This window comes from Pseudomonas sp. PDM14 (genome assembly GCF_014851905.1).
Classification (GTDB): Bacteria; Pseudomonadota; Gammaproteobacteria; order Pseudomonadales; family Pseudomonadaceae; genus Aquipseudomonas.
This window is the reverse complement of record NZ_JACVAQ010000001.1, coordinates 2,018,029-2,074,083: the sequence shown is the minus strand read 5'-3', so window position 1 is coordinate 2,074,083 and position 56,055 is coordinate 2,018,029. Positions and strand designations below refer to the sequence as shown.

The window sequence follows — 56,055 nt, the reverse complement described above, 5'->3', positions numbered from 1 at the left end:
GCGGCGCGCATGGCGCGATCCAGCACCTGCACCGCCTGCTCCTGGCCACGCATGCGGGCGCGCAGGTCGCTTGCGAAGCTGGCCACCTTGGCGTTGTGTTCGCGGGCCAGCTGGCTCAGCGGCACGCCGGTCCAGTGGCTGATCACTTCGGCCACCAGGCGCGGGCAGACCTCATGGCTGACCAGGCGCTCACCGGCCTGGGCTGTGGCCAGCGCGGCCTGGATCGCGCGCAGCTCGGCTTCGAGCTCTTCCAGGTCCGGCTGCGGCTCATCGGCATCATCATGGTCATCGTTCGCTTGCTGCAGTCGCGCGGCTGCACACTGCTGGCGCAGGTCCAGCAGGCGGGTGGCCAGTTGCTGCTGGGCGAGCCAGTGTTGTTCCCGTTGCCGCAGGTGGGCGGCGGCTTGATCGAGACGAGCCTGCAGTGTCTCCAGTAGTGCCTCGTCGCCGGCCAGCCCTGCCTGCTGGTCGCGCTGCAACGCCTGGTGCTGGCGCTGGCCTTCGGCGATCTCGCCGCGCAGGCGCTCGATGGCTTCCGGGGCGGCGGCCAGGCTGATGCGCACGCGGGCGCAGGCGGTATCAAGTACGTCCACGGCCTTGTCTGGCAACTGGCGTCCGGCCAGGTAGCGGGCCGACAGTTCGGCAGCGGCGACCACCGCGTCGTCACGCAGATAGATGCCGTGGCTCTTCTCGTACACCGGCGCCAGACCACGGAGGATGGTCACCGCCTCGCTCACCGTGGGCTCGTGCAATTGCACCGGCTGGAAGCGCCGGGCCAGGGCCGGGTCCTTCTCGAAGTACCGCTTGTATTCGCTCCAGGTAGTCGCGGCGATGGTGCGCAGCTCGCCACGGGCCAAGGCTGGCTTGAGCAGGTTGGCGGCGTCCGATCCACCGGCCTGGCCGCCGGCGCCGATCAGGGTGTGGGCTTCGTCGATGAACAGGATGATCGGTTTGGGCGAAGCATTGACCTCATCGATCACCCCCTGCAGACGCCGTTCGAATTCGCCTTTGACGCTGGCGCCGGCCTGCAGCAGGCCCATGTCCAGGCACAGCAGCTCGACGCCCTTGAGCGTATCCGGCACCTCCCCGCTAGCGATGCGCAGGGCCAGGCCCTCGACGATGGCGGTTTTGCCGACGCCGGCTTCACCGACCACGATCGGGTTGTTCTTCCGCCGCCGGGCGAGGATGTCGATCATCTGGCGGATCGCACCATCGCGGCACAGCACCGGGTCCAGCCGGCCGTCACGGGCCTGCTGGGTGAAGTTGTGGGTGAAGCGCGCCAGGGCGCTTTCACCGTTTGGCAGGCTGGCCGAGCGTGCGTTCTGCGGTTGTTGGCTGAGGGCGAAGTCGCGTAGGCGTTCGGCATCAATACCGGCCAGCAGCGTCTGGTACGGGCTGCCGGCGTAGCGCATGGGATTGCGCAGCAGGGCGAGGATCAGCGCCGCCTGCGCGACCTGGCTCTGGCCGAGTTCCAGGTTGGCCACCAGCAGGGCGTCCTGCAGCCACTGCACCAACTCGGCGGCGAACACCGGGTTGCACGAGGCGCTGTGCTCGCTGCGTGGCTGCAGGGTGCGCGCCAGCTCGCCGGCGTCCACCTGGGCATCCTGCAGGGCACGCAGCAGCAGGCCGTGCGGACGTTCGAGCAGGCCGAGCAGCAGATCCTCGACGAGGATCTTTTGCCCGCCACGCTGCAGGCAGCGCTCGGCAGCGCCTTCGAGATCGCGGCGGGTATCGGCGTCCAGTGCCTGCACCAGCTGCTGTAGATCGACATTGATCATTTCATCAGTCCTTTAATGAGTCATGCCGCCGATGGTGACCACGCCATCGGCTCGTTCGTGGCCGAGCCAGCTGGTCCAGCCCAGGTGGCAGGGGTTGTCCTGGCCAATACGCAGCTCGCGGATTTCCTCGTGACGCAGGGCCAGGCGGATGTCGTAGTCGAGCGGGTCGCGCAGGGTGAAGCGCACCAGCGCACAGAGCGGCTGGTAGCCACTGCCGATCGGCAGGAATTCGTGGAAGCGTTGCCAGCCGAGCTGGCGAATGTGGATACGAAACTTGCCGCCGCGGTCGCGTACCTGCTCGCCGAGCACCAGGCTTTCGCCCAGCTGGCTGTTGGCCAGGCCGAGGCGATTGCGTTGCTCGGGGATGATGCGCACCTGGCGTTCGACGCACTGCTCGAGGCGCAGATCGGCGTGCTTGAAGTAATAGCGCAGCACCGACTCGACCAAGGCCGCCGAGTGGGCGCGCAGGCTAAGCAGGCCGAGGTAGGGCAGCAGGCGCCGCCAGTTAAGGTCCTCGGCGGCGCGGATGCGTTCGCCGCCCAGGCCGATCAGGGCGAACAGGCGTGCGGAGAACAGGTCGCGCGCGCCCTGATCATAAAGCGTGTGGTAGCGGTACTTGCGCCAGATCGGCAGCAGCAGACGCTGCAGGCGATCGTTGAACAGGTCGAGGAAGTCACGGGTGGGATTGCCTTCCGGGCTGTCGCCCAGGGCCTGTTCGCTGTAGAACGCCGGCAGCGGCGAGCCGGCGCCGAACAGGCTGACCAGGTTGATACGCAGGCGTGCATGCAGCTCGCCGTGCTCGTCGAAGAACTCCAGGTGATCGACATCGCTACCGGGAAAGCCCAGGCTCGGGTTGGCCTGGAAATGCAGGCGCTCGTACAACGCCTCCTCATCCAGTTCGGGATGAGCGGCGCGCAAACGGTCCAGCACCCGCAGCGTCGCCTGGAACAGGCTGTACTCGCGGATGCCGTGGCTGAGCCGGTTCAGAGCAGGGGCTGTTGCCCCATGCGTGGCGTCCATTGGTACACCTCTCCCTGTGTACTCTGTACGCGCAGCTCGTGGTACGAGTTGAGGCTGGCGTAAAGGGCGAAAAATTCGTTGAGCACCGAGGCGAAGAGGAACAGGTCCCCTTCGCCCAGGTAGCTGTCTGGGTCCATGCTCAGTTCGGTGCGCACGCCGCGCACAGGCAGGCCGCGGTGCAGGCGGTCGACGTGCTGGTGGCGAATGTGCTTGAGGCCGCCGAGCATGCGTTGGCTGACCTTGAGTGCGTGCTGGTCGTAGTGGCGGGGCAGGTCGTAGGTTTCGAGGATCACCTTGAGCGCCTCGACGTCGGCCAGCGACAGGTAGTTCAGCGACATGTTGCTGATCAGCTTCCACAGGTAGTCGCGGTGCAGCGGCGGCGCGTAGCTCGGCGTTACTGCGCCGATGTTGCGGAAGGTAAGAAACTCCGGGGTGTCCTCGCTGGGCAGGCAGATATCGCCCGGCTTGAGCTGACGGGCCAGGCTCTGGTTGGTGCAGGTCAGCTCGATGGACAGGGTTTCCTGCGCCTCGGCGCCGCGCTGGCCGAAGCTGAGCCAGGTTTCCAGGCCATCGCCGAGCAGCGATGACTGCTGGCGCACGCTGTAGTGCGGCCGTGCCCGCGGCTGGTCGAAGCTCGGGTCGTGCTCGAACGATTCGAACGGCACATATTCCTCGTAGCCCATGCCGCCGGGCTTCCAGCCGGTCACCCGATCCACCGAGAACACCCCGCAGTGTTGCGGCTCGTATTCCGCCGGCAGCAGCAGGTACTGGTCCTGCTTGCCGTCGAGGCGGATCGGAATAGCGTCGTGGGCGAACAGGTTAACCACCGGCGTACAGTACAGGCGCACGTTGTCTAGGGTCGGTCGGATGCGCTGCAGGCCGGTTTTGCGGATGTCGAAGCGCAACTCCAGGCCGCGGGCGCGCTCCAGCACCTCCTGCGGTTGGCGTTGCAGGGCCTCTAGCCCCTTGAGGTCGACGAACAGAAATTTGTCCTGGAAGGCGAAGTATTCCTGCAGGTGGCGATAGCCGCGGAAGGTGTTGTGCGGGTAGGGAATGAGCGCCTGCTCTTCGTTGAAACCCACGGCTTGCACCTGGCTTGGCGCGAGTCCTAAAAGCGGCAGCGGCAGCTCCCGGGCATCGCTCAGGGGTGCGCCGTTTTCATCCAGCAGCACCAGCTGGATGCCGTCGAGGTGACGCAGCAGTCCGAGGTAAAGCAGCTGGGCGACATAACGCTCGCCGGCCAGGTGCAGGCGCAGCCTTTGCAGGCCGATTTCGCCTAGGTGGCCATCGGTGCTCATCGCCAGGCGCAGGCTGAGCAGGGCGCCATCGCCCTTCACCGAATAGTCCAGCGCATTGAGTGCCAGCGGCAGCACTTCGGTCGCATAGGCGGTGCGGAAACGGCAGGTCACGCCCTCGACTGCCCTGGCTTCCACCGGCGTGTGGCGCGGAACCTGCAGCGCCGGGCCGGGGCGTTTGAGCGGGTCGAACTGCAGCATGCTGAAGGCCGGTAGCGGGCGCATGTAGTTGGGCCACAGCAGGTGCATCAGCGAATGGGTCAGCTCCGGCAGTTCGTCGTCGAGTTTCTGCCGCAGGCGCCCGGTGAGGAAGGCAAAGCCCTCCAGCAGGCGCTCCACATCCGGGTCGCGCCCGGCCTGGCCGAGAAACGGCGCCAGCGCCGGGCTGCGCTCGGAGAAGCGCTTGCCCAAGTGGCGCAGGGCGGAGAGTTCGCTCTGGTAATGGTGGTTGAAGGACATTAGTTGGCCTGCTCTTTGGCCGATTCGATGCAGTGCCAGAGATCCTCTGCGGCTTCTTTTTCCGAGATGACAAGGTGTTCCGGCTGCAACGTCAGGTGCGGCAATTTGATTGGGGCCGACGAACACCAATAAGTGCTCGTCCACATGCAATGGCGTGTGTGATAACCGGGAGCGCTGATCGACAGGGTGGTCCAGTAGTGAGGCCCATCAGCCAGCAAGGCGAACAGGCGATAGTCGCTATGTTCGGCAAAGGCGAAGCGGCCTTGGGCATCGCTGGTGGTTTCGTAGCGCCAGGATTCGTCGCTGCCGATATCCAGCTCGACTTTGGCGCCCGATACTGCCTGACCTGTTTCGGCGGACAGCACGCGGCCTTCGATGGCCGAGTTACGGGTTACCGAGTGGGGGTAGGGAACACAGGCGCTCTGCATGATGACAGTGGTACCTATTAGCATAATTGCTCTGCGTTGGGCCGATAACATAGCTCTGTACATGGATTAATTTTCCATGCCGGCAGAATTAAAGAGAATTTTGTAAATGGCGATAGTTGTTATTGAAAAGAAATAGCCAACTACGAGTATGTAGGGTGAGAACGCGATCCATAACAAGGCCATGGCGATACCGGACATATCCCCCATAACAACGTGAGCCAATCCATAAATCATCCACGGCACACCATAAAATGGGATGAATATGATGGGTGCCCACCAAATTAGCTTTGTTATCTCTTCTTCTGATTTTTTGTTGATTACTCTGGTTGCCCAAGTTGCGAAAACTGGATAGGCGATAACTCCGAACGAAAGCCCATAAGTTAGAAGTATGTCCTCGAAACGTTGTGGGCCTCGAAAAATATTTTCCAATACCGGCAAGGATAAAAAGATAAGTGCAGGAAGCCAGATGGAAATTCGGAAGAATTTTTTTGCAGAGGTGCTCATTTTTATGTTACCGCTCTATCTGGCATGGGTTCTTGCCATGGCCACATCCATCGCTCGGCACTGGGGTCGAGAGTTAGGAAGAAATTATTCCATTTGGAAATTGGGTGAAATTCGAGTTTTTCTTTGTTCTGTTGTCTGCGTTTCAGCTCGTTTGCAATAAGGCCGTTGAAATTTCCGTTATCGTCGAGGCCAAGTCGTATGGCGGAGGCGACCATCGGATATTTTTTGTCTCCCCAAAGGGAGAACAAAGCTGCGCCTTTGCGTACATGTATGCCTAAGAAAATCGAAGTGCCTGCAGAATCGACAACGAATGCCTCGCAATTCGGAAAGCCGTCACCGCTTACATAGCTAACGATATCCATATGTTTGGATACGCGATCAATGGTTATGACGAACTTGTAGCTGACGTCCAGGCTGGGAACGAATGTCACGCCTAGGTTTTCTTTCAGTTCAGCAGATGGGAAAAGTGCATGGTTCTCACCTGCATACCCTCCGTCGATATACAGTGTCGTAACTGGCCCGTCTTCCTTTCTTAAAACTGGCCAAGCACCGCCTTTGGGCTTTAGAACTCCATCGTAGCGAGTGTGGTCGCCAGCAATCTTTCCGGAATCATTCGATTCGGTTTCTGCATCGAGTGTTTTGCCGGAGAGCGCATCTACCTTGAAACGATGCCAAATTCGGGAAGTAACTTCTGCCCCAGCTCCTCCAGAGACACCACTTGCTCCCAGAGAAAAACCACGGGCATCACCTTCAAAATTTAATCCGCTCCAGCCAAAAGTCTTGCCGGGATGGAAAGAGCGGATATTGATCTCGTAGCGTGCAAGCTTCGCTAGCTTCAGGGGGACAACCTGGCCTATACGCTGGTTGGAGGGCGTGGAGCCGGAGCGCTTGAGGATGTTGTCAGGCATGGCAGACACCATCTGGCGACAGCAGCGAGAGGGTCAGCTCTTCCGATTGTTTGCCGGTGCTGATGACCTTGGTTCGTCCTTCGGCATCGGTGATGCCTTCATATAGTTCTCCGCCACGGGTTTCGATGCGGTAGCGATAGTTGGATACGGGACTGCCCTCTTCATCTCGAATGATGAAGAACTCATCGAAATAGCCGGGCAAACCCGAGGGGGGATCAAACGCCGCCGCGGAGTGAGAGGTTCCAATCAGCACAGTCCCCGACCCCGCCACCACCACATTGCCGTGGTTGCCCACGGTGCCGATGGTGGTTGCCGGTTTGCCGTTGATCAGCACGGTCGGGATCACGTTGCCGCTCAATGCGCCGCCACAGGCCGAGGCGTCTCCCTGGCGGGCTGCTGGCAGGCTGTCGAACAGCACATTGGGCGAACCAACGGCGATGGGGTTGGTACCGTGACCGGGGACCGGGCAGGCGGTGGGGTCGCCCTGGCGGGCGGCGGGTTTACCGGACATCCATGCTCTCCTTTGAACAGTCCCTTACCTGACCTTCACTTGCCCGCTGCCATCCAGCTGCGCGGCGAAACTGACCTGTCGCTTGATGCCGTCCACCTGCAGCAGCGCTTCGACAGCGAAGTTGAGGCTGAGCGGATCCTGCTCGCGGGGCAGGGAGATCACCCGTACCTGACGCAGGCGAGGTTCATAGCGCTCGATGAAGCGTTCGATCTCCAGACGGGCCTGTTGCAATGCGTCGTGCAACGACAGGCGCATGTCGTTGAGATCGGGCAAGCCGTAGTCAGGTAGCGTCTGCACGCTACCCGCACGAGTGCTCAGCATCTTTGCCAGGTGGACGGCGACCGAAGCCGTCACGGCCACCTCGTGGCCGTGACCGGCACGCAGACCGGCATCGCCCGCGAGGCGTTCGAACAGGCTGCCGTACCCGGACATCGCCCCTTATTCCTTGTCGAGCTTGCCAACCAGGGACAGGGTGAAGTCGGCCCCCATGTACTTGAAGTGTGGGCGCACGTTGAGGCTGACGCGGTACCAGCCCGGCTCACCGTCGACATCGCTGACGATCACTTGCGCTGCGCGTAGCGGACGGCGGCTACGCACTTCCGAGCTGGGGTTCTCCTGGTCGGCGACGAACTGGCGGATCCACTTGTTCAGCTCCAGCTCGAGGTCGGTGCGTTCTTTCCAGGCGCCGATCTGTTCGCGCTGCAGCACCTTCAGGTAGTGCGCCAGGCGGTTGACGATGAACAGGTAGGGCAGCTGGGTGCCGAGCTTGTAGTTCAGCTCGGCGGTCTTGCCTTCCTCGCTGATGCCGAAGAACTTTGGCTTCTGCGCCGAGTTGGCGGAGAAGAACGCGGCGTTATCGCTGCCCTTGCGCATGGTCAGGGCGATAAAGCCTTCTTCGGCCAGCTCGTACTCGCGGCGGTCGGAGACCAGCACTTCGGTAGGAATCTTGGTCTCGATTTCGCCCATGCTTTCGAAGTGGTGCAGCGGCAGGTCTTCCACCGCGCCACCGCTCTGCGGGCCGATGATGTTCGGGCACCAGCGGAACTTGGCGAAGCTGTCGGTCAGCCTGGAGGCGAAGGTATAGGCGGTGTTGCCCCACAGGTAATGCTCGTGACTGCTGGCAACATTCTCCTTGTAGACGAAGCTCTTCACCGGATTCTCTTCCGGGTCGTAGGGAGTGCGCAGGAGGAAGCGCGGCAGGGTCAGGCCGACGTAACGGGCGTCTTCACGTTCGCGGAAGCTTTGCCACTTGGCGAACTGCGGGCCCTCGAAGTGATCCTTGAGGTCCTTCAGGTTGGGCAGGCCGGTGAAACTTTCCAGCCCGAAGAATTTCGGACCGGCCGCCGCCACGAACGGTGCATGTGACATGCAGGCGACGCTGGCGACGTGCTGCAGGGTCTTGATGTCCGGTGCGCTAGGGTCGAAGAAGTAGTTGGCGACGATGGCGCCGACTGGCTGGCCGCCGAACTGGCCGTACTCGGCGGTGTAGATGTGCTTGTACAGGCCGGATTGGGTGATTTCCGGGCTGTCCTCGAAGTCGTCCAGCAGGTCCTGCTTGGAGGCGTTGAGGATCTCCAGCTTGGTGTTCTCGCGGAAGTTGGTGCGATCGACCAGCAGCTTGAGGCCGCGCCAGGACGACTCCAGGGCCTGGAAGTCGGCGTGGTGGAGGATTTCGTCCATCTGCCGGCTGAGCTTGGCGTCGATCTCCGCGATCATGCGGTCGACCATGGCCTTTTTCACCGGCTCGTTCTGGTTGTGTGGTTTCAGCAGTTCCTCGATGAAGGCCGACACGCCGCGCTTGGCGATGTCATAGGCGTCGTCATCCGGACTCAGGCGGGTTTCCGCGATGATGCGGTCGAGAATGCCGGCTTCGGCGATATTCCGGGAGCTTTCCGCTAGTGCACTGGTAGTCATGTTCGTCTTCCTTGTCGAGGGTCAGGCGTCTTGCTGGGCAGTCAGGCCCAGTTCGCTCAGCACGCGGTCACGGGACTCTTCGTCGGCGAGCACGTTTTCGATGGCTTTGCGGAAGGCCGGGGCGTTGCCCAGCGGACCTTTCAGAGCAACCAGGGCGTCGCGCAGCTCCATCAGCTTCTGCAGCTCGGGGACCTGCTCGACCACGGCCGCCGGGTTGAAATCCTTCATCGAGTGGATGTGCAGCTGCACGGGCAGCTCTTCCTGAGTTTGCTCGTCATGCAGGCGATTCGGTACGGCGAAGGTCAGGCTCAACGCCTGTTTGCCGAGCACTTCGTCGAAGCTGTTCTTGTCGATGCTGATCGGCTTGCGATCTTCGATCTTGCGTTCGTCTGCGCGCTGGGTGAAATCGCCCAGTACCATCAGTTTGAGCGGCAGTTCGATCTCTTCCTGAGCCCCGCCAGTGGCAGGCTTGAAGGTGACGTTGATGCGTTCTTTGGGTGCTACCGAGCCTTCCTTGGCCATCGTCATTTTCCTTTGTGTTTCGGTGTAGGTGGATAATACGCGCTTAATCCAGCACCACCTCGAGGTCGAGGTGGCACAGTCGGCGATGAATCTCTTCCTTGCGTTCTCGCACGATATGGCTCTGTGGCAGCAGCTCGTAGCAGGTATGCAGCAGGCGCAGTACCTCCAGCGCGAGGTCAGGCTCCCACTCGCTCAGTCCGCTGGCTTGCAGGTTCTGATCGAGTGATTCGAGCTGGGTCTTGGCCAGCTCGTGTTTCTTCGCAGCACTGCATAGGCGAGCCAGGGCGAGCTGCCAGAAAAATCGGGTACGGCCGCCCTGTGCCTGACCCATACCCTGCTTGAGCTGTTGCACGGCGGATTTCAGGCCATCCGTACGTAGGCGGGGGAGTGCGGCCTTCAGAGCAATTTCCCAGGCTGGCGTGCTGTCGCGCTGTGGATTCATCAAGGGTTGGGGCTCGGCGACAGGCGCCTGTAGATGCGGCATCACATGGGTGGCGAGCCACGTGCGGGTGTTAGCGTCGGCAAACGGGCTACCGTCATGGAAGCGCAGGTCTTCCAGGCCTGGCACGCGCTGCAGAAACAGCGCCAGTTGCATCTCCACTTCGCGCATTGCCGACTCCGCACCGAGCGCCTGCAGGCACTCCCAGGCCAGGCGTTGACCGTCGAGCCAAAATGGTGAACGGGCAATGCTTGGCTCCAACTCAACAAGGAGGTCGGCGTACAAGCCATTGGTGAGGCGTTCGCCGAAGCTGGCCAGTTTGTCCGCAGGCAGGCCACGCAGGGCAGTGATCTGTTCGGCATTGCGTTCCGGCAGGCTATCGATGGGCAGCCAGAGCAGGGTGCGTGACAACCGCAGGGCACGCAGATCGCTGGCCTTCTGTTTTAGCCACCAGGCACACAATGGCCGAGCGGTGTCCTGCAAGGTCCGCAGGGACTTGTGCGCATCGCGCTCATTGTCGAGTGGCGCTGCCGGATTGAACACCTGACTGGCTGCGTGCTTGGCCTGGGCTAAGGTTGCGCCCACCACACCGGACTCGGGGTGGGCGCGATCGGCTCGGTTGATCTGCTCGTCGATCCGCCGGCACAGCGGCAGCAACAGTGGCGCTGCTTCGCCGAGTCGCTCGGATAAACAGGTTTCCAACTTGCGTAAAAGTGCTGACAGACTGCGAAACAGCGACAGTTGGCTGGCAATAGGAATGTCTTCGCCTAGTGCTTTTTCCAGCCGCTGGGTCAGCCAGGCGAAAGCGGCAGCGCGTGTGCTGTTCTTGCTTGGGTAAAGCGTTACCCAGCCGTGCTCACACATCTCGAGTAGCAGGCCGAGACCAGCCTGCAGGCCAGGAAGGCCTTCGCGCTGATAAAGGCTCCAGGTCAGCCAGTTGGCGACCCGCAGATCCTTGGACTGTTCGCGCAAAAGTCCTTCGCTGAGATCACGAATTTTCTGCCAGTCGATCGCATCGGTTTGATGCATGGCCGCAGCTTTTTCGAGCTCACCTTCAATCACTTCAAATTCCGTTGAGTAACGGATATCCAACCCGGCGTAATTCCCTGCAGTAATCGGATATTTCGCCAGACTTAAATAGTGATCAGATAAAGCTGAGAGTGCTGTCATTCCATGACCTGCCAATAAGAAATAGAACTAAGTGTTCTTTTCTACAAGAGACTCTAGGCACTTCATCCTTGGCCCAGTGCGCAATAAATTGCGCATTTGTATGTGTGCAGCAACTTGCACACGATCTACGTATGGCGGGCATCCTAGTCGTGTGTTTATGCTCTTACAAGCTGGCGAGTTGTGAGGTGCGTAACATATAGAACAATTAATATAGCTGTCCAAATAGTCAGATTTTGCTAAATGAATTCCTATTCATAGCTTGGCTTGTATTGGGGGAAGCTATTTATAGAAGGCAAGTTGTTTTTAGGGCTTGGTTTCTAAGTTGTTGTATTTTGAGATTTATATTTCCACGTAAGCGAACTCTAAAAGTGACCGATAGGTCAGCAATGGGTGGCTTTGACTTAGTATTTTTTCCAAGAGAAGTGATGGCCAACCCATCGTCGCAAGATCGCGACGATTGCTGGCGGGGTGTTTGGTTTCGCCCGCCAGACCGCCTTTGCTAGAGTGGCGATCCATGGCCGGATCACGGCCGCTCAAGCACGCTCAGCAAGGACGCCGGAGATGAACACCGAGGAAAAGCAGCGTTTGCTCCAGTTGTTGTCGGGCATTGGCTCGTACAACGACAAAGGCATTTTCTGGACCAATGCCACGCCGGAAAAAATAGCCGAAATGCGCGCCGGTTTCCGCCGTTCGCTGGACGCGTTCATCGATGAGGTCGGCATCCAGCGCCTGCCTTCGCCACTGGTCAGCTACCTGCAATCGGAGTATGCGGTCGAAGATGGCAGCGGCCTGATGTACCAAACGGTCGAGGGCATGGCCTGTGAATCGATGGCAGCCAGTGGAAAGCAGCCATGACTCAAGTTGTATGCTTCAACTGTGGTGCGATCAAGTTTGGTGCGTTCGTCACGTGCCCCGAATGCGCGGAGCGCCCGCGCGAAGACCGCGAGCTGGTGTTGTCGCTGGCAATGACCGATCAGTATTTCGACATGCCGACCCTGCAACGCATGGCCGCTGATATCGCCGCGGGCGAGTCGTTGCACCTGCAGGCTGATCAAGAGCAACAGATGCTCGAGCAGATCGAGCGGCTGGGTGTGCGGCAACTGCTGGCCGAGTGACCGGACGTTTATCGCGGACAAGAAAAAGCCCGGGACCAGCCCGGGCTTTTTCATGTGCGTGCGGATCAGCCGTTCTGGCGGATACCGGCGACCAGCCAAGGCTGGTTGTCGCCTGCGGCACGTTCCATGCGCCAGCTTTCGCTGAACGGTTCGCCCTGGTCGAAGCGCGAGGTTTTCGCCACGCCGCGGAAGGTCAGGGTGGCGACGGTCTTGTCGGCCAGTTCGTCGATGCCATCCAGCTGTGCATCGAGGTCATCGATGTAGGTGGACTGGAAGCCATCACCCAGGCTGGCGCGCTCTTCCTTGAGGAAGCTGAGCATCTGCGGGGTGACGAACTCGGCAATCTTGTCCATCTCGGCCGCATCCCAGTGTTGCTGCAGCGCCTGGAAGTGCTCGCGACCGGCGGCGATGAAGCGCTGTTCGTCGAACCAGGCTGGGGCATTGATCACCGGGCGTGCAGCGGCGCCGCCACTGCTGCCGAAGATCGGCGCCTGCTGCGGCATCTGTCGGTGCATGCCACCCGCGCCGGCAGCGGCCGGATTGCCCTGGGCCTGACGGCGCGAGGCGATGAAGCGGAAGATGACGAAGGCGATCAGGCCGAGCAGAAGGATGTCGAGGAACTGGATGCCCTGGAAGCCATCGCCCATGAACATCGAGGCGAGCAGGCCGCCGGCGGCGATGCCGGCCAGCGGGCCGAGCCAGCGCGAAGCGCCGCTGGCAGCCGGGGCGGCGCGACCGGCGGTCGCGGCGGCGCCAGTGGCACCGGGTGCGCTCGGCGCATCGGCCTGACGGCTCTGGTGGGTCGGCGCGGAGCCGAAGGATTTGCCGCCGCCCATGCGCTTGGCACTGGCGTCGAGGCTGAGTGTCAGGCCGAGGCAGAGGGCCAGAGCGATGGTGAGAAAGCGTTGCATATCAGGTATCCCGATTTGTGGTTATACGCGCGTCATGCTGCCCAGTACTGGGCGTAAAGGCCAGCCGCAGAGTGTTTCGGGATTTATGACAACTGTATCTGTTCGCCATTCGTGCGATGCGGTACACCAGCGGCTAATGACTGCCGAGGTACGCCATGTACGTTCCCAAGACCTTCGCCCAACACGATACCGCCACGCTGCACGGGTTCATTGCGCACACGCCATTGGCGATCGTAGTGACCAACGGTGAGCAGGGGCTGCTGGCCAGCCACCTGCCGTTGCTGCTGGTGCAGGACGAAGGCGAACACGGCACGTTGTACGGTCACTTCGCTCGCGCCAACCCGCAGTGGCGCATCTTGCAGGCTGGGGAGGAGGCACTGGTGGTGTTTCAGGGCGCGGAGGCCTATGTCAGCCCGAGCTTCTACCCGGCCAAGGCCGAGCACGGCAAGGTGGTGCCGACCTGGAACTACCAGGCGGTGCATGCCTATGGCCGCGCCGAGGTGTTCGATGATCGCGAGCGCCTGCTGGCGCTGGTCAGTACACTGAGCGACCGGCATGAGCGGAATCGTGAACGGCCGTGGGCGGTGAGCGATGCACCGGCGGCGTACATCGACAGCATGCTGCGCGCCATCGTCGGCTTCGCCCTGCCGATCAGCCGACTCGAAGGTCAGTTCAAGCTCAGCCAGAACAAGGACGCGGCCAACTTCCGCGGCGTGCAACAGGGGCTGCAGCAGTCCGAGCGGCCCAGCGAGCAGCAGATCGCGCAGGCGATGGCCGCGTTGCAGGCAGACGCGTGAGCTTTAGTTTTCTTGTCGGGTGTAGCTCGCAGGTTTGAACCGTCCTGCGGGATCAGAGGGCTTTCGGCCTGGCGCAGCCGAGCATCAGCGTTTGTAGGGTGAGTCGCGCTTCACTGCCCCACTGTGCCCGGCTTCGGTGGATGAACAGCGCGTAATTCATCCTAGGAAATCAAGCTGCGGCACCCGCGTCGTTTTACAGCGCTTCCAGCTTGGCGTAGCTGAGCATCAGCCACTTGCTGCCCTCGCTCTCGAAGTTGACCTGCACCCGTGCCTGCGCGCCGCTGCCTTCGAAGTTGAGGATCACACCGTCGCCGAACAGCGCATGGCGCACGTGCTGGCCGAGGCGGAAACCGGTGTCCGGCACTTCGGCGTTGGCGAACATGCTGCTGGTCGCGCTGCTCGCGCCGGCACCGCTGTACGGACGGCTGACGCTGTTGCTCAGGCGCACTTCCTGAATCAGCGCCGGCGGAATCTCGCGGACGAAACGCGACACCTTGTTGTAGGTCTCGCTGCCGTAAAGGCGGCGGGTTTCCGCGTAGCTCAGCACCAGGTGCTGCATGGCGCGGGTCACGCCGACATAGGCCAGGCGGCGCTCTTCTTCGAGACGGCCGGGCTCCTCCAGGCTCATCTTGTGCGGGAACAGGCCTTCTTCCATGCCGACCAGGAAGACCATGGGGAATTCCAGGCCCTTGGCGCTGTGCAGCGTCATCAGCTGCACGCTCTCCTCGTGCTCGTCGGCCTGGGTGTCGCCGGCTTCCAGCGAAGCGTGGGTGAGGAAGGCCGCCAGCGGCGACATGTCCTCTTCCTCGTTGTTTTCGAAGTTGCGCGCAGCGCTGACCAGTTCCTCGAGGTTTTCCACCCGGGCCTGGGCCTTTTCGCCTTTCTCGGCCTGGTGCCAGGCGATCAGCCCGCTCTGCTCGATGACGGTCTGGGTCATCAGGTGCAGCGGCATGCTCAGCACCTTGGCCGCGAGGTTCTCGATCAGCTCGCTGAACACTGCCAGGGCACCGGCGGCGCGGCCGGGCAGTGCTTTGTTGGCAATCAGCTGCTGCATCGCCGCCCACATCGACAGGTCGCTGTGGCGCGCGTGTTCGCGGATCGCCTCGATGGTCTTCTCGCCGATGCCGCGGGTCGGCACGTTGATCACCCGTTCCAGCGCAGCATCGTTGTGCCGGCCGTCGATCAGGCGCAGGTAGGCCACCGCGTTCTTGATCTCGGCGCGCTCGAAGAAGCGCTGGCCGCCGTAGATGCGGTAGGGGATGCGTTCGCGCAGCAGGGCCTCTTCCAGCACCCGCGACTGGGCGTTGGAGCGGTAGAGGATGGCGATCTCGCTGCGTGACAGGCCGGTCTTCAGCGCACGCTCGATGCTCTCGACCACGTAGCGTGCTTCGTCGTGCTCGTTGAAGGCGGCGTACAGGGTCAGCGGCTCGCCGTCGTTGCCGTCGGTCCACAGCTCCTTGCCCAGGCGCCCGTTGTTGTTGGCGATCAGGGCGTTGGCGGCCTTGAGGATGCCGGCGGTGGAGCGGTAGTTCTGCTCCAGGCGGATCATCTGCGCGTCGGGGAAATCGCGGTCGTATTCCTGGATGTTCTCGATCTTGGCGCCGCGCCAGCCGTAGATCGACTGGTCGTCGTCGCCCACTACCATCAGGCTGTCGCCGCCCTGGGCGAGGAAACGCAGCCAGGCGTACTGCACGGCGTTGGTGTCCTGGAACTCGTCGACCAGGATGTGGCGGAAGCGCTTCTGGTAGTGCTGCAGGATGCCGCCCGGGTTATCGCGCCACAGGTCGAGGGCGCGCAGCAGCAGTTCGGCGAAGTCGATCACCCCGGTGCGCGCGCAGGCCGCTTCGTAGCCTTCGTAGATCTTCAGCATGGTGGCGAGGTACAGATCGCCGCCGGCCTGGATGTTTTTCGGCCGCAGGCCTTCGTCCTTCTGGCCGTTGATGAACCACTGCGCCTGCTTGGCCGGCCAGCGCTGCTCGTCGAGGCCGAGGTCGCGGATCACCCGCTTGACCAGGCGCTGCTGGTCGTCGGAATCGAGGATCTGGAAGTTCTCGGCCAGCCCGGCTTCGCGCCAGTGTGCCCGGAGGATGCGGTGCGCCAGGCCGTGAAAGGTGCCGACCCACATGCCATTGGGATTGAGGCCGAGCATCTGCTCGATGCGGTGGCGCATCTCGGCGGCGGCCTTGTTGGTGAAGGTCACCGACAGGATGCTGTAGGGCGAGGCGTTGACGATCTGGATCAGCCAGGCGATGCGGTGCACCAGCACGCGGGTCTTGCCCGAGCCGGCACCGGCCAGCACCAGCTGGCGACCAAGCGGAGCGGCCACGGCCTGGCATTGCGCGTCGTTGAGGGAGGCGAGGAGAAGTTCTGGGTCGAAACGGGCGGGATCATTCTGCATCGCGGCATTCTACGGGCCGAGGTAGGGGGCGGCAAACCGTGACTGGATGCGACTGTTCAGTCAGCGTACAACTGTGCTGCCACCGGTCGATGCTCGCTGTTAAATTGCCAGCATATGGCTTGGGCGAGCGCTCTAGCTCGGGTATGCTCCGGCAATAGTCAGGCAAACCATTACAAGAAAATCGCCTATGACCACTGCTTCAAGGAACGCCACGGGCTCCGTACCAGTGGACGATTCGCGCGCCGTTCGTCATCAGTTCGCCACCGAGTTATCGGTAGAGCGGACCCGTCTGCTTTATCAGGGATCGCAGGTCCCGACCCTGTTCATGCTGCTCAATGCCTTGGCCTGTGCCGGCCTGCTCTGGGGTGAACAGCAGACGCTGCTGCTCGCCGGCTGGCTGATCTGGGTGGTGTTGCTGGCCGTATTGCGGCTGATTCAGGTCGCCGCCTTCAACGCCGCGCTGCCGTCGCGTCAGGCCAGCCCGCAGTGGCGTCACATGTTCCTGCTCGGTGCCGGACTGTCCGGGCTGACCCTGGCGTTCGCCGCCATCGTTCTGGTGCCGGCCGACCACTTCCTGCTGCAAGCGCTGCTCTATGGGCTGATCGCCGCGGCGATCCTGTCTGCCAGCGTGGCGTATGCCGTCAGCCGCTCGGCGTTTCTGGTGTTTTCCCTGCCGTGCCTGGCGCCGTCGATCGTCTACCTGCTGCTCAGCAGCGATTCGCGCCAGCAGGGCTGGGGTGCCCTCGGCCTGATTCTGCTGCTGAGCCTCTGGGTCGTGGCCTGGCAGGTCAATCTGCTGGTCCAGCGCAGCCTGCTGCAGCGCTTCCAGAACCAGACGCTGATCGAGCGCCTGGAGTACGCGCGCAGCAGCGCCGAAGCGCTGAACCAGGAGTTGGCCCGCGAAGTGGAACAGCGCCGCCGTGCCGAGCGCGACCTGCGCCAGGCCCATGACGAGCTGGAAATTCGCGTGGCCCAGCGCACTCTCGAGCTGGACGACACCAGCCACGCCCTGGGCAAGAGCGAAACCCGCCTGGCCCTGGCCCTGGAGGCCAGCGAACTGGGCCTGTGGGACTGGGACCTGAAGACCGACGAGGTGCACCACAGCCACCTGGAGGCGATTTTCGGCATCAGCCAGGGCGATGTGAAAGGCGTGCTCAGCCACCTCAAGCCGCGCCTGCACCCGGACGACCTGCCGTTGCTGCGCCGGGCGCTGGTCGAGCACCTCAAGGGTCGCACCGAGGACTACACGGTGGAGTACCGCGTGCGCCATGCCAGCGGCCGCTGGCTGTGGGTGGAAGACCGCGGCCGCGCGGTCGAGCGCGATGCCGACGGCAAGGTCCTGCGCATGCTCGGCACCCGTCGCGACATCACCGCGCGCAAGGGCCGCGATGAAGAACAGCGCCTGGCCGCGACGGTGTTCGAGGCCGCCAGCGAGGGCATTGTCATCCTCGATGCCGATTACCTGCTGCTGTCGGTCAACGACGCCTTCACCCAGGTCACCGGCTACCGCAAGGACGAAGTACTCGGGCGTAGCGTCGCCACCCTGGTCAGCAGCCCCGAGGCGCGCCGCCAGTACCAGAAGATTCGCCACCAGCTGGAGCAGAGCGACAGCTGGCGCGGCGAGCTGATGGAAACGCGCAAGAACGGTGAGCTCTACCCGCAGCTGCTGCAGCTCAACGTGGTGCGCGACCCCCGTGGCCGGGTCAGCCACATCGTCGGCTTCTTCGCCGACCTGTCGTCACGCCGCGAGGCCGAAGAGCGCCTGCGCTACCTGTCGCACTACGACGAACTGACCAGTCTGGCCAACCGCACGCTGTTCCGCGAGCGCCTGCACGAAGCCGGCGAGCTGACGCGGCAGAACGGCCGCAGCCTGGCCTTGCTGCACATCGACCTGGACCGCTTCAAGCTGCTCAACGACAGCCTCGGCCACGAAGTCGCCGACCAGCTGCTGCGGCAGATGAGCCGGCGCCTGACCCAGGCAGCGTCCGAGGCGAACACCATCGCGCGGCTGTCCGGCGACGAGTTCGCCATCCTTTTCGACGACTACGGCAGCCTGTCCAACCTGGCGCGCCTGGCCAGCCGCCTGCTGAGCAAGCTGCGCACGCCGATGGATGTTGGCGGTCACGAACTGGTGGTCAGCGCCTCCGTCGGCATCAGCCTGCTCCCGGAAAACGCGCGGGAAATCTCCGCGCTGATCAGCCAGGCCAACATGGCCATGCAACACGCCAAGCACCTGGGCGGCAACACCTTCCAGTTCTACACCGAGAACCTGCAGGCCTGCACCCTGGAGCGTCTGCAGTTGGAGAACCAGCTGCGCAAAGGCATCGAGGAAGGCCAGCTGGAGGTGTTCTATCAGCCCAAGCTGAGCCTGGCCGACGACAGCCTCAATGCCGCCGAAGCGCTGGTGCGCTGGCGCCACCCGCAGATGGGCCTGGTGCCGCCGGGCGAGTTCATCGGCCTGGCCGAGGAGACCGGGCTGATTGCGCCGATCGGCGAATTCGTCCTGCGCCAGGCCTGTCGCCAGGCGCGCGAATGGCAGCTGGCCGGGCTGGCCGACCTGCGCGTGTCGGTCAACCTGTCGGTGCACCAGTTGCGCCAGGGCAATCTGGTCAGTCTGGTGCGCCAGGTGCTGGAGGAAACCGGCCTGCCCTCGCACCTCCTGGAGCTGGAGCTGACCGAAAGCCAGCTGCTCGACAACGTCGAGAACGTCATCGCCACCTTCCAGCAGCTGCGCGACCTCGGCGTGAAACTGGCGATCGACGATTTCGGCACCGGTTACTCCTCGCTCAGCTACCTCAAGCGCTTCCCGGTGGACTGCGTGAAGATCGACCAGACTTTCATCCGCGATCTTTCCGCCAACGGCGAGGACGCCGCAATCACCCGCGCGATCATCGCCATGGCCCACGGCCTGGGCCTGAAGGTGGTCGCCGAGGGTGTGGAAACCCAGGCGCAGATGGACTTTCTCAAGCTGCAGCGCTGCGACGAGATCCAAGGCTACCTGATCAGCCCGCCGATCCCCGCCGACCAGTTCGCCAGCCTGCTGCGCGACTACGCGGCGCTCTGCTGAGAGGCACGCGCAGTGCTAGGGTTTTAGCATCATGACCAATGGATTAGGTGCGGATGGGGTATAAAGCGCGCCTTGCCAAGCGAGAGGATCTGCGGCCGTGGAAGAAGTCATCGAACAACTGCGTGAACTGAACGAACCGGTACCGGTGCCATTGGAGCTGCCCGAGGAAGAAACCCTGGTGGAAATCCAGGAGCAGATCCTCATCCACCTGCCCTTCGAGCTGCGCGAGTTCCTGCTCAAGGTCAGCGACGTGGTCTACGGTCGCCTGGAGCCGGTCACCGCCAGCGATCCGCATTCGCACACCTACCTGCCGGAAGTCGCCTCGGTGGCCTGGGACCTCGGCCTGCCACGCGACCTGGTGCCGCTGTGCCAGGACGGCCGTGACTACTACGCGGTGGATGTCGAAGGTCAGGTGGTGCTGTGGGACGGCGACGAAGGCGAGCTGACCGATGAGATCTGGGACTCGGTCTGGCACTGGGCGCGCGACGTCTGGCTGGAAAGCTGAGCACGTCTCAGGCTAGCGGAGCCGCCCCACACAAGGACTAGCGGTGATGGCTATCCTGGTTGTTCTCCAGCGTTTCCATCAGAGCGATCTGCATGCGCGAGTGCACGCGGATGAACCAGCGGCGTAGCAGGACGATCACGCCCACCGCCAGCAGGCCGATCACCAGCAGCAGTTCGGTGGTCGGCAGGATGCTCGCCGACAGTGCCATCAGCAGCAGCATGATGCCGGCCAGCGCCAGCAGCGGGATCAGCTCGGAAATTACCCGGCGCACACGCACCGTGTGGCGCCCGGCTTTCTCCGGGCGCACGCCCATCTCCGCCAGAAGCATCGCCAAAGCCTTGAGCTTGCGGTAGGCAGCGATCAGGAACGGCAACGACAGCAGCAGCGCGCCGCCCCAGACCAGGCCCTTCTGCAGGTTGTCGTGAATGATCCAAGGTTGCAGCGACTGCGCCAACGGGCCGGCGAACCAGGCGCCGGCGAGGAAGATCGCCACCACCAGCGACAGGTTGATCAGCACCTGCAGGATGATCTTGCGGATCATCCCGGCGAGTATCGCGTTCTGTCCCTGCGGCTGGATGCTGCGCAGCCAGTCGCCGTACATGCCGAACACCCGCGCCGCGCCCGCTGGCATGATCCGCGCCAGGCGATGCGAAAGTGGATCGGCGGCGCGGATCAGGTACGGCGTCGACAGTGTGGTCAGGGCGGACACGGCCACCGCCACCGGGTAGAGGAAATCGCTGGTGACCTGCAGGGTCATGCCCAAGGCGGCGATGATGAAGGAGAACTCGCCGATCTGCGAAAGGCCCATGCCGACCCGCAGCGAGGTGCGCCCGTCGTTGCCGGCGATGAAGGCGCCGACGCCGCAGGAGATGATCTTGCCGAAGATCACCGCCAGGGTGATGACCACGATCGGCCAGGCGTACTCGATCAGCACGCCGGGGTCGATCATCAGGCCGATGGCGACGAAGAAGATCGCGCTGAACATGTCGCGCACCGGCTCGATCAGGCGCTCGATCTGCAGCAGCTGACGCGACTCGGCCATGATCGCGCCGATCAGGAAGGCGCCGAGCACCATGCTGTATTCCAGCTTGACCACCAGCAGGCAGAAGCCGAAGCACAGGCCCAGTACGGTGACCAGGAGCATCTCGTTGCTTTCGAACTTGGCCACGTAGGCGAGGATGCGCGGCACCAGCAGGATGCCGATGACCAGCGCGACGATCATGAACAGGCTGAGCTTGCCGACCGTGGCGAACACTTCGCCAGTCTCCACCGAGCCGCTGACGGCGATGCCCGAGAGCAGGGCGATGATGCCGATGCCAAGGATGTCCTCGACGATCAGTACGCCGAAGATCAGTTGGGCAAAGCGCTCATTCTTCATCTTCAGGTCGCCAAGCGCCTTGATGATGATGGTGGTCGAGGAAATGGCCAGGATCGCGCCGAGGAACAGCGAATCCATGGTGCTCCAGGCGAAGAACTGGCCGATTTCGAAGCCGATCCAGATCATCAGGACGATTTCCAGGCCAGCGGCGATGAACGCCGTGGCGCCGACGCTGAACAGCTTGCGCAGGCTGAATTCGAGGCCCAGGCAGAACATCAGGAAGATCACCCCGAGCTCGGCGAGCGTCTTGATCGTGTCTTCGTCGTGGATCAGGCCGAACGGCGGTGTGTGCGGGCCGATGATGAACCCGGCGAGGATGTAGCCGAGTACCACCGGCTGTTTGAAGCGGTGGAACAGCACCGTCACCACGCCCGCTACCAGCATGATCACCGCCAAATCCTGAATGAAGCTGATGGCATGCATGGCGGTGGTTCCTCGATGGCTGGGCAGGCATGACCTGCGACGGTTGCTCGCTTGGCTCGGAGAGCCGGCAGGGAATGGGATACAGGCGCGCGGACAACGATGAAAACGGCGCTGCCCGGGCAGATTAACATCCACGCCCGGAGCGCCCCACGGCGGCAATATTCCGAAACAGTTGCCGCGCTGACCTAGCCCTGTTCGCGCTCCAGCAGGCTGAGGAGGAAGTCGGCGAAATAGATCAGGTCCTGTTCCATCGCCTTGCGGGCGGCGGGGCCGTCGCCGGTTTCGAGGGCGGTGAAGGCGTCTTCGTGGAAGTCATTGAGGCGTTGCGCCAGGTCGTCTTCGCTGAACAGGCGGTTGAAGAACGGGCCGACCTGCAACCACAGCGATTCGATCATGCGCAGCAGCACCGGATTGTCGGCAGCACGGTACAGGGTGAGGTGGAACAGACTGTTGGCGCCGAGGTAACCCTGCACATCGCGGGCGCTGATGGCGCGCTCCATCTGGGCCACGCAGTCGCGCAGCACGACGATGTCGGCTGGCTGGATGCGCGCGGCGGCCTGTTCGACGGCCAGCCCTTCGAGGGTCAGGCGGACCTGGAAGATCTGCCGGAAACGTTCGGGCGTCATCACCGGCACCCGCACCGAGCGCTGTTGCTCGCCTTCCAGTGCGCCCTCGGCGACCAGGCGCTGCAAGGCGGCGCGCACCGGCATCGGGCTGGTGCCCCATTCGCTGGCCAGGTCGCGGATCTTCAGCCGCTCGCCGGGCTGGAAGCGTCCGGCCAGCAGCGCTTCGCGGATGCGCTGGTAAAGGTGCTCCTGCAGGTTATCCGCCATCGTCTTGCCTTACGCTCGGTGTCGAGTCTTTGTGTACAGTTGTTCGCCGAGTGCGCAGTCTGGCGACGTCGCAGCACTCAGGCAAGCCCACAGGACCGCCATTTTCCAACGCGCCAGCGATTATCCGCGAGCCTGACGCATTCGCCTATTGACTTGTTTGTGATCACAAACAACGATGTGCAGAAATTCGAACGAGGTGTTCAACATGACTTCCAGCGGCATCGCCGAACAGGCTGTCGAGGCCTTCGCCACGCGTGAGCGCGCGCGCTTTCTGCAGCAGAACCCGAAGTCCGTGGCGCTGGCCGAACGCGCCCGGCACTCGTTGTTCGGCGGCGTGCCGATGCACTGGATGAGCGACTGGTCGACGCCCAGTTCGCTGTTCGTCAGCCGCGCCAAGGGCGCACGTTTCTATGATGTCGATGGCCACGAGTACATCGACTTCTGCCTCGGCGACACCGGCAGCATGTTCGGCCACTCGCCCGACCCGATCGCCAAGGCCATCGCCGAGCAGGGCGCCAACGGCCTGACCACCATGCTGCCCGGCGAGGACGCGGTGATCGCCGGCGAGCTACTCGCCGAGCGTTTCGGCCTGCCGTTCTGGCAGGTGGCAACTACCGCCACCGACGCCAACCGCTTCGTTATCCGCTGGGCCCGCGCCATCACCGGACGCAAGGTGCTGCTGGTGTTCGACGGCTGCTACCACGGCACCGTCGATGACGTGATGGTGCGCTGCCGCGACGGCCGCACCGTGCACCGCAGCGGGCTGATCGGCCAGGCACGCAACCTGGCCAAGACCAGCCGCGCGGTGCCGTTCAACGATGTCGCCGCGCTGGAAGCGGCGCTGGCCCAGGGCGATGTCGCCGCCATTCTCTGCGAGCCGGCGATGACCAACATCGGCATGGTCCTGCCCGAGCCGGGCTTTATGGCCAGGGTCCGTGAACTGAGCAAGCAGTACGGCAGCCTGCTGATCATCGACGAAACCCACACCATCTCCACCGATCCCGGCGGCTGCACCCGCGCCTGGGACCTCAAGCCGGACTTCATCACCCTCGGCAAGCCCATCGCCGGCGGTGTGCCGTGCTCGGTGTACGGCTGCAGCCACGAAATGGCCCAGGCGATGCAGCTGGCGCGGCAGCATGCCAGCGAGGCCAGCCACGGCCATGGCCACAGCGGCATGGGCACCACGCTGTCGGCCAATGCCCTGGCCATGCACTGCATGCGTGTGAACCTGGAGCAGGTGATGACGCCCGCGGCCTACGGGCACATGCTGCCGCTGGCCGCGCGCCTGGCTGCCGGCCTGCGTCAGCTGATCGGCAAGCACGACCTGCACTGGTCGGTGACCGAGCTGGGCGCGCGCTGCGAATTCCAGTTCTGCGCCACGCCGCCGAAGACCGGCGCTGAGGCCGAAGCGGCGTTCCACGACAGTCTGCAGATGGCGTTGCACCTGTATCTGATCAACCGCGGCATCCTCATCACGCCGTTCCACAACATGACCCTGTGCTGCCCGGATACCAGCGCCGCCGATGTCGACCGTCTGCTCGCCACCCTCGACGAGGCGCTGACCGAGCTGCTGGCGATTCCCGGCGCGCGCCTGTAAGTCGCCCTCGGGTTGCTCTCGCCCCCTCTCCCGCGGAAGAGGGGTGGAGGTTGATTGATCGCTCCCACGTCTGCGTGGGAACCATCGAATCCTATATGACGCCAAGGACACTCCCATGCAATTCGCCAACCCTCAGGAAGCCCGCGACTTCCTCGCCGCGCACCCCGACGTGCGCAGCATCGAGCTGATGCTGATCGACGCCAATGGTATTCCCCGCGGCAAGCTGCTGCACCGTGACGAGCTGCTGGCGATCTACGAGAACGGCCGCCCGCTGCCCAGCTCGATCCTCGCCCTGACCATTCAGGGGGAAGACGTCGAGGCCACCGGCCTGGTCTGGGAAGTCGCCGATGCCGACTGCTGGACCTACCCGCTGCCGGGCAGCCTGACCCTGCAACCCTGGCGCGCCACGCCTACCGGCCAGTTGCAGGTGAGCATGCACCCCAGCCAGGGCCTGCCCGCCACGCCGGCCGACCCGCGCCATGCCCTGGTGCGCGTGATCGAGCGTCTCAAGGCCGACGGTTTTCACCCGGTGATGGCGGTGGAGCTGGAGTTCTACCTGCTGGACAAGCAGCGCGATACCAGCGGTCGACCACAACCGGCGCTGCAGATGAATGGCGTGCGCCCGCAGGCACCGCAGGTCTATGGCGTCTATGAGCTGGAACAGCTGCAGCCGTTCCTCGACGACCTGTATGCCGCCTGCGAGGCGCAGGGCCTGCCGGTACGCACGGCAATTTCCGAGTACGCGCCGGGCCAGGTCGAGCTGACCCTGGAGCACCGCTTCGACGCGCTGCAGGCCATCGACGAGGGCATCCGCTACAAGCGCCTGGTCAAGGGCGTGGCCAACAAGCACGGGCTGCAGGCCTGTTTCATGGCCAAGCCGTTCGGTGACCTGGCCGGCAGCGGCCTGCACATGCACGTCAGCCTGGCCGATGCGCAGGGCAACAACCTGATGGCCAGTGACGATCCGCAGGGCACGCCGCTGCTGCGTCACGCCATCGGCGGGATGATGGCCACGCTGCTCGATGCCCTGGCGATCTTCTGCCCCAACGCCAACTCCTTCCGCCGCTTCCAGGCCAACAGCTACGCGCCGCTGGCCAAGAGCTGGGGGGTGAACAACCGCACCGTGTCGTTCCGCGTGCCGGGCGGACCGGCCAATAGCCGGCACATCGAACATCGCATCTGCGGCGCCGATGCCAACCCGTACCTGGCCGCCGCGGCGATCCTCGCCGGCATCCACCACGGCATCCGCGAGCAGATCGACCCGGGCGCCGCCATCGTCGGCAACGGCTACGAGCAGGCCACTGAGTTCCTGCCCACCGACTGGCTCACGGCGCTGCGCGCGCTGGAGCACTCCACCTGGGCCAAGGAGGCGCTGGGCGAGGAATTCCTCAAGGTGTTCCTGGCGATCAAGTGGACCGAATACCGGCAGTTCATGGGCGAGGTCGGCGAGCAGGACTGGCGCTGGTACCTCAACCACGCCTGAGCGGCTACTGCGCGAAGCCGGGCGTTGTTGGTGACGTACGCGAAATGCTTATTGGCGGTCAGCCAACTTCGTGTTTCGAGCACGTCCCCGCCTGGCCAGACCTTCGCTCGTTACGCTGTTGCTCTGAGCCCCTGCGCCTCACATGCCGTTGCCGAACTGCGGTTCGCTCCAGTCGATGCGCCGCGGCATGTCGCGCAGGGCATCGGTGTAGTGCAGGAGCACGTCCAGGGCCCAGTCGGCGCGCTGGCGGATGCGCAGGTCGTCGGCCTCCGCCGTCTGTTCGTCGTTCATCACCGCCTCGACCTGGCGCACTATCAGCTGTTCGGGAATGAAGCAGATGCGGCAGTTCTTGTAGCTGAAGGCGCGCAGCTCGGAGAGCGGATAGGCGCCGCCGCCCCCGGACGACACGCCCACCAGCAAGGCCGGCTTGTGCGCCAGCTCGGCGCGCCCGGCATAGAGGAAGAAGTTCTTCAGCGCCGGGCAGGCCATGCCGTTCCATTCCGGGCTGAGCACCACCAGCGCTTCGGCCTGACGCAAGCGCTCGGCGATTCCCGGCCAGGTCGTCACGGGCTCGGCAACCGGCCACAGCGGCAGCGGCTCGTGGCCCAGGTCCAGCACTTCGCACGTCACCTCGCGGCGGCGCAGGCGCGCCGCCAGGTAATGAGCGACCTTGGCGCTCTGGCTGTCGACCCGGCTGGAGCCGGCGACCAGGATGATCTTCGCACTCATTGCGCTACCTCCTCGGCCTTCGCCTGGGGCTGCGCCTGCGTAGTGCGCACCAGCGGCCAGAACAGCTCGCTCTGCCAGCTCACCGGCGCCATGTCTTCGATACCGTAGTGCGCGGGGCGGCGACGGGTGATCTTGGCGCTGCCGAATAGCACGTCCCAGAAGAACAGCAGATTGCCGTAATTGCCCTTGTAGTGGGTCACGCCGTCGTCGGCGTTCAGGCCGTGGTGGGCCGAATGGGTGGACGGCGTGGAGATGGTCCGCTCGAGCAGCCACATCAGCGGGCGCAGGGCCGGGATGCGATAGAGCTTGTCGTCCCACGCCACGCTGCTGTGGGCACCGAAGATCACGCACATTTTGAGGATCAGGTAGACGTAGTAGACCGGCGCCAGGCCCAGGTAGATCAAAACTGCCGACAGCCAGATACCCGGCATCAGCAGGTAGTAGAAGCTGTTGTTGCGGTAGACGATGCGGATGCTCATGTACGGCGCCGAGTGGTGCGCGCGGTGCAGGTTGTAGAGAAACGGCACCTTGTGGCTGAGCCGATGCCACCAGTACTGGGTCATGTCGTCGAACAGCAGGAACAGGGCGAAGCCGGCGATGAAAGGCAGGCCCGCCAGGGCGCCGCGCGCCTGCGGCGCAAGCTCGCCGAGCAGGTGGTCGGAGAGAAACATGATCAGCGGGAACGTCGCGCCCAGCAGCAGGCTGGAGCCGATCACCTCGATCAGCGCATCGCGGCGCTGCCCGCGCGGCTGGCGGAAGCAGCCCACGGCGAGTTCGAGGAGGATGAAACCGAGGAAGATCAGACTGACCACGGCGATGGGATTGTTGGCGATAGAGCTGGGGTTCATGGCAACCTCTTGTTGGAATCCCGGCCTACCGGGTTGCCTGTATCAGATGCCAAGTCGACGACCGTCACCATGCGCGAAACGGACAACAATCTGCCCGAAGTGGCCAACCCGCCAGCGGACACGCCGCGCCCCGGCACCCAGCGCTTCCATCGCGGTCCGCTGGGGCGAGTGTTGCAGCGCTTCCTCAGCCAGCACCGGCCGCAACAGGAGTACAGCCTGGTGCACCTGGAGCAGCTGTGGCTGCAGGCGGCCGAGCTTGACCCGGCGATCGGCCTCAACCTGTTCGCCCAGTTCAGCCCTGGCGACTGGCACGTGCTGCTGCACCTGGCGCAATTCAGCGCCAGCGTCGAGCAGGCATTGCAGCATTGGCAGCGCTATGCCCGCCTGGCCTCGGACATGGAGCAGGTGAGCCTGCAGCGCGACGGCGAACGCCTGATCATCGAGCTGGATATCGACGCGCCGGATGCGCTGATGCGTTTTCTCACCGAGCATTACTCGGTGATGGCCGTCAGCATGCTGCACCTGGGGGCCGGCAGTGCGTTTCAGTTGCTGGGCGCCGAGTTTCGTCATGCCCGACCGGCCTACCATGGGCAATACGCGCGCTGGTTCGGCAAGGTGCAGTTCGGCGCCGCGCACACGCGCCTGTATCTGGATGCAGCCTGCCTGGCACTGCCCATGCGCCAGCATCATCCGGTGCTGGTCGAGCTGCTGCGCGACAGTCTGGATCGACGCCTGGCGCGCTTGCAGCAGTTCAACGGCTGGGCGGCCAAGGTTGCCGACCTCGTGCGCGGCGAGCTGCAGCACGGTCGCGCACCGAGCCTCGAAGTCGCTGCCGAGGCCCTGCACCAGAGCCCGCGCACCCTGCGCCGGCGCCTGCAGGAGCAGAGCCTGGGCTTTCGTGAGGTGCTCGATGCGGTGCGTGCCGAGCTGGAGCAGAGCCTGGAGCTGCAGGGTTTTGCACGCAGCCAGATTGCCGAGCAGCTCGGCTATGCCGACAGCGCCGCCTACCTGCACGCGCGCAAACGCTGGCAGGCCGATGGCGCATGAACGGACTCAGGGACGAGCCAGGTCATCCACCTTGTAGTAGCGCCCGCCGACGCTGATGTTGGCGCCGCCATAGTCCTGGCAGCCTTCGGCGAAGGTTTCCAGCACGCGCAGGCGCAGACCGTCGCGCAGCAGTTCGACCGCGCAGTCCTTGCGCAGCTCGGGGGACTCCAGGTGGTAGTAGGCGTTCTGCCCACGCAGCGTGCCGGTCAGTTCGCCGATGGCCGCCGGGCCCCATTCTTCCAGCTGTGCGCCGCCCACGCGGATCGGCGCGAATTCGGCGCGGTAGCTGCCATCACTCGCCGGGCTGATTTCCAGCGTGCTCCAGGCCGCCTGCCCGGCATAGCGGCGGTAAAGGCCTGCGGGGCTGGCCGTCAGCGCCTGCAGGTCGAGTGCACCGAGCTTGGCCAGGTTGTGCCGGGTAGCGGGGCCGTCGAGGCCAGCCTCCAGCGCCACTTCCAGCCAGGCCCGCGCCTTCCCCGGCTGGCCGGTCTTGAGCGTGGCGAGCATCAGGTTGTTCAGCGCCACTTCGCGATCGACCGCGTTGTCGCTGCTCTCGGCGCGGCGCAGCTGGCGCTCGAAGGCCTCGATGGCTTCGGCATAGCGCCCAGCCTGGTAGGCGGCGGTGCCGGCACTGTTGCACTGCGCGCTGGTGGCGCACGTCTGCGACGCGGCGGTGCACAGGGGGGAGAGAAGCAGCAGGCTGTAACAGAGCAAGTGTTTCATGGCGATGGTGTCCTCGCGGCGGTAATGGCCATGGTAAACCGATGCCACCCTCGCCTGGCCAGCCACAGCAGGTTTCTTGCATGGCAATCAGGGCGATAGACACTGCCAACGGGCAACCGCGGCTGCGGCCGACTAAGGTTGCCTGACCACCCTGCACAGAGCGCTCTATGGAACCCGGAACCGCACAGCTGTCGATGACCGTTCTGATGACCCCCGACATGGCCAACTTTTCCGGCAATGTTCACGGTGGCACCCTGCTCAAGTACCTCGACGAAGTGGCCTACGCCTGCGCCAGCCGCTATGCCGGGCGCTACGTGGTGACCCTGTCGGTGGACCAAGTGATCTTCCGCGAGCCGATTCACGTCGGCGAGCTGGTGACCTTCCTCGCCTCGGTCAACTACACCGGGCGCACCTCGATGGAAATCGGCATCAAGGTGGTCACCGAGAACATCCGCGAGCGCTCGGTGCGCCACACCAACAGCTGCTTCTTCACCATGGTCGCGGTGGACGACGAACGCCAGCCGACCCTGGTGCCGCCGCTGCAGCCGAACAGTGCCGACGAGCAGCGTCGTTTCGACCAGGCCCGCCAGCGCCGGGAGATTCGCGAGGAGCTGGAGCAGCGCTACCGCGCGCTGCGTGTCGACAGCTGAGCGATACACGCCCGGAGAAGAAATCAGCGTCCGCTGCGACCGCTTATCGGGTTACTCTAGCGGCCGCGGCAATCGCCGTATCCAGCACGGGTCTGGCCCCCGTGATCCACCTTCGAACCGCCTTGCGTGCCCATCAGGCTGTTCCCTGCGTGCCTCTAAAGGAGCCCGAATGCCCCACCACACCCCCCTGCTCGCCACCCTCGCCGCCGGCCTGGTTCTGGCATTTGTCTTCGGTACGCTGGCCCAGCGTCTGCGTATCTCGCCGCTGGTCGGCTACCTGTTCGCCGGCGTCGTCGCCGGGCCGTTCACCCCGGGTTTCGTCGCCGACCAGGCGCTGTCGATGGAAATTTCCGAGCTGGGCGTGATCCTGCTGATGTTCGGTGTCGGCCTGCATTTCTCGATGAAGGACCTGATGTCGGTCAAGGCCATCGCCATTCCCGGCGCGGTGGTGCAGATCACCGTTGCCACGCTGCTGGGCATGGGCCTGGCCTGGTCGCTGGGCTGGACGCTCGGCGCCGGCCTGATCTTCGGCCTGGCGCTGTCGGTCGCCAGTACCGTGGTGCTGCTGCGCGCCCTGGAAGAACTCAACCTGCTCGACACCCAGCGCGGGCGCGTCGCCATCGGCTGGCTGATCGTCGAGGACCTGGTGATGGTCCTCGCCCTGGTGCTGCTGCCGGCTCTGTCGGGCGTGCTCGGCGGCAAGCCGACCAACGAGGACGTCAGCATCGGCCTCGAACTGCTGATCACCCTGGCCAAGGTCGGTGCGTTCATCGCCCTGATGCTGCTGGTCGGGCGCCGCGCGATTCCCTGGATCCTGGCCAAGGTCGCGGCCAGCGGCTCGCGCGAGCTGTTCACCCTGGCCGTGCTGGCCATCGCCATGGGTATCGCCTTCGGCTCGGCGCAGCTGTTCGACGTGTCCTTCGCCCTCGGCGCGTTCTTCGCCGGCATGGTGCTCAACGAATCGGAACTGAGCCACGACGCCGCCGAGAAGACCCTGCCGCTGCGCGACGCCTTCGCCGTGCTGTTCTTCGTTTCGGTGGGCATGCTGTTCGACCCGCTGATCCTGTTCAAGGAGCCGCTGCCGGTACTGGCGACCTTCCTCGTCATCGTCGTTGGCAAGTCCCTGGCAGCCCTGGCCATCGTCCGCGCCTTCGGCCATCCGTTGAGCACGGCGCTGACGATTTCCGCGAGCCTGGCGCAGATCGGCGAATTCAGTTTCATCCTGATCTCCCTGGGCATCGGCCTGGAGCTGCTACCGGAGCAGGGCCGCGACCTGCTGCTGGCTGGCGCGATCCTGTCGATCCTGGTCAATCCGCTGCTGTTCCTCGCCATCCAGCGCCTGCAGCCCTGGCTGGACCGGCGCGAAGGTGTCGGCTTGCCGAGCCAGACCGAGATGGATGCGCCGCCACCGATTCTGGAGCGCAACCATGCGCTGCTGATCGGCTACGGCCGGGTGGGTCGCCGCGTTGCCGAGCGGCTGCGCGAGGCGGGTATTCCGCTGGTGGTGACCGAGGACAACCGCGCCGGTCTCGACGAACTGCGCAGTGCCGGCATCAGTGCCGTGCTGGGCAACGCGGCGCGCCCCGGCGTGCTGGAGCTGGCCCAGGTCGAGCATGCGCGCTGGCTGCTGATCGCCATCGCCAATGGCTTCGAAGCCGGGCAGATCACCCAGCAGGCGCGGGCGCTGAACCCGAACCTGGAAATCATCGCCCGTGCCCACTTCGACGCCGAGGTCGACTACCTCGAACAGAATGGCGCCGACCTGGTGATCATGGGCGAGCGCGAAATCGCTAATGGCATGTGCCAGCGCCTCGGCCTGACCGGCTGACCGAGCCGCTCAGAGCGGCACGCAGCGCCCGGACTCACGGGCCGGCAGGGGGCCGTCGAAACACAGGCGCCCCTGCTTGTCGAGGAACGGCCGCTGCGTTTCCAGGTACGGGCTGACCGCCTCCGGCAGCCCCGCCACTTGCGCCAGCAGTTGCGCGCCGGGCTGCGGGTGGGCGCTGAGGCTGACCAGGCGAATCTTGCTGTCGATGTCCATCAGGCGCCCGACATAGGCGACGAAATCCGGGTTGGCGATGCTCAGCAGGATGTTGCCGACGCGGTTGCGAAGGCCGGTGTGGGGAATGCTGATCTCGGGGTTGCTGCTGACCAGTTGCTGGAAGATCACCGGCGTGGTTTCCGACAGGTTGCTGGTCTGCTGGTACTGGATCAGGCTGGCATTGATGGTCATCTGCGGCTTGTACTCAAAGAACATCGATGCCTCCTCCAGCAGGCCGGGGATGTCGTCCTCGCGCAATTCCGCCAGCAGCGTCGCGGTGCCGAGAAACTCGCGCTGCAGCGCCGGGCGCAGTGTGCGCTCGGCCACAGTCAGCGGCGCCAGGGGCGCGGCGTGCGGCGTCAGGCCCATGCGCTGCAGGCGGGCCAGCCACTCCAGGTTGCGATTGAGCATCGAGGTCAGGACCATTTTCAGCACCAGCTGATCGGCCTGCGCCAGGTACCGGCGCACACCGGCATGGTCTTCCAGCAACAGCGCCTGCGCCGTCGCCCCGTCACCGCTCAGGGCCAGCGACAGCGCACGCAGGCTCAGCAACTGCTGGCCGCGAACCAGGTAGGTGAGCGGCAACACGGGCTCGGCAGCGCTGGGAGCTTGGAGGGTGCGAAAATCGCCGAGCGTGAGGAGGTAGCGATAACGGTTGAGCAGGGCGCCGTGCTCGGCGACCAGCGCCGGTAGTTGTTCCTGGCGCTCCAGCAGCCCGGCGAAACAGGCCTGCTTCTCGACCGGGCAGAAGTCCTTGCCGGCAGGCAGCGGCAGGCGTGTCTGCGGCGCTGGAGTAAAACCCGGCTCGGCGAAACCGTGGCGGGCCTGCCATTGCTGGTACTCGTGCAAGCGAGCCTGACCCAGCGCCGCTGGCGAATGCCGGAGCGGCGCATCGAGCCCGGCGAGAAACAGATAGGCCGCGCTGCTCCCCGGCCGCAGCTGCGCCTGTGCCAGCCACTGCCCTACCTCGGCACTCTGCGGCTCGTCGCGCAGCCAGTAGAACAGCCCACAGCCAAGCAGGGCGACGCTCAGTAGCCCGCCCACTATCCCGATCACTCGCATGCCCCAGCTACTCCCTGATGACCGTCGTGCGCGGCCTTGTTTCTCGGTGGATTCCAGCCCTGCCCGGACGCTAACCAATCAGCCGGATGTTCTCAATATCCGTATACGCGGGTTGTGAGAACAACCCGGCGGATCGGTTAAGCTGCCCATGACTGTTCCGGGAGTTGTCATGCTGAGCCTGTTCGATGTCTTCCTGTTGATCCTGTTTGTCGCCGCCGCGGCCTGGTTGTGGCGTGGGCATGGCATTCGCGAGCGCGCCCTGTTGCTGGCCAAGCAGCATTGCGCGCGGCTGGAGGTGGAGTTGCTCGATGGCAACGTTGCGTTGCAGCGATTGGCCGTGCTGCGCGATGGGCGTGGCAATCGTCGGCTGGCGCGGCTTTACGGCTTCGAGTTCACCGTCACTGGTGAGCAGCGCTTGAGTGGCCGCATCAGCATGTTTGGCCAGCAACTCGGCAGCATCGAGCTGGATCCGCACCCGGCCACGACGCCGGTGACCGAAGAGGCGGTCGTCGCCACCCAGCAGCCCGTCGGCAACGTCATCCAGTTGCAGGACTGGAAGCGCCAGCACGATCGCCTGGATAGCTAGAGCAGGCGCAGGATGGCCTGCCAGTCGTCGATGCAGGCGTAGGTCATCGGCTTGCGCAGCAGGCGGCAACGCAGGCGGTGCAACGCGCCACGCTGACGATTGCGCTGGCAACCGGCGATCAGCCACTGCGCGTCGAAAGCGTCCCAGACGCCCGCCACGCTCCAGTGATTGAGCCACAGCAGCGGCGCCACTTCGTAGAGAAAGATCCGCTGCAGTGCGTCGACGCTCAGGCCGCTTTCGCGCAGCCCGGCGGCGATGCGTGCATGGGCGGGCGCGTCGAGCTGAGTATCCAGCCACAGCTCGGACAGCAGTAGCCAGACACCTTCGCGTACAGCCTGGGGGTCAGCCACGCGCCAGCAGAAACGCAGCCACTTGCTCGGCAGTGCGCTGCGGGTGTTCCTGCATGAAGCAGTGGCCACCGGACACGGCCAGCTCGGTCACCGACGGGTTGCTCGCCGCCAGGCGCCGTGCCGATTTGCCGACGAAGGGGTAGGTCTGTTCGCCGTGGATCAGCAGCGTCGGCGTGCTCACCTTGCCCAGCGAGGGCCACAGGCGTTTGGGGAACGAGCTGAAGATGTCCACTTCGCGGCTCGGTCGGCATTTCAGCTCGACGCCCTCGGCGCTGTCCTTCAATGCATGGTCGACATAGGCGTGCAGCGCAGCATCGTCCCAGCCGCGGAAGATGCCGCGCCCGCGCAGCAGGTCGAAGGCTTCGCTGCGGCTCGCCCAGCGCTGCCGGCGTGCTGCCGATTTCTTCGCCATGACATTGCGCCGGTGCACGCCGAGCAGGGCGGACATGCCCATTACGCCGATCATGGTCGGGGTGAACAGCACCGGGTCGAGCAGCACGGCGCGGCGGAACAGTTGTGGATGGCGGGCCAGGATCAGGCTGCTGAGCACGCCGCCGAAGCTGTGGCCGAGGATGTAGCGCGGCACATCAGCAAAGATGCCGCGGCCCGCTTCAAAAGCCTCAATGGCCAGTTCGGCGCTGCGGTTCCAGCCGTGGAAGCGGCCGCCGTGTTCGGTTTCACCGTGGCCCTGGACATCGCACAGCCACAGGTCGAAATGCTCGGCGAGCTGCGCCAGCATCGGCTCATAGGCGCGGCCGCAGAAACCGTTGCCATGCAGGAAGTGCAGCAGCGGCTTGCCCGAAGGCGCGGAGTGCCAGCCCGTGAGGGTGAAACCGGCGGAACAGGAATGGGACCAGGGGAGCAGGTGCATAAAAAGGGCCGCAGCAGTGGACTGCGGCCAAGTGTAACGACGACTCCGCCCGGCGTCAGGCAGGCAAAGTCGCCGAATGCTCGGCGATAAAATCCAGCAGCAGGGCGTTCAGCCGCTCTGGCTGATCCAGCGGCGTGGCATGCCCGGAGTCTTCCACCACCTCCAGACGTGCATTGCGCAGCTCGCGCACGTACGCCTCCTTGTAGGCTAGCGGGGTGTAGTCGCGGTCACCGGCGATCACCAGTACGGGCGTGTCCCGCATCTGCACCGCCGGCAGGGTCGACCAGCCGGGGATCGCGCGCATGGCGTGCAGGTAGGAGGTGCGGTCGTTGCCGGCGATACGCTCGCTGACCAGGTCACGCAGTGCCTGCTGTTCCGGTTTGGGAAACAGCTTGTTGGCGAGCATCCCGGCCAGCGCCGGCAGACCGAACAGGCGAACCAGTGTCAGGCGCAGCCAGACCTGGGCGCGAATACGCCAGGAGTCGAGCGGGAAGCTCGGTGCGCTGTTGATCACCGCTGCTGCGTGCACCAGCTGCGGCCGGTCGGCGAGCAACTGGAAGGCGACCATGCCGCCCATGGAGATGCCGGCAACGATGCAGGGGCCGATCTGTTTGGCTTCGATGAAGGCCGCCACGTCGGCGGCCATCTCGGCGATGGTGATTGGCGCGCGCAGGGGCTCACTCTCGCCGTGGCCGCGTAGGTCCAGTGCGTACACGCAGCAGGAATGCGCCAGGCAATCGATTTGCGGTTGCCAGTCGAGCAGCGACGAGCCCAATCCGTGGAGCAACAACACCGGCACGCCGTGGCCCTCGCGAATATAGGCAAAACGACCGCCTGGCAAAGTTATGTAGTCCATGGCTAAGTTCTTCCATTCATTATTCAAGACAATAAAAATTCATGATCGCGGTGTAATTGCGACCTAATAAAAGCTGGCTGTTTAAACAGAATTAGAAGCGCGGCTTATATGGGTTCGGTTATTTGCCTTGCTTCGGTAAACCCCCTAGAATCGGGCCTGCGTCGGTTTGAGAAAAGATCATGTACAGCATCGCCAGCCCCACCCAGGCTCGTAGCAAGAAAGCTCTGGAACGCTTCCTCAATGTTGCCGCCGAGCTGTTGGCGAACGACAGTTTCGAAGAAACCGGCATCTCGCAGATTGCCCAACTCGCTGAGTCTTCGGTGGGTACGTTCTATCGCTTGCTGGCTGACAAGGACGTGCTGCTGTATGCCGTTCACGAACGCTTCGTCGAGCAGGGAAAGGCCGCGATAGACGCGCTCACCGACGAGATCAACCGCAGCGAAGCGCCGCTGGACGCGCAGATCGAAGCCTTCATCCAGAGGGTGATCGCCCTGTTCGTCGGCAGCGAAGGCCTGCTCCGTGCGCTGGTTCGGCGCAGCTCGGCGGACATCCAGTTCCGCCAGCGCTTTCACCAGCTCAACGCCTACATCGGCCAGGCCTTCTGTCGCATCGCCCTGGCCCGGCTGAACCAGCTTGGTCACCCGCGCCCGGAGCAGGCTGCGGACCTCAGTGCCCATGTGCTGATCGCGGGCATGAACTATTTCACGATGATCGGCGCGATGGGCACGACCCCCCGGGAACTTATTCCCGGAGAACTTTCGCGGCTCGTCTGTAGTTACCTGGAAGTTCAAAAGCATTAACGCCTGCTGTCACGGCGTAATTGTGCCGGGGTGAAGTCGGACGGTTTTAACGACACACCAAATTGATCCGCCGGCTCTTCGTTGGACAATATGCCAATGACATAGCGGCCACCGATCAGGTCATATATCGCGTCGCCTTTGGTCCACAACAGTGGCTGGTCATAGAAGTTGATGGTGTACGACTCGCCGAGACGCCAGAGATTGTCGCGGTTGTCGTAATGGTCAACGACGACGATCTGGTAGCTGTCCTCATCGAAGTACATATCGCGCTGTTTGTACTGGTGGCGCATGCCGGTCTTCAGCGTCGCCCGCACGTGCCACACCCGGTGCAGTTCGTAGCGCAGCAGGTCCGGATTGACGTGGCCGGCCTTGACGATGTCCTTGTACTTCACACTGCGCGAGGCAAAACGGTAGCTGTTGTAGGGCACGTACAGCTCCTTCTTGCCCATCAGTTTCCAGTCGTACTTGTCCGGGGCTCCCGAGAAAATGTCGAAGTTATCGGTGGTGCGCATGCCTTCGGAGGCGGTGCCGGGCGAGTCGTAGGTCACGTTCGGCGTGCGTCGTACGCGGCGCTGGCCGGCGGCGTAGAGCCAGGCCAGACGCGGCTCCTTGACCTGGTCGACGGTCTCGTGGACGAGCAGCTCGGTGCCGGCCAGGCGCGCCGGGGCGAGTACCGACTGGCGGAAGTAGAAGAGGATGTTGCCGTTGTCCTTGGCGGCGTTGCCGGCGTCCTGGTTGAACAGGAACAGGTCCTCGATCTGGGTCATGAAGTAGTCGCCGCTGGCGTGCGGCACGGCCTGCGCATAGAAGCGCTTCACGCTGTCGCCGCGGTAGCGCACCAGGTGGTTCCACAGCACTTCGAGGGCCGATTGCGGGATGGGGAAGGGCGTCGCCGTCTTGAAGTCGGCGATGCCGTTGCCGTTGGCGATCAGCTTGGCGCTGGTGGCGTTGTCCTTGACCGCTGCATAGACCTTGTCCGGGTACGACGCCGAGCGCCGTGTCGGGTAGACCTGCAGTTTCCAGCTCTGCGGATATCGTTTGAGCATCGCCAGCTGGCCTGGGCTCAGGTGGTCGGCGTACTGCGCGGCGTTGGCGTTGGTGATGCTGAACAGTGGCTGATCGGCGGCGAACGGGTCCTTGTAGCCCACGGCCGGGTCGAAGGCATCGGCCTGCCTGGCCAGGCCACCGTCCCAGGCGGGAATGGTGCCGGCGGCGTTGCCGGCCTTTTCGGCGCCCATTGGCGTAAGGTCTTGGCCGAGGCGTGCGGCCTGGTCAGCGGAAACCTGCGCGTGCAGCGCTGGCGCGGCCAGCAGGGCGAGGGCGGTCAACAGCCCGCTACGGAGTAGTCCTGATGTGTACATGACGAGGGTTCCTTGTCAGAAGCTGTATTTGACGTTGAAGCTGAGGAAGTCGCGGTCGCTGCGCTTGTTCGACAGACCGCCTCCGCTGTAGCCGACGTACTTGGTGCCGACCGTCAGTGATTCCTTGTAGATCGCGTCGATGCCGACCGAGTAGCTCTGCGCTTCCTCGTCCAGGCCGTTGGTGAGCTGGGGCGCGACGCCGTTGATGCTGTACTGGTAGCTGAAGTTGGGCACCAGGTTCACCAGGTTGAACACGTTGCTGTAGGTCAGCTGCATGCTCACCTGGGCGCCGTAGGCGGTGCTGGTGGCTTCGTAGTAGTCGACGTCTGACTCCAGGCCCTGCACGCGGCTGGCAACCAGCTCGGAGAACAGCGTCGCCGAGTCGGCGCCGAACAGGCCGGTGAAGTTGTAGATACCGACCAGCGAGGCCTGGTACATGTCCTTCTCGCGGTAACCGTCGAGGTGGGCGCCTGCCGGCAGGCCGTCGGGGTTGAGCAGGGCGATCGGCAGGTACTCTTCCAGGCCGAGGGCGATCGGTGTGTTCGGCCGGTAGCTCAGCTCGCCGGCCAGGGACAGGCCGTTGAAGATGCTGTCGCCGCCGATCGAGGTGTTGAAGCTGATGCCGTAGAGCTCGCGCTTCTCCAGGTACTCTGCGTAGTAGCGCGAGCTGCTGGCGTTGGGCAGCGCGCCGACCACGGGCAGCACCACCGGCTGGCCGACGGTCAGGCCGAGCATCGGCACCTGCATGTTGTAGCGCAGGTAGTAGAAGCCCAGTTCGGTGTCGTTCAGTTCCGGCACGAACCAGCGCAGGGCCAGGCCGTACTGGGCGGAATCGTCGCCGTCGATATCCTGTGCGCGTGGCATGAAGGTGGTCGGCACATAGCCGGCCAGCAGGCTGTTGACGAAGCCGGGAGGCAGGCTGTCGGCGTAGGCCTGGGCGAACGCCGGGTTGTCGAATGCCTGCGCCGCGCCGGCCAGGGCGGTGGCGGATTCCTGCAGTGGCGAAACGGCGAGGTAATCGCAGCCTTCACCGATCACGTCGAGGGTCGAGTAGTAGGTGCCGCAAGGGTCGATCTTCGAGGCTTCCCAGGCTTTGCCGGGTTGCCAGTAGCCTTCGATGCTGAGGTTGTCGCGCAACTCGAACGAGCCGTAGGCCATGAAGGTCGGCATGTACGCCTCCTTCAGCTCCGAGCCGGGCGCACGCAGGGCATTGATGTCCACCGGGTTGGTAGTGCCGATGCCGTTCTGGTAGTACAGGCCCTCGCCCCAGTTGATCACCTGGCGGCCGAGGCGGGCGTTGAGGGCGCGCTCGTTGATCGTCCAGCTGCCGTAGATGAAAGCGTCGAGCAGATCGGCGCTGGAGCCGGCTTCATCGAGCCCGGCATCGCTGATCTGCCGGTGGCGGCGCTCGTCTTCCTCCAGCTCGAAATCGTAGAAGGTACGACCGCGCACAAAGATGCCGTAGGTATCCTGGTAGCGCAGGTCCAGCTCCGAAACGGCCTTGACCACTTCGGAGAACAGCTCGTGTTTGCGGAAGTTGAGGTTGCCGTCGTCGGAGTTGATCAGCCCGGCATTGCTGCCGGTGCCGCCGTTCGCCCTGGCGATCAGTTTGCTGTCCTGATCCTCCATGCGGTAACTGACGCCGTACGACAGGGTTGTGTCCAGAGAGGTCGTCCAGTCTCCTGAGCGAACCTGAAATGCATGTGCCGCGCTGAACGGCAGAACGCCGAGCAGCGCCAGGCCGGCGACTGCCAAGCCTCTTCCTTAATGGGCCACGATGACCTCCAGCTGTTGTTTTTATCGGAATCGGAACATCGGTTCCGATACAAATTAGCTGCGTCACTGATCGCTGGCAAGAGGCCGGGAAAATTTTTCTTTGCCTGTGCATTTTTTGCGCAATTTCTTGCGCAGGCCGCAAGGCGCTTGCGGCGCTCTATATCGCCTGTTCCCTGCTTGTGTGTGTTGCACCTTAGCGCTGCAGGCCGCGTGAAGCTTGGATTCAGACACTTGACGGAATCGGAATTCCTGTTTCTATTTGTCGGGCAACAACCACAATAACAACGGAGAATCCGCCATGTTCACTGCTCGCCACACCCGTCTCGGTCTACTCGCTTCGCTGCTGTTTTCCTGCCTGATCCACAGCCCGGCGTGGGCCGATTCACGCTGTAGCGAGCGCGCCAAAACCCTGCTGCTGCCAGCCAAGGTCAGCTGTACCTATCAATCCACCTGGCTCGATTCCGGCATCGTCGGCAAGCGCAAGGTGATCTACCAGACGCCGCTGGGCACACCGCCGGCAGGTGGCTGGCCGGTGGTGCTGATGTACCAGGGCTCGTTCTTCCCGCTCAACGATTTCACCTACTACAGCAACATGCCCTTCGGTGGGTACTACGAAGGCAAGGTCATCCAGACCCTGCTCAACAATGGTTACGCGGTGGTTGCGCCGAGTGCGCCGGCGGACCTGTTCTGGCAGACCAACATCCCCGGCCTGGCCCAGGCCTACGAGGCGACCACCGACTACGACTTCCTCGGCAATGTGCTGAGCGCCATCGCTTCCGGCCACTTCGGCCCGCTCAACAGTCAGCGCAAGTACGCCACCGGCATTTCCAGCGGTGGCTACAACAGCAGCCGCATGGCCGTCTCGTTCCCGGGTCAGTTCCGTGCACTGGTGGTGCAGTCCGGTTCGTACGCCACCTGTTCCGGCCCGCTCTGCGTGGTGCCTGAGCAACTGCCGGCCGACCATCCGCCTACCTACTTCCTGCATGGTTTCGTCGATGCGGTGGTGCCGTGGTGGAGCATGGACCTGTACTACGACCGCCTGTTGCACCAAGGCATCGAGACCGGTCGCTACACCGAGCCGCTGGGCCGCCACGAATGGTTCGCCGCCTCGCCGGGCAAGGTGCTTGCCTGGTTCAACAGCCATCCCTGATCAACCCTTTCTCATGTCTTGAGCGCCACCGGCGAGCCTGCCTCGCCGGCGGCGCATGCCTGGAGTTCGCGTGAATCATCGATCGATCCGGCTGCTGTTCGGCCTGCTGGTCGCACTCTGTTGCGCGACCGTATCGGCGGGCCCAGCCGACAGCGAAGAAATCCCTCTGCATCACCTGCGCCTGGCTCTGCAGGGCACCCTCGGAGACTTCTACCTGCTCTACGGCGTCGACGCCGATCCACAACACAGCGCGTCCATCGAGCAGCGCCTGCGCCTCGCCCGCACCCAGCTGCAGGCGTTGCGGGCACATGCCACGGGTGCGCTGTCTGGCGAATGGGCAGCCTATGAACAGCAGCTGCGGCAGATGGTCGGCGACCTGCAGCAGCGCAAGGAACTGGACGGCAACACGATTGCCGAGTTGATCGCACGTCACAGCCGCCTGCTGCAGCTCTGCGGCGCCGAGCACCTTGGTGCCGCGCCTGCGCTCACGCCTGGCGCACAGACGCGGCAGCTGCAATGGCTGCTGCAGTCCATCGCTACCAGCTACATCGCCTACAGCGTTGGCGCCAATACCCTGGGCGGTGACGGGCAGGACATCGGAGAGCTGGTCCGCCAGTTCGATGACGGCCTGCACGGAATCAGCGGTGCGCAACGCCTGCTCGGCGATATCCGGCACAAGTGGAGATACATCGAACCGTCGCTGCGCAACTACCAGACCAGCGCGATTCCCTCGCTGGTCAACCGGTATGCAACGCAGATCATCGGCGAGCTCGACGCGTTGACGGCCACTGGCGCGGAAGCCGTAGTGAACTAATCCGCCAGCAGGCAGGCACGAAAACCGGCCTGCAACGCCTCGACAGGCTGCGCCTCATCGAAGATCAGTTCCAGGCGCGAATCCTTGCGCCACTCACTGTTCTGCCAGTGCAGCGCCTGGCCCTGCTGCGCATTGGCCGACAGCCAGCCGGCGTTGGTCTGCAGCACCAGCTTGGCGCGACGCCAGGGCAGGGCCAGCAACCACTGCTGCACGGCCATCAGCTCGAAGCGCTGGCTGGGGTGCCAGCGCCAGCCGATGCTCCAGCCATCCGCCTGCTGCTGGATCTGGCAGATCGGCTCGTGGGACTCGCGCCACATCGCGCCTGGCGGCAGCTGTCCGTCGGGCAGCGTCGTAGGGTGCTCGGCTTCACCGGCGATCACGGCATGCCCGGGCAGGGCGTGAAAGGCGATACGGCCCTGACTGGTCCAGCATAGGGGCAAATCCGGCAGCCCTTGCGCGAGCTTTTCGCGCGTTGCGGCATCCAGCGCTTCGCTCTTGTTCAGCACCAGCAGGCCGGCGTCCGGTAGCGCGTGTTGCTGGGCACTGGGCAGCGATTCGCCGGTGGCCAGGGCGGCAGCATCCAGCACCAGCACGGCCGGTTGCACCGCCAGCACGTCGAGCCAGGGCACGCTGCGCAACTGGCGCAGTAATTCACTTGGATGCCCCAAGCCCGAAGGCTCGATCAGCAGTCGATCCGGGCGAGCCTTGCGCAGCAGGCGGCCTAGGCCGACCTGGAACGGCGCGCCGTTGACGCAGCAGACGCAACCGCCCGCCACTTCGGCGAGGCTGATGCCGTCGGTGTCGGTGCTCAGCAGGGCCGCATCCAGGCCGATCTGGCCGAACTCGTTGATCAGGATCGCCCAGCGCTCGGCCGCGGGCTTCTGCGCCAGCAGGTGGCGGATCAGGCTGGTCTTGCCGGCACCCAGCGGGCCGGCGATGACGTGGGTCGGGATATTCTTCAGCATGGCGCTATGGTGAGGTTTTGCAGGCGGGCGGAAAAGGCTAAAGTCGCGACTTTGTTGTGGAGGATGGCTGGGATGCGTGCGATTGCGGCGGTACTGATGACGCTGGCCCTGGCGGGTCAGGCCTGGGGTGAAGCCTGTGTGGTGACGGCCCAGGGCAACCAGGTGGACGTGAAGGTCTGCCAGCAGAACCGCACGATTCCCCCGAACCTGTTCCGCAGCGGCTTCTGCCAGCCGCAGCTGCAAGGGCAGAAGGTCGACGTCATTTTCGCCGAGCAGTGCCCGATCGGCGCCTTCGGTGAATGCCGCAACGCCAAGGTCGTCGGCACGCCGTATCAGCAGGACATCCACTACTACGGCGTCGCCACCGATGCGCGCTACCTCAAGCCCGCCTGTGAGCAGCAGAGCAAGGGCGTGTGGATGGCGCGCTAGGCGAGCCAGTCCAGGGTCAGCAGCAGACGCCGCTCGCCACCCTGCGGTTGCGGCGAGCGGTGGATCAACCCCGCGCCTTCGTTGCCCAGCCACTTCTCGCCCTTGGCCAAGGCCACCTCGCCAGCGGCCAGCTGTTCGATCAGGCCGGCATCCTCTGGCTCGGCCCGCGCATCGCCGAGTCGTGCCCTCGGCATCACACCTTCTCGCAGCCACTGGCTGCCGATGCCGGCGTAGGTCGTGATCAGCCGCAGCGGCACATGATCGACATGAAAACGCGGGCACATCGCCTGATCGAGAATGCGCAGGCGCACGCCAATACGTCGCGCATCGAGCAGGCAAGCGAAGGCCTGAACCAACCATTCGACGTCGCTGACGAACGCCGCATAGCCGTGCAGGTCGGTATAGCCGGCAGCGAGCGTGGGCAACTGCACCGGTGCATCGGCATGCTCCAGGGCAACCGTCAGCGACTCGGCCAGTGGCTGCTTCTGTGCCAGCAACAGTGTGGCGAAATCCTCGATCTGTACCGGCAGCCGCCGCTGCCAGAGCGCCAGGTTGACGCCGTCTTCCAGCACCTCGCCAAGCACCTGCGGTGCTTCACCACGAACCTGACGCGGCGCTGGCGACAAGCGCATTGCGAGCATCAGGCGGCTTCCTCGTGCCAAGGCCCGAACGGATCGGGCAACAGCACCCAGCTTTGCGGGCCGGCAGCCAGTTCAGCATCGTCGAGCAGGCAGGCGTCCAGCTCGGCGCTGAGCTGGACGAAGTCGATGTGCTGGCCGATGAACACCAGTTCCTGGCGGCAGTCACCGGTCTCCTTGTCCCAATGCTTGAGGATGTCTGCCAGGTTGTCCTCATCGCTCGGCCACTGTGCCTTGGGGACGAAGCGCCACCAGCGCCCGGCATGCCCGTGGCGCATCAGCCCGCCGGCCTGCGACCAGCTGCCGGCATCCTGCGGCTTGCTCGCCAGCCAGAAAAAACCCTTGGAGCGCAGCAGGCGGCCGTTGCTCCACGGCCGATCGAGGAAAGCGAAGAAACGCTGCGGATGGAATGGTCGCCGTGCCCGATAGGCACTGGAGGCGATGCCGTACTCCTCGGTTTCCGGCACGTGCTCGCCGCGCAGCTCCTGCAACCAGCCGGGCGCCTCGGCGGCGCGCTCGAAATCGAAACGGCCGGTGTCGAGGATCTTCTCCAGCGGTACGCCACCCATGGCCATCGGCAGGATTTCCGCCCGCGTGTTGAGGCGGCGCAGGATGGCGCTCAGCTCCTCGCGCTCGGCGCGGGCGATCAGGTCGACCTTGCTGATGAGGATCACGTCGGCAAACTCGATCTGCTCGACCAGCAGGTCGGTGATCGAGCGCTCGTCGTCTTCGCCGAGGGTTTCACCGCGGCTGGCCAGGCTCTGCGCCGCATGGAAGTCGGGCAGGAAGTTGACCCCGTCGACCACCGTGACCATGGTGTCCAGGCGCGCCAGGTCACTCAGGCTCTGGCCCTGCTCATCGCGAAAGGTGAAGGTCTCCGCCACCGGCAACGGCTCGGCGATGCCGGTGGATTCGATCAGCAGGTAATCGAAGCGCCCGTCGCGCGCCAGGCGGCTGACCTCTTCCAGCAGATCCTCGCGCAAGGTGCAGCAGATGCAGCCGTTGCTCATCTCCACCAGCTTCTCCTCGGCGCGGTTGAGACTGACGCCCTTCTGCACCTCGCTGCCGTCGATGTTGATCTCGCTCATGTCGTTGACGATCACCGCCACGCGGCGGTTCTCGCGGTTCCTCAGTATATGGTTGAGCAACGTGCTCTTGCCGGCACCGAGAAAACCCGACAGCACGGTTACGGGGAGTCTCTTGTCCATCACGGTTTCCTTAGCGGTAAATGGAGGGTTCGAGTTACTGCGATGTCTAGTAGAGGAAATTCTTTTTATTGTTATAACATAGCAATATCGATTGTTGTGAATCAGAACATCTGAATCACACATGTGCACTAGACCCAGGCAGCTAGTCGGGGGAGTCTTCCGATCAAGAACAATTATCGAGATGACGTAGCAGCAGGGCGTTGTCCAGGAACAGATCGGTCGGCAGCGGCAGATAGACGATATGACCATCGCCGGGTGCTACCTCGATGGCGTTGCCGGCGCCGTTCTCCAGTGCGCCGAGGACGAAATGCAGGTTGCCATCGGGGCGCATCAGCTCCAGACGATCACCGACGGCGAAGCGGTTCTTCACTCGCACTTCGGCGTGCTCGCCACGCCGTGCGCCGGTGAGCTCGCCAACGAACTGCTGGCGCTCGGAGACGGAGCTGCCGCGCTCGTAGTTCTGGTATTCGTCATGCACATGACGGCGTAGGAAGCCCTCGGTGTAGCCGCGGTTGGCCAGTGACTCCAGGCGCTCCATCAGGCCGCGGTCGAACGGCCTGACCGCCACCGCGTCATCGATGGCCTGGCGGTAGGCCTGCGCCGTGCGGGCCACGTAGAAGTGCGATTTGGTGCGGCCCTCGATCTTCAGCGAATGCACGCCCAGGCGCAGCAGCCGCTCGACATGCTGCACGGCACGCAAGTCCTTGGAGTTCATGATGTAGGTGCCGTGTTCGTCCTCGAAGGCTTCCATCAGTTCGCCTGGCCGGGTGCTGTCTTCGAGCAGGAACAGTTGTTCGGTGGTCGGCCCGGCCCCCAGGGTGGGCGCGCAGCGCTGGACGATCTCGCCCAGCTCGTTCTGCTCCCCGGCGTGCGCCTGGTATTGCCAGCGGCAGGCGTTGGTGCAGGTGCCCTGGTTGGGATCGCGGCGGTTGATGTAGCCAGACAGCAGGCAGCGCCCGGAATAGGCCATGCACAAGGCGCCGTGGACGAAGACCTCGAGCTCCATGTCCGGTACCGCCGTACGTATCTCGCCGATCTCCTCCAGCGACAGCTCGCGCGACAGGATTACCCGGCTCAACCCCTGACGCCGCCAGAATTCGACACTGGCCCAGTTCACCGCATTGGCCTGCACCGAGAGGTGGACGGGCATCTGCGGAAAATGCTCGCGCACCAGCATGATCAGCCCGGGGTCGGACATGATCAGTGCGTCCGGCTGCATCTCCACCACCGGCTGCAGGTCCTTGATGAAGGTCTTCAGCTTGGCATTGTGCGGCGCGATGTTGGCCACCACGTAGAAACGCTTGCCCTGCACATGTGCCTCGGCGATACCCTGGGCCAGGGTGGCGTGGTCGAACTCGTTGTTGCGCACCCGCAGGCTGTAGCGCGGCTGCCCGGCATACACCGCATCGGCGCCGTAGGCGAAGGCATAGCGCATGGACTTGAGCGTGCCGGCAGGGCAGAGCAGTTCGGGGGCGAGCGGTGCAGGCATGGTGTTGATCGTCGACGGCAGAAAGCGGCCGACGATTCTAGGGGCCTACGCAGCAGCGGATATTGATGTGGGTCTATGCGGCGGGGCTACTGGGATATGTTCCGGCCGTCTATGGATGCGGACGGCGTGGCTCCGGTACCAGCCAGCCGATGACTCCGCAGATGGCCGAGATCGCCAGCAGGATCTTGGCTGCGGCGAACACGTTGTCGACCGACTCACTGGACTGTCCCTCTCCACTGATGGCCGCGGCGACAACTGCGCCGCCGATATAGAAGGCCAGCAGGGACAGGATCATGCTGATCAGGCAGGTGGTTAGGAGCGTTGTTTTCATCCCTGTTTTCCTTGCATGGATTCGCCGGTTACGCGCGTTGATGGAGGGCGCCGCCTTTCCTTTGCGACGCCTGTCGCGGGCATCAGCCGATGCCCAGTTTTCTGCCAGTCAGATCGGCAGCGATGTCGAGCCAGTCTGGAGGCCGGGGTACGGCAGGCTGCTCGGCCTCCCACAACTGCTCAACGGCCTTACCGACCAACCCCATCGGGTTGCCGTCCTTGGCCTCAGCCACCGCCTTGGCGGCTTGAGCGGCCTGGAGGATGGTCTTCAGCTCTGGTGTGGTGGCGGTCAGTTCGGTGAGTTCGACGGGGGCGGGTAAGGTATCCACCAGTTTGTTCAGACTGCCGATGTCCTTACTGAATGTGCGTACCGCGTCCAAGCCTGTCTGCATGGGCAGGGCGAGCCCGGTAAGCGGGTCGAAGGCGCTGATTTGCGGGAAGCCGGTCTTGCCTCGCAGTATCGGTGTACCCAGCGACGGCAGGCTAAGGCCGAGCAGGTAGCGAGGGTCGCGACGCTTGATAGTGAGGCCGATGCTGGCCAGGGCGATGCCGACACCAACCACGCGGCCGGTCTTGGCGAGCAGCGAGAGACGCTTGTTGGATTGGTCGTCGAAGTGTACCAGGCGGTAGCGGAAATAGTCGGTGAACGGCTCCCGTTCTGCGACAAAGGACGAGTTCATGAACCATGCGCGCGAGTCGTGTACGTGATTGTCGAAGAGTCCTACCAGGTTGTCCTGTCCAGGCGCTATTTGATGGTTGGTGAATAGCCTCTTGTGATTCGCGGTTCCCTGCTCCCAGATACTTTTGTACTCCTCCGCTTCGTCTTCCTCGTTGAGCAGGTAGACCAATCCACCGAGCGCAATATTGAGGACTCCCCCCACAGAAAAAGTGTCTTCACCCATTTCCCAGGACTGTTCATAATCACGACGAAATTCGTCTGCAGCGCGGCGCAGCTGGCGTTGATCCAGAGGCGGCTCATAGGTCTTGTTGGTGTTGAGCTTCGTGTACCTGTCCTGGCCGACTATTTTGAAGTCTTCTTCGAAACAGAACCGTTTGCCGGGGCTGGCGACCTCCCAGGACTCTCCAGCCGAGTAGCCTTGACAGTCGCCTGTAGCCGCCGGTCTCCCGGCGGAAATGCGCTCGACACAGCTGACTTCCTTGATGCCTTTGCGTTTGCGGGCGGCTTCCTCGTGCTTGTGGGTGTGCAGTCGGCGCTTGGCGCCCCACATTTCATCGGATTCGTCCTGTTCTCCAATAGATTTGTAGAAGTCGGTCTCTGTCAGATGATGGCAGTAGCGCTCGATCCTCCAGCCTGTGATCAGCGCGGCTTCGCGTTCCATTACCTTTTCTAGCGAGCCAGCCTTTGCCTGGGATTGCCATGCGTTGAAACGATCAATCAGGGTCGGTGAAAGGTCAAAGGCAGCGTGAGTATCGCTGTGCATCACGCGCCATGGCTCTGCGTTTTCAATAAGCCCTAAGGGTATTTGTAGAGGTGCCCCGGCGTTAAATGCCTCGCGATACATGTGATGCAACGGTAGCTGGGACATTAACTCACCTTGTCCTCCCATGGCCTTGCCCTGATCTCCGGGTGGATAGCCGCCGCCGATATCCGAGTGCATGCCTGGATAGACGAACTCAATGGTGCCTGCACGATAGGTGGATTGCTCTTCCTGCGAGCCATCGGGCAAGCGCGCGCGGCGGCGTATGGAGTCCAAGGGGAAGCTGGCGCGCTGTTCGTGGGCGGACACCAAATGCACGCAGCGTTTGAGGAAACGGCGATCTTCGGGCAGCGCTGTTGGCATGCATGCCTGAGTGGTGTGCTCATCAGGGAGGCGCATGGTGCCGTCAGCCCAGTCCATATGTCCCGCGGCGAATGGCGCGCTGTCGGCGATGCCAACTGCTGCAACGGTATCGAATAAGCCGAGAAATTCGATGGAGATGGGCAAGCCGGCGAAGCGATACTCGTCGCCGCTTATTGTCGAACGGCGAGTCAAGTCTGCGAGCCAATTGGCAAAGGTGCGCGCCTCCGCGGCGCCACGGGAGAAACCGTAGACATACAGACGCATGGCCAGTATTTCTGGTTTTTGTTGCGTTTGTTTGCGCTGCTCTAGCAACGAGGCAAGCTTATCCATCTCGGGAGTTAGGGTTGCCCTACGTTTGGAGTTACCCCTTTCTAGTAACGTGCCGGTTGCCATGTGTAAGAGCCAGCAGGTGCTCATGTCCTTGATCAGTTTGAAAGCTTCATTTTCTAGGAGAGGCTTTTCGGCTAAGGATCTCCGAACGGCATCAATTAGTCTGGTAAGCCCCCAATTGATTCTATTTTCACCGCCCTTGGCACCTTTGAGACCATCTGGATCTGGCACATATTCTTGGATGTCTTCAAATACAGTTCCTACTCCAGGGCAGTAATAACGGAAAAATCCGGCCTCACGAGCGTTAGCGTCTGTATGTCGGATGCTCGCGTGAAAGAGCCGTGCGATATTGCTAGTACAGCGTGGGTTGGCCTGCATGTCGCTTGGTTCGTGGTTATTGGTGCCGTCGAAAAACAAGCTGATATGTAGTGCCTTGGAGCAAGGCTCCAAGGCTTCCTCTGCATTTCTGGCGCTAGCATGAATGTTCCTGCTCCAGCATTGCTTCTCGTCTGCCACCTGCCGATCGAAATTCGATTTAACCTCTTTAGGCTCTTGCGGCAGAGCTGGGCGGGTAAAAAGCGGCGCAATATGGACCTGCCCCCCAACTGGTGGACATCCACTTGTTAGGGTTTGGGGCATTTGTTGGGCTCCTTCATGTTCAGCACGTCGTTGTGGGGATAACCCGGCTGCCCAGGTATTAGTCCATTGACGGCAACTCGCACCTGATCGCAGGGCAGAAAATGAACGTTCATGCTGCCTACGTTTTTATAAGGGGGAATTTCGACCGTGATGCGATGGCGAGTGTAATTAGCGACGTGTTTTTTATAGGCTGCCCTGTACTCATCAGTTCCCAGAGGAGGCCAACTCGCATAATCAAAGGGTTTTGGATCCTTTTCCCACTCAACTACTGCCGTCATTCCTGGCCGCCATTGACTGGGTACTGTGGTACAGCAAACAAAACTACCTCCCCCCTCATTGGGTCCCACATTGCCACCTCCTGAGCCGTTGATCATGAAGCTATTAATGGCGGCGGAGGTGTGGTTGTAACCACTTACTGAAGGGTGCAGAAGTTCTGGCTGCTGAGCGGCACAGCCGCTTGCCAGCATCAGTGGCGTTAGCGCCAATAGGCAGTTAAGGGCGATGTTTATTAGTCGGAACATGTTTTTGGCTCTTCCATATTGAGTTCTTCATTGTGCGGGTAGCCGGGATAGCCAGGACGGACGCCATTGACGGCGACACGGATTTGATCGCACGGCAGGAAGTGAACATTCATGCCGCCTATGTCTTGGTGCGGAGGAATTTCGACTGTGGCGCGATGGTGGGTGTATTTCGCGACATGTTGCTTGTAAGCCGCTCTGTATCCATCCGTGCCAAGAGGCGGCCAATTGGCATAGGCGAAAGGTTCGGGGTCTTTCTCCCATTCAACAGTGGCTGTCATGCCGGGGTACCATTTACTGGGTACGGTAGTGCAGCAGTTAAATTTCCCGCCTCCTTGATGAGGTCCCAAATTTGGGCCACTGTCACCGTTGACCCTGAACCAGTTGATCGCGGCTGAGGTGTGGTTGTAGCCGGTGACTTGAGGGCTAAGGAGTTTGCGCGGTTGAGAAGAGCACCCAGCTTCCAATAGCAAACAGATCAGCAGGCACAAAGTCCGCCTATTCATTTTCATGCTTGTGCTACTGCCGAATGTTGCTGCAGCCAGCTGTGGACGAACCGGTCTCGCTCGTCGAGGTCGAGAATGCCTTTGCGGCTGGCGGCCTGTTGGGCGTGGACCAGATGGCGCATCAGCACCTCCCGTTTGTTCAGTCCGTAGTCGATGGGCTCAATGTCATTGCTGCTGTAGTAGCGCTCTGCGAGGCTCCAGGCCTGCAGGTGAACGACTTGGGGGCGCTCCAGACGCAGGGGCGGTAACGGCGAGGGACATTCTGAGCTGCGCTGGCAACGCCCGGGGAGCTGCTGTATCTCGCCATCGCGGTCACACCAGTGCCAAGTAATGGCCGGTGCATGAAACCAGGATTGCTGCGGGTTCAGTGCTTCGCTCACGGCGATAAATAGGCGTGGGTCGAAAAAGCGCAGCAGGCCGCTGCTCTTGCCATCGTTCCACTCTGCTTGAGTGCAATGAGCCAGATGTACCGATAGCTCGTGGAAATCCCAGGGGCTGGTCAGCGCCAGGAGATGCTGGTGGCCACGTGGAGCGCTTGCCATGTCAGTCAGCAGTTGCGCATGTCTGGAATTGACGCGGTCGAGCCGCAGAAGTTGGGGGCCCGACTCCGCAATCCCATGTTCAGGGGTGTATTGCAGGATGGCAGCATGCCGGATGGACTGGTCCAGTTCGGCAATACGTTCGTTCAGCGGAAATGTCAGATTGGTTGCATCCACTAGCAGGTCTATGTGGGGCAGCCTTGCCTGCGCCGCACTACGTTGGAGCTCACCTAGCCAGAGAGTAGTCATCACTGTTTAAGCCCTCAGCGTGCAACCAGAACGTGTGCTTTTGCTTGCGCGCGGCGCAGGCATTCTTCGCAGACGGCTGGTGGTTTGTTTGGAGTGGCTGAGGGATTCGCCACAGCCTGATCCAGCAGATTCCCAGCCTTGTCCTTGTCAGCCATGCCCGGCTGCAGGGGCAGCTTGATGGCAATGCCGCTGCCGGTGCCGGGAGAGCCGCCGGAGTTGATCTTCACCAGTGCGCCGCTAAGGGTGATGCCGCTGGCGTCCAGTTTGATGAAGCTGCCGCCGGCGTTGAGGGTCAGCTCGCTGCCGGCTTCGAGGACGATCTTCACGCCGGCCTTGAGGTGGATCTCGTTGCCGGCTTCGACGAACTGGCCGGTGCCGATCTTCACGTGCTGGTTGTTGGCGACGGTCAGGTGGTCTTCGGCGCGCACTTCCACCTTGCGGTCGGAGCGGGTGGTGCGGTGTTCCTCGGCGTACAGCTCGGTGTAGCTGTTGGCTTCGACGCTGTCGTGGCGCTCGTGGCCGATGCGGATTTTCTGGTCGTGCTCGATGTTCTCGTCCCAGTCGCGCTGGGCGTGCAGGTAGATCTGCTCCTGGCCCTTGCGGTCCTCGATGCGCAGTTCGTTGTAACCGCCACCGCCGGGTGAGCTGAGGGTCTTGAATACGCTGCGGGTCTTGTTGGCCGGCAGGTCGTACGGCACGACGTGCTCGGCGTGGTACAGGCAGCCGGTCACCAGCGGCTGGTCGGGATCGCCTTCGAGGAAGGTGACCAGCACTTCCATGCCCACCCGCGGAATGGCGATACCGCCGTAGCGGTCGCCGGCCCAGCTGGAGGACACGCGCAGCCAGCAACTGGTCTTGTCGTCGGCGTTGCCCTCGCGGTCCCAGTGGAATTGCACCTTGACCCGGCCGTGTTGGTCGCAGTGGATTTCCTCGCCGGCCGGGCCGGTGACCACCGCGCTCTGGCTGCCGAGAATGCGTGGCTTGGGATGCTCCAGCGCGGGTCGATAGGGCACGTCCCACGGGGTGGCGCTGAAGTGGTTGCGGTAGCCTTGGTGGAAGTTGTCCGAGCTGCCTGTTTGCCCCTCATCCTGACCTTCTCTTGGAGAGATAGAGAGAAAAGCCGCGCTGCTGATCGACTCTTCCAGCACCTGCGGCTGCTTGCCTTCGTGGCGCACCTCGGTGAGCAGCCATAGCTGGTTCCAGTCGCCACGCGGGTGTTCGCTGAGATCGAGGAAGTGACCGCTGACCAGGCGTGGCTGATCGCTGGTGCCCTCGGCCAGTTGATAGTCGGCGCGATGGCGTTCCAGGGCGCGCTGGCTGAGGTGCTTGCCCCGGCCGCGGTCGGTGTAGCGGCCGGGGTAGTCGTAGTCCTCCAGGTCGGGCTTGAACGCGCTTTTCACCGCGGCTTCGAGGAGCAGGCGTGGTTTCTCGAAGTCGTAGTCGCGGCGTGTGACGCGGCTGGTGCGAGTGGCCAGGCGCAGGCCGAAGCGCTTGATCACCGGCCGGTCGGCGACCAGTCCCGAGTCCTGCTGGTAGGGCACCGGGGCGAGTCGAGCAAACGCGGTCTGGTCATCGGCGAACACCAGCACGTGACCGTCCTGGCTGTGCTGGAAGTGGTAGTGGATGCCTTCTTCTTCGCACAGGCGCTGGACGAAGTGCAGGTCGCTTTCGTCGTACTGCACGCAGTAGTCGCGCGGCGGATAGGTCGCGCCAAGCTGGAAGCGGTAGGCGCCCTGCTGGATGCCATGTTCCTCGAGCACGCTGGCGACGATCTCGGCCACGTTGAGGTGCTGGAAGATGCGTTGGTTGCTGCGGTGAGCGAGGTAGGCCAGCTGCGGCATCAGCACCAGCTGATAGCGGGTCAGGCGTTTGCCCGACTCACCCTGGCCAGCCTGGTGGATGTAGCCGTGGATACCCGTGCCATCGTCGGCCAGGGTGAGAAAGGCGCGCTGGTGCAGCAGGCTCTGCAGGTCGATATCGGGCTGTTCGCTGACCAGCTCCAGGTTGAAGGCGAAGGGCTGGCTGAGCGCTTCATGGCCCTGGAAGGCGAGCACCTGCAGATCGTGTGTGACGCCTTCGATGCTCAGGCTGAAATGGATCTGGTTGGCGGGGGCGAACATCCTTGTTCCTTCTGCCGGTGTGGCATCGACCTGAGGGGCTGGCCGATGCGACTCGAGTCCTTTCGAGCTGGTGCATTCTCGGCAACTCCAGCGGCCCGTACGGTGATGCGGGGCGCAAAACGCACGGGCCGGGAGACTGCCGAGAGGTTGCCGTGAATCAGGCGGAAATCGGCGAGCGCCAGTCGTCGGAGCCGGATGTGCCGGAGACTTCGTGGGTCCAGACGATCTTGCGGTAGGTGAAGTAGACGTCTTCCAGGTGGGTGAAGTGGGCCATGTTCGGGTCCTGGCAGTTGGGCATGCGCGACTGCACGTCGACGATCACCGCGTCTTCCAGCTCGATGGTGTAGTAGTGCTCCTGAGTGCCGGTGGAGGAGGTGCGGTACCACTCGATGCGGCATTTGTTCAGGCGCTCGCCGGAGGTCAGCGAGTTGAAGATCAGCGGCGAGGATTTGTCGAAGACCTTGGTCACCATCAGCGGCTTGTGCACGCGCTGGCCGGTGGGCTGACCGGACTGCGGGTCTCGCGGGATGATCACCTGGTGGTTGAACGCCTGGACCAGAACTTGGTCCTCGTGGCCTTCCTGGAAGATGTTGCCGACCGAATCCTCGGTGAAAGTACCGGCGGTGATCAGGCCCTGTTTGGTGCCTTCGAGGGTCATGTACGCGGGTGTTGGCATGAGAGCGCTCCTTGCTGCGGTCGTGGACCAAGTCCGGTCCGGGAGCCAGAAGCCGATCAAGCGCTGTGCCAGAAAATATTTAATTTTATAAAACAATGGCTTGCGAGACTCGTCGGGTGCGCGCCGAAACCAGATGCGGCGTGCCGCACAGAAAGCTGGGTAAGGCCTTGCGCAGGGCTGTGCAGAGAGTTGCGCAGTGGCTGCGGAGCCGCGGGCGGGCGTTAGTCGCGGGCGACGTGCAGGCTGCTCGTGCGTCCTTGCTGCGCAAAAGCTGGCGCAGTCAGTCGAGCCAGGCGCGTCCCTGCAGTTCGAGCAGGCTTTGTGCCTGTTCCGGGCCGTTGCTGCCGGCAGGATAGGGGCGCGGGTTCTGGTAGTACTCCAGCCAGCCCTTGAGGATCGGATCGACCCAGGCCCAGGCTGCCTCGACTTCGTCGCGGCGCATGAACAGCGTCGAGTCACCCTCGATCACGTCCAGCAGCAGGCGCTCGTAGGCGTCCCAGCGGCGCTTCTGCGGAAAGACATGAGCCAGGTTCAGGTCCAGCTCCATGGGCGTCAGGCGCATGCCCTTGCCCGGGCTCTTGCCCATCAGCTGCAGGCTGATGCGCTCTTCGGGCTGCAGGCGGATGACCAACTGGTTGGCCTGGCTGCCGTCGAACAGGCGATGCGGCACCGGCTTGAACTGGATGACGATCTCCGAGCACTTCTTCGCCATGCGCTTGCCGGTACGCAGGTAGAACGGCACGCCGGCCCAGCGCCAGTTGTCGATCTCCACCTGCAGGGCGACGAAGGTCTCGGTGTCGCTGTCATTGTCGACGTGTTTCTCGAAGTAGTAGGCGGGCACGTCCTGGCCGCCGATCTTGCCGGCAGCGTACTGGCCGCGCACGGTCTTGTCCTGCACGTCGAGGCCGCTGATCGGCTTCAGCGCTTCGAGGATCTTCACCTTTTCGTTGCGCACCGCTTCGGCGTCGAAGCGCACGGGCGCCTCCATGGCCACCAGGCAGAGCAGCTGCAGCAGGTGGTTCTGGATCATGTCGCGCATGGCGCCGGCGTGGTCGTAGTAGCTGCCGCGATTCTCCACGCCGAGGGTTTCATTGACGCTGATCTGCACATGGTCGATGTGCCCGGTGCGCCACACCGGCTCGAACAGGGCATTGGCGAAGCGCAGCGCCATCAGGTTCTGCACCGTCTCCTTGCCCAGGTAGTGGTCGATGCGGAACACCTGGGACTCGCTGAACACGCCGCCGATGGCCGCGTTGATTTCCTGCGCCGAAGCCAGTGAATGGCCGATCGGTTTTTCCAGCACGATACGCGTGTTGTCGCCGGCCAGGCGGGCGATGGCCAGGTTCTCGGCGATGGCTTCGAACAGGTTGGGCGCGGTGGCCAGGTAGTAGATACGCCCGCGCTGACAGGCACTGCTGCCGAGGAATTTGCCCAGGCGGCCGAATTCGGCGCTTTGCGACAGGTCCATGGCGAAATAGTCGAGGCGCTCGGCAAAGCTCTGCCAGGTGGCGTTGTCGAAGTCGCGCCGTGCCACCTGGGCGCGGCAGCGGCGTTCGGCCAGGGACTGGTAATCGGCGCGGCTGAGCACGTTGCGGGCGACCGCGAGGATGCGCATGTCGGGCGCCAGGCGGCCATCGCGGTGCAGGTGATAGAGCGCGGGCAGCAGTTTGTGCAGGGCGAGATCGCCAGTGCCACCGAAGACCAGCATGTCGCAGGGGGTGTTCAGCACGTTGACTCCGAGCGGTTGCCTGTGCGGTGAGGTCGCTCATGTAGTATAACTACAAGGCCACTACAGCCCGATCATAACAGGCTGGGTAAAGCCGTCGCGAGCCGAGGGTCGGCTGAGCGAGGGTGCGTTGTAGCGAGGCGTGATCGATTGCGCCAGCTGCCAACAGGGTCGTCATCGCCGTCAGCTGCGCCGCGAGCGCCGTGACTTGTCCAGTGTGTAAATCTGAGTCCTGCCCGTGAACCTATTGCAGCACATCGCCCAGTCCCGTCATCTGCTTCGCAAGTCCGAACTCAAGGTCGCCGACCATGTGCTGCTGGATCCGTCTGCCGTGATGCACAGCTCGATGGCCGATCTGGCGCAGGAAGTCGGTATCAGCGAACCGACCATCGTGCGTTTCTGTCGCGCCATCGGTTGCACCGGCTTCCAGGACCTCAAGCTCAAGCTGGCGCAGAGCCTCGCCGCGGGCGCCAGCTTCGGCCAGTTCTCGATCAGCGAGACCGACTCGGTTGCCGACTTCAGCCTGAAGATTTTCGACACCACCCTGCACACCCTTATCGAGGTGCGTGAAAAGCTCGACCCCAAAGCCCTGCAGCACGCCATCGCCGCCTGTTCCCAGGCGCAGCGCGTGGAGTTCTACGGTTTTGGCGCCTCGGGTGCGGTAGCCGCCGATGCCCAGCACAAGTTCTTCCGCCTGCTGCTCACCGCCGCGGCCTATTCCGATCCGCACATGCAGGCGATGAGTGCCGTGACCCTGAAGCCCAGCGACGTG

At 63.4% G+C, this 56,055-nt stretch carries 52 protein-coding genes (2 of these 52 cut by a window edge); 16 read left to right on the top strand and 36 right to left on the bottom strand.

All coding sequences use genetic code 11. From position 1 onward, the window contains the following. The 11 genes from tssH to tssA all read right to left on the bottom strand — a co-directional run. On the bottom strand, positions 1-1,778 hold the 5' portion of the coding sequence (tssH, locus tag IB229_RS09805) for a type VI secretion system ATPase TssH (protein ID WP_192327620.1). 832 nt of this gene lie to the left of the window's left edge; the window shows 1,778 of its 2,610 coding nt (coding positions 1-1,778); its start codon is at positions 1,776-1,778; the stop codon falls past the left edge of the window. A 12-nt stretch (positions 1,779-1,790) separates the two neighbouring features. After that, positions 1,791-2,798, bottom strand: a complete 1,008-nt coding sequence (gene tssG, locus IB229_RS09800; RefSeq protein WP_192327618.1) for a type VI secretion system baseplate subunit TssG — start codon at positions 2,796-2,798, stop codon at positions 1,791-1,793. Further along, entirely contained in the window at positions 2,762-4,552 is a 1,791-nt protein-coding gene (gene tssF, locus IB229_RS09795; protein ID WP_192327615.1) for a type VI secretion system baseplate subunit TssF, read from the bottom strand. The genes tssG and tssF overlap by 37 nt, the downstream gene beginning before the upstream one ends. Beyond that, the gene (locus tag IB229_RS09790) at positions 4,552-4,980 is read right to left on the bottom strand and encodes a carboxypeptidase-like regulatory domain-containing protein (RefSeq protein ID WP_225578944.1); all 429 of its coding nucleotides are present in this window, start codon (positions 4,978-4,980) and stop codon (positions 4,552-4,554) included. The genes tssF and IB229_RS09790 overlap by 1 nt, the downstream gene beginning before the upstream one ends. A gap of 66 nt (positions 4,981-5,046) precedes the next feature. Continuing rightward, on the bottom strand, positions 5,047-5,484 hold the full coding sequence (locus tag IB229_RS09785) for a hypothetical protein (RefSeq protein WP_225578943.1): 438 nt from the start codon (positions 5,482-5,484) through the stop codon (positions 5,047-5,049). Between the two features lie 2 nt (positions 5,485-5,486). Next, the gene (locus IB229_RS09780) at positions 5,487-6,392 is read right to left on the bottom strand and encodes a hypothetical protein (protein ID WP_225578942.1); all 906 of its coding nucleotides are present in this window, start codon (positions 6,390-6,392) and stop codon (positions 5,487-5,489) included. Then, entirely contained in the window at positions 6,385-6,903 is a 519-nt protein-coding gene (locus IB229_RS09775; protein ID WP_192327609.1) for a PAAR domain-containing protein, read from the bottom strand. Before IB229_RS09775 ends, IB229_RS09780 begins: the two co-directional genes overlap by 8 nt. Before the next feature lie 24 nt (positions 6,904-6,927). After that, positions 6,928-7,335, bottom strand: a complete 408-nt coding sequence (gene tssE / locus IB229_RS09770; protein ID WP_192327606.1) for a type VI secretion system baseplate subunit TssE — start codon at positions 7,333-7,335, stop codon at positions 6,928-6,930. Between the two features lie 6 nt (positions 7,336-7,341). Next, positions 7,342-8,817 (bottom strand): type VI secretion system contractile sheath large subunit, encoded by a 1,476-nt coding sequence (tssC, locus tag IB229_RS09765; protein WP_192327603.1) that lies wholly within the window; start codon positions 8,815-8,817, stop codon positions 7,342-7,344. Between the two features lie 21 nt (positions 8,818-8,838). Continuing rightward, the gene (tssB, locus tag IB229_RS09760; protein ID WP_192327600.1) at positions 8,839-9,339 is read right to left on the bottom strand and encodes a type VI secretion system contractile sheath small subunit; all 501 of its coding nucleotides are present in this window, start codon (positions 9,337-9,339) and stop codon (positions 8,839-8,841) included. A 43-nt stretch (positions 9,340-9,382) separates the two neighbouring features. Further along, positions 9,383-10,948 carry a type VI secretion system protein TssA gene (gene tssA / locus IB229_RS09755; protein ID WP_192327597.1) on the bottom strand — a complete coding sequence of 522 codons (1,566 nt, stop codon included), beginning with the start codon at positions 10,946-10,948 and terminating at the stop codon, positions 9,383-9,385. 561 nt (positions 10,949-11,509) lie between these two features. Between tssA and IB229_RS09750 the strand changes: the two genes are divergently transcribed. Beyond that, the gene (locus IB229_RS09750; protein ID WP_192327594.1) at positions 11,510-11,803 is read left to right on the top strand and encodes a hypothetical protein; all 294 of its coding nucleotides are present in this window, start codon (positions 11,510-11,512) and stop codon (positions 11,801-11,803) included. Next, complete coding sequence (locus IB229_RS09745; RefSeq protein WP_192327591.1) at positions 11,800-12,063, top strand: hypothetical protein; 264 nt, start codon at positions 11,800-11,802, stop codon at positions 12,061-12,063. The genes IB229_RS09750 and IB229_RS09745 overlap by 4 nt, the downstream gene beginning before the upstream one ends. Positions 12,064-12,128: 65 nt before the next feature. Here the strand turns inward: IB229_RS09745 and IB229_RS09740 are convergent, their stop codons facing one another. Then, on the bottom strand, positions 12,129-12,974 hold the full coding sequence (locus tag IB229_RS09740) for a Tim44 domain-containing protein (protein ID WP_192327588.1): 846 nt from the start codon (positions 12,972-12,974) through the stop codon (positions 12,129-12,131). A 155-nt stretch (positions 12,975-13,129) separates the two neighbouring features. On the opposite strand from IB229_RS09740, the gene IB229_RS09735 reads away from it, so the two are divergent. Continuing rightward, positions 13,130-13,771 (top strand): FMN-binding negative transcriptional regulator, encoded by a 642-nt coding sequence (locus IB229_RS09735; RefSeq protein ID WP_192327585.1) that lies wholly within the window; start codon positions 13,130-13,132, stop codon positions 13,769-13,771. A gap of 193 nt (positions 13,772-13,964) precedes the next feature. Here IB229_RS09735 and uvrD read toward each other — a convergent pair whose 3' ends face one another. After that, a complete protein-coding gene (gene uvrD, locus IB229_RS09730; protein ID WP_192327582.1) occupies positions 13,965-16,169 on the bottom strand; it encodes a DNA helicase II in 2,205 nt (734 codons plus the stop codon). A 187-nt stretch (positions 16,170-16,356) separates the two neighbouring features. Here uvrD and IB229_RS09725 point away from each other — a divergent pair, with 187 nt between their 5' ends. Then, entirely contained in the window at positions 16,357-19,236 is a 2,880-nt protein-coding gene (locus IB229_RS09725) for an EAL domain-containing protein (protein ID WP_192327579.1), read from the top strand. A 97-nt stretch (positions 19,237-19,333) separates the two neighbouring features. Continuing rightward, the gene (locus IB229_RS09720) at positions 19,334-19,741 is read left to right on the top strand and encodes an SMI1/KNR4 family protein (RefSeq protein WP_192327577.1); all 408 of its coding nucleotides are present in this window, start codon (positions 19,334-19,336) and stop codon (positions 19,739-19,741) included. Between the two features lie 37 nt (positions 19,742-19,778). Here the strand turns inward: IB229_RS09720 and IB229_RS09715 are convergent, their stop codons facing one another. Both IB229_RS09715 and IB229_RS09710 read right to left on the bottom strand, forming a co-directional pair. After that, entirely contained in the window at positions 19,779-21,542 is a 1,764-nt protein-coding gene (locus tag IB229_RS09715; protein WP_192327574.1) for a cation:proton antiporter, read from the bottom strand. Positions 21,543-21,727: 185 nt separating this feature from the next. Continuing rightward, positions 21,728-22,375 carry a GntR family transcriptional regulator gene (locus IB229_RS09710; protein WP_192327571.1) on the bottom strand — a complete coding sequence of 216 codons (648 nt, stop codon included), beginning with the start codon at positions 22,373-22,375 and terminating at the stop codon, positions 21,728-21,730. Between the two features lie 205 nt (positions 22,376-22,580). On the opposite strand from IB229_RS09710, the gene IB229_RS09705 reads away from it, so the two are divergent. Together IB229_RS09705 and IB229_RS09700 are read left to right on the top strand one after the other, a co-directional pair. Beyond that, entirely contained in the window at positions 22,581-23,972 is a 1,392-nt protein-coding gene (locus IB229_RS09705; RefSeq protein ID WP_192327568.1) for an aspartate aminotransferase family protein, read from the top strand. Positions 23,973-24,087: 115 nt separating this feature from the next. Beyond that, a complete protein-coding gene (locus tag IB229_RS09700; protein WP_192327565.1) occupies positions 24,088-25,455 on the top strand; it encodes a glutamine synthetase family protein in 1,368 nt (455 codons plus the stop codon). A 138-nt stretch (positions 25,456-25,593) separates the two neighbouring features. Here the strand turns inward: IB229_RS09700 and IB229_RS09695 are convergent, their stop codons facing one another. Beyond that, positions 25,594-26,184, bottom strand: a complete 591-nt coding sequence (locus IB229_RS09695) for an NADPH-dependent FMN reductase (protein WP_192327562.1) — start codon at positions 26,182-26,184, stop codon at positions 25,594-25,596. Beyond that, complete coding sequence (locus IB229_RS09690) at positions 26,181-27,032, bottom strand: sterol desaturase family protein (protein WP_192327559.1); 852 nt, start codon at positions 27,030-27,032, stop codon at positions 26,181-26,183. Before IB229_RS09690 ends, IB229_RS09695 begins: the two co-directional genes overlap by 4 nt. A 69-nt stretch (positions 27,033-27,101) precedes the next feature. Between IB229_RS09690 and IB229_RS09685 the strand changes: the two genes are divergently transcribed. Beyond that, on the top strand, positions 27,102-28,079 hold the full coding sequence (locus IB229_RS09685; protein ID WP_192327556.1) for an AraC family transcriptional regulator ligand-binding domain-containing protein: 978 nt from the start codon (positions 27,102-27,104) through the stop codon (positions 28,077-28,079). A 6-nt stretch (positions 28,080-28,085) separates the two neighbouring features. Here IB229_RS09685 and IB229_RS09680 read toward each other — a convergent pair whose 3' ends face one another. Continuing rightward, positions 28,086-28,802: a tetratricopeptide repeat protein gene (locus tag IB229_RS09680; protein WP_192327553.1), complete on the bottom strand. Its 717-nt coding sequence runs from the start codon at positions 28,800-28,802 to the stop codon at positions 28,086-28,088. Positions 28,803-28,969: 167 nt separating this feature from the next. On the opposite strand from IB229_RS09680, the gene IB229_RS09675 reads away from it, so the two are divergent. After that, positions 28,970-29,452, top strand: a complete 483-nt coding sequence (locus IB229_RS09675) for an acyl-CoA thioesterase (protein WP_192327550.1) — start codon at positions 28,970-28,972, stop codon at positions 29,450-29,452. Between the two features lie 169 nt (positions 29,453-29,621). Continuing rightward, on the top strand, positions 29,622-31,280 hold the full coding sequence (gene ybaL, locus IB229_RS09670) for a YbaL family putative K(+) efflux transporter (RefSeq protein WP_192327547.1): 1,659 nt from the start codon (positions 29,622-29,624) through the stop codon (positions 31,278-31,280). A 9-nt stretch (positions 31,281-31,289) separates the two neighbouring features. Here ybaL and IB229_RS09665 read toward each other — a convergent pair whose 3' ends face one another. Continuing rightward, positions 31,290-32,555 carry a hypothetical protein gene (locus IB229_RS09665; RefSeq protein ID WP_192327544.1) on the bottom strand — a complete coding sequence of 422 codons (1,266 nt, stop codon included), beginning with the start codon at positions 32,553-32,555 and terminating at the stop codon, positions 31,290-31,292. Positions 32,556-32,724: 169 nt separating this feature from the next. On the opposite strand from IB229_RS09665, the gene IB229_RS09660 reads away from it, so the two are divergent. Further along, positions 32,725-33,141, top strand: a complete 417-nt coding sequence (locus IB229_RS09660) for a DUF3301 domain-containing protein (protein WP_192327541.1) — start codon at positions 32,725-32,727, stop codon at positions 33,139-33,141. On the opposite strand, the gene IB229_RS09655 is transcribed toward IB229_RS09660, so the two are convergent. Genes IB229_RS09655 through IB229_RS09645 form a run of 3 tightly spaced genes read right to left on the bottom strand, consistent with a single transcriptional unit; the run spans position 33,138 to position 35,218 of the window. Further along, entirely contained in the window at positions 33,138-33,491 is a 354-nt protein-coding gene (locus tag IB229_RS09655) for a hypothetical protein (protein WP_192327537.1), read from the bottom strand. The two genes, IB229_RS09660 and IB229_RS09655, sit on opposite strands and share 4 nt — an antisense overlap. Then, on the bottom strand, positions 33,484-34,362 hold the full coding sequence (locus tag IB229_RS09650) for an alpha/beta fold hydrolase (RefSeq protein WP_192327534.1): 879 nt from the start codon (positions 34,360-34,362) through the stop codon (positions 33,484-33,486). The genes IB229_RS09655 and IB229_RS09650 overlap by 8 nt, the downstream gene beginning before the upstream one ends. A gap of 55 nt (positions 34,363-34,417) precedes the next feature. Continuing rightward, positions 34,418-35,218: an alpha/beta fold hydrolase gene (locus IB229_RS09645; RefSeq protein WP_192327531.1), complete on the bottom strand. Its 801-nt coding sequence runs from the start codon at positions 35,216-35,218 to the stop codon at positions 34,418-34,420. A gap of 179 nt (positions 35,219-35,397) precedes the next feature. On the opposite strand from IB229_RS09645, the gene IB229_RS09640 reads away from it, so the two are divergent. Further along, entirely contained in the window at positions 35,398-36,018 is a 621-nt protein-coding gene (locus tag IB229_RS09640; RefSeq protein ID WP_192327528.1) for a TetR/AcrR family transcriptional regulator, read from the top strand. Here IB229_RS09640 and IB229_RS09635 read toward each other — a convergent pair. Together IB229_RS09635 and IB229_RS09630 are read right to left on the bottom strand one after the other, a co-directional pair. After that, complete coding sequence (locus IB229_RS09635; RefSeq protein ID WP_192327525.1) at positions 36,015-37,379, bottom strand: DUF1329 domain-containing protein; 1,365 nt, start codon at positions 37,377-37,379, stop codon at positions 36,015-36,017. The two genes, IB229_RS09640 and IB229_RS09635, sit on opposite strands and share 4 nt — an antisense overlap. 15 nt (positions 37,380-37,394) lie before the next feature. Then, complete coding sequence (locus IB229_RS09630; protein WP_192327522.1) at positions 37,395-39,134, bottom strand: DUF1302 domain-containing protein; 1,740 nt, start codon at positions 39,132-39,134, stop codon at positions 37,395-37,397. A 319-nt stretch (positions 39,135-39,453) separates the two neighbouring features. On the opposite strand from IB229_RS09630, the gene IB229_RS09625 reads away from it, so the two are divergent. Beyond that, on the top strand, positions 39,454-40,305 hold the full coding sequence (locus IB229_RS09625; RefSeq protein ID WP_192327519.1) for an alpha/beta hydrolase-fold protein: 852 nt from the start codon (positions 39,454-39,456) through the stop codon (positions 40,303-40,305). Positions 40,306-40,375: 70 nt separating this feature from the next. Further along, positions 40,376-41,119: a hypothetical protein gene (locus tag IB229_RS09620; protein WP_192327516.1), complete on the top strand. Its 744-nt coding sequence runs from the start codon at positions 40,376-40,378 to the stop codon at positions 41,117-41,119. On the opposite strand, the gene IB229_RS09615 is transcribed toward IB229_RS09620, so the two are convergent. After that, positions 41,116-42,084, bottom strand: a complete 969-nt coding sequence (locus IB229_RS09615; protein WP_192327514.1) for a CobW family GTP-binding protein — start codon at positions 42,082-42,084, stop codon at positions 41,116-41,118. The two genes, IB229_RS09620 and IB229_RS09615, sit on opposite strands and share 4 nt — an antisense overlap. A 72-nt stretch (positions 42,085-42,156) precedes the next feature. Here IB229_RS09615 and IB229_RS09610 point away from each other — a divergent pair, with 72 nt between their 5' ends. Beyond that, the gene (locus IB229_RS09610) at positions 42,157-42,513 is read left to right on the top strand and encodes an NADH:ubiquinone oxidoreductase (RefSeq protein WP_192327511.1); all 357 of its coding nucleotides are present in this window, start codon (positions 42,157-42,159) and stop codon (positions 42,511-42,513) included. Here IB229_RS09610 and IB229_RS09605 read toward each other — a convergent pair. The 11 genes from IB229_RS09605 to zwf all read right to left on the bottom strand — a co-directional run bounded on the left by IB229_RS09605 (position 42,510) and on the right by zwf (position 55,265). Beyond that, positions 42,510-43,154: a DUF1826 domain-containing protein gene (locus IB229_RS09605; RefSeq protein ID WP_192327508.1), complete on the bottom strand. Its 645-nt coding sequence runs from the start codon at positions 43,152-43,154 to the stop codon at positions 42,510-42,512. The two genes, IB229_RS09610 and IB229_RS09605, sit on opposite strands and share 4 nt — an antisense overlap. Then, entirely contained in the window at positions 43,154-44,359 is a 1,206-nt protein-coding gene (gene zigA, locus IB229_RS09600) for a zinc metallochaperone GTPase ZigA (RefSeq protein WP_192327505.1), read from the bottom strand. Before zigA ends, IB229_RS09605 begins: the two co-directional genes overlap by 1 nt. Before the next feature lie 163 nt (positions 44,360-44,522). After that, a complete protein-coding gene (gene yegQ / locus IB229_RS09595; protein ID WP_192327502.1) occupies positions 44,523-45,848 on the bottom strand; it encodes a tRNA 5-hydroxyuridine modification protein YegQ in 1,326 nt (441 codons plus the stop codon). A gap of 109 nt (positions 45,849-45,957) precedes the next feature. Further along, positions 45,958-46,179 (bottom strand): hypothetical protein, encoded by a 222-nt coding sequence (locus IB229_RS09590; protein ID WP_192327499.1) that lies wholly within the window; start codon positions 46,177-46,179, stop codon positions 45,958-45,960. An 82-nt stretch (positions 46,180-46,261) separates the two neighbouring features. Next, the gene (locus tag IB229_RS09585; protein WP_192327497.1) at positions 46,262-48,949 is read right to left on the bottom strand and encodes a T6SS phospholipase effector Tle1-like catalytic domain-containing protein; all 2,688 of its coding nucleotides are present in this window, start codon (positions 48,947-48,949) and stop codon (positions 46,262-46,264) included. Continuing rightward, positions 48,934-49,470, bottom strand: a complete 537-nt coding sequence (locus tag IB229_RS09580) for a DUF3304 domain-containing protein (RefSeq protein WP_192327494.1) — start codon at positions 49,468-49,470, stop codon at positions 48,934-48,936. The genes IB229_RS09585 and IB229_RS09580 overlap by 16 nt, the downstream gene beginning before the upstream one ends. Next, positions 49,458-49,973 (bottom strand): DUF3304 domain-containing protein, encoded by a 516-nt coding sequence (locus IB229_RS09575; protein ID WP_192329363.1) that lies wholly within the window; start codon positions 49,971-49,973, stop codon positions 49,458-49,460. The genes IB229_RS09580 and IB229_RS09575 overlap by 13 nt, the downstream gene beginning before the upstream one ends. 2 nt (positions 49,974-49,975) lie before the next feature. Beyond that, complete coding sequence (locus IB229_RS09570) at positions 49,976-50,689, bottom strand: DUF4123 domain-containing protein (protein ID WP_192327491.1); 714 nt, start codon at positions 50,687-50,689, stop codon at positions 49,976-49,978. A gap of 86 nt (positions 50,690-50,775) precedes the next feature. Next, a complete protein-coding gene (gene tssI, locus IB229_RS09565) occupies positions 50,776-52,881 on the bottom strand; it encodes a type VI secretion system tip protein TssI/VgrG (RefSeq protein WP_192327489.1) in 2,106 nt (701 codons plus the stop codon). A gap of 157 nt (positions 52,882-53,038) precedes the next feature. Next, the gene (locus IB229_RS09560) at positions 53,039-53,557 is read right to left on the bottom strand and encodes an Hcp family type VI secretion system effector (RefSeq protein WP_192327486.1); all 519 of its coding nucleotides are present in this window, start codon (positions 53,555-53,557) and stop codon (positions 53,039-53,041) included. Between the two features lie 280 nt (positions 53,558-53,837). Beyond that, the gene (gene zwf, locus IB229_RS09555; RefSeq protein ID WP_225579100.1) at positions 53,838-55,265 is read right to left on the bottom strand and encodes a glucose-6-phosphate dehydrogenase; all 1,428 of its coding nucleotides are present in this window, start codon (positions 55,263-55,265) and stop codon (positions 53,838-53,840) included. Positions 55,266-55,521: 256 nt separating this feature from the next. Between zwf and hexR the strand changes: the two genes are divergently transcribed. Next, positions 55,522-56,055 carry the 5' portion of a transcriptional regulator HexR gene (gene hexR / locus IB229_RS09550; RefSeq protein WP_192327483.1) on the top strand. Its footprint extends 333 nt past the window's final position, so the window shows 534 of its 867 coding nt (coding positions 1-534); the start codon lies at positions 55,522-55,524; the stop codon falls past the right edge of the window.

Excerpts from the sequence above, each read along its gene's own strand:
- tssG (WP_192327618.1), bottom strand. The coding sequence starts at position 2,798 with ATGGACGCCACGCATGGGGCAACAGCCCCTGCTCTGAACCGGCTCAGC.
- tssF (WP_192327615.1), bottom strand. The coding sequence starts at position 4,552 with ATGTCCTTCAACCACCATTACCAGAGCGAACTCTCCGCCCTGCGCCAC.
- IB229_RS09790 (WP_225578944.1), bottom strand. The coding sequence starts at position 4,980 with ATGCAGAGCGCCTGTGTTCCCTACCCCCACTCGGTAACCCGTAACTCG.
- IB229_RS09785 (WP_225578943.1), bottom strand. The coding sequence starts at position 5,484 with ATGAGCACCTCTGCAAAAAAATTCTTCCGAATTTCCATCTGGCTTCCT.
- IB229_RS09780 (WP_225578942.1), bottom strand. The coding sequence starts at position 6,392 with ATGCCTGACAACATCCTCAAGCGCTCCGGCTCCACGCCCTCCAACCAG.
- IB229_RS09775 (WP_192327609.1), bottom strand. The coding sequence starts at position 6,903 with ATGTCCGGTAAACCCGCCGCCCGCCAGGGCGACCCCACCGCCTGCCCG.
- tssE (WP_192327606.1), bottom strand. The coding sequence starts at position 7,335 with ATGTCCGGGTACGGCAGCCTGTTCGAACGCCTCGCGGGCGATGCCGGT.
- tssC (WP_192327603.1), bottom strand. The coding sequence starts at position 8,817 with ATGACTACCAGTGCACTAGCGGAAAGCTCCCGGAATATCGCCGAAGCC.
- tssB (WP_192327600.1), bottom strand. The coding sequence starts at position 9,339 with ATGGCCAAGGAAGGCTCGGTAGCACCCAAAGAACGCATCAACGTCACC.
- tssA (WP_192327597.1), bottom strand. The coding sequence starts at position 10,948 with ATGACAGCACTCTCAGCTTTATCTGATCACTATTTAAGTCTGGCGAAA.
- IB229_RS09750 (WP_192327594.1), top strand. The coding sequence starts at position 11,510 with ATGAACACCGAGGAAAAGCAGCGTTTGCTCCAGTTGTTGTCGGGCATT.
- IB229_RS09745 (WP_192327591.1), top strand. The coding sequence starts at position 11,800 with ATGACTCAAGTTGTATGCTTCAACTGTGGTGCGATCAAGTTTGGTGCG.
- IB229_RS09740 (WP_192327588.1), bottom strand. The coding sequence starts at position 12,974 with ATGCAACGCTTTCTCACCATCGCTCTGGCCCTCTGCCTCGGCCTGACA.
- IB229_RS09735 (WP_192327585.1), top strand. The coding sequence starts at position 13,130 with ATGTACGTTCCCAAGACCTTCGCCCAACACGATACCGCCACGCTGCAC.
- uvrD (WP_192327582.1), bottom strand. The coding sequence starts at position 16,169 with ATGCAGAATGATCCCGCCCGTTTCGACCCAGAACTTCTCCTCGCCTCC.
- IB229_RS09725 (WP_192327579.1), top strand. The coding sequence starts at position 16,357 with ATGACCACTGCTTCAAGGAACGCCACGGGCTCCGTACCAGTGGACGAT.
- IB229_RS09715 (WP_192327574.1), bottom strand. The coding sequence starts at position 21,542 with ATGCATGCCATCAGCTTCATTCAGGATTTGGCGGTGATCATGCTGGTA.
- IB229_RS09710 (WP_192327571.1), bottom strand. The coding sequence starts at position 22,375 with ATGGCGGATAACCTGCAGGAGCACCTTTACCAGCGCATCCGCGAAGCG.
- IB229_RS09705 (WP_192327568.1), top strand. The coding sequence starts at position 22,581 with ATGACTTCCAGCGGCATCGCCGAACAGGCTGTCGAGGCCTTCGCCACG.
- IB229_RS09700 (WP_192327565.1), top strand. The coding sequence starts at position 24,088 with ATGCAATTCGCCAACCCTCAGGAAGCCCGCGACTTCCTCGCCGCGCAC.
- IB229_RS09695 (WP_192327562.1), bottom strand. The coding sequence starts at position 26,184 with ATGAGTGCGAAGATCATCCTGGTCGCCGGCTCCAGCCGGGTCGACAGC.
- IB229_RS09690 (WP_192327559.1), bottom strand. The coding sequence starts at position 27,032 with ATGAACCCCAGCTCTATCGCCAACAATCCCATCGCCGTGGTCAGTCTG.
- IB229_RS09685 (WP_192327556.1), top strand. The coding sequence starts at position 27,102 with ATGCGCGAAACGGACAACAATCTGCCCGAAGTGGCCAACCCGCCAGCG.
- IB229_RS09680 (WP_192327553.1), bottom strand. The coding sequence starts at position 28,802 with ATGAAACACTTGCTCTGTTACAGCCTGCTGCTTCTCTCCCCCCTGTGC.
- IB229_RS09675 (WP_192327550.1), top strand. The coding sequence starts at position 28,970 with ATGGAACCCGGAACCGCACAGCTGTCGATGACCGTTCTGATGACCCCC.
- ybaL (WP_192327547.1), top strand. The coding sequence starts at position 29,622 with ATGCCCCACCACACCCCCCTGCTCGCCACCCTCGCCGCCGGCCTGGTT.
- IB229_RS09665 (WP_192327544.1), bottom strand. The coding sequence starts at position 32,555 with ATGCGAGTGATCGGGATAGTGGGCGGGCTACTGAGCGTCGCCCTGCTT.
- IB229_RS09660 (WP_192327541.1), top strand. The coding sequence starts at position 32,725 with ATGCTGAGCCTGTTCGATGTCTTCCTGTTGATCCTGTTTGTCGCCGCC.
- IB229_RS09650 (WP_192327534.1), bottom strand. The coding sequence starts at position 34,362 with ATGCACCTGCTCCCCTGGTCCCATTCCTGTTCCGCCGGTTTCACCCTC.
- IB229_RS09645 (WP_192327531.1), bottom strand. The coding sequence starts at position 35,218 with ATGGACTACATAACTTTGCCAGGCGGTCGTTTTGCCTATATTCGCGAG.
- IB229_RS09640 (WP_192327528.1), top strand. The coding sequence starts at position 35,398 with ATGTACAGCATCGCCAGCCCCACCCAGGCTCGTAGCAAGAAAGCTCTG.
- IB229_RS09635 (WP_192327525.1), bottom strand. The coding sequence starts at position 37,379 with ATGTACACATCAGGACTACTCCGTAGCGGGCTGTTGACCGCCCTCGCC.
- IB229_RS09625 (WP_192327519.1), top strand. The coding sequence starts at position 39,454 with ATGTTCACTGCTCGCCACACCCGTCTCGGTCTACTCGCTTCGCTGCTG.
- IB229_RS09615 (WP_192327514.1), bottom strand. The coding sequence starts at position 42,084 with ATGCTGAAGAATATCCCGACCCACGTCATCGCCGGCCCGCTGGGTGCC.
- IB229_RS09610 (WP_192327511.1), top strand. The coding sequence starts at position 42,157 with ATGCGTGCGATTGCGGCGGTACTGATGACGCTGGCCCTGGCGGGTCAG.
- IB229_RS09605 (WP_192327508.1), bottom strand. The coding sequence starts at position 43,154 with ATGCTCGCAATGCGCTTGTCGCCAGCGCCGCGTCAGGTTCGTGGTGAA.
- zigA (WP_192327505.1), bottom strand. The coding sequence starts at position 44,359 with ATGGACAAGAGACTCCCCGTAACCGTGCTGTCGGGTTTTCTCGGTGCC.
- yegQ (WP_192327502.1), bottom strand. The coding sequence starts at position 45,848 with ATGCCTGCACCGCTCGCCCCCGAACTGCTCTGCCCTGCCGGCACGCTC.
- IB229_RS09590 (WP_192327499.1), bottom strand. The coding sequence starts at position 46,179 with ATGAAAACAACGCTCCTAACCACCTGCCTGATCAGCATGATCCTGTCC.
- IB229_RS09585 (WP_192327497.1), bottom strand. The coding sequence starts at position 48,949 with ATGCCCCAAACCCTAACAAGTGGATGTCCACCAGTTGGGGGGCAGGTC.
- IB229_RS09580 (WP_192327494.1), bottom strand. The coding sequence starts at position 49,470 with ATGTTCCGACTAATAAACATCGCCCTTAACTGCCTATTGGCGCTAACG.
- IB229_RS09575 (WP_192329363.1), bottom strand. The coding sequence starts at position 49,973 with ATGAATAGGCGGACTTTGTGCCTGCTGATCTGTTTGCTATTGGAAGCT.
- tssI (WP_192327489.1), bottom strand. The coding sequence starts at position 52,881 with ATGTTCGCCCCCGCCAACCAGATCCATTTCAGCCTGAGCATCGAAGGC.
- IB229_RS09560 (WP_192327486.1), bottom strand. The coding sequence starts at position 53,557 with ATGCCAACACCCGCGTACATGACCCTCGAAGGCACCAAACAGGGCCTG.
- zwf (WP_225579100.1), bottom strand. The coding sequence starts at position 55,265 with ATGCTGGTCTTCGGTGGCACTGGCGATCTCGCCCTGCACAAACTGCTG.